This window comes from Novosphingobium sp. APW14 (assembly GCF_032337075.1).
Lineage (GTDB): Bacteria > Pseudomonadota > Alphaproteobacteria > Sphingomonadales > Sphingomonadaceae > Novosphingobium.
The window spans coordinates 113,396-168,684 of record NZ_JAVYAB010000007.1; the positions used below are offsets into that span (position 1 = coordinate 113,396).

The window sequence follows — 55,289 nt, forward strand, 5'->3', positions numbered from 1 at the left end:
GCTCGCTAGAGCTGATGCTGGCAAAGCACCGGAGATTATACGAAAAGCGTTTGAGGGTGCCGAATTGCCTAGAGTTCGCCGGACCGACGAGCCATGACCAAATGCCGATGATCAAGTGCACGCCTCAAATCTATCCTTAAGGCGGCGCTGATCATTGCTGTTCATGGCCTCCGCGTTTTCCTACACCCGCTCCGGCTGGTATGATCGCGCCCGCTCTTTCCAATCGTCGATCCCCGCGCGCATGGCTTTTTTCTGGCCACGCGCCACCAGCAGCCCGGTTTTGGCGCTGAATGCTTTGGAAATCCGCGGGTTTCGGCCTGTTGGAAAAAGTGGACGCACTGTCCACTCTGTCCACATTAGCATCACGCTGCCGCCAGGGGTTTTGTTGCCAAGGCAAATTTGATCCCGATCACAGACGCGCCGCCCAAACCAGGCAATAACACCTGTATCAACCGCAGGAGTCGTCCGATGATCCGCATTGCCCTGACCCCGCTGACCGCCACTGCCGCGCTGCTGGCGCTGGCCGGGTGCAGCAAGCCGGCCGAGCGGCAGTCGGCCTCGGCCGAGCCAACCGCGCCGAGCAGCGAATGGGTGGCCGAGAACCCGACTGAGCCGGCCGTTCCGGTCAACCTGCCCAATTCCAGCGCCACCCGCGCTGCGAGCCCGAAAGCCAGCCCTGCTCCTGCTGACGCGACCCCGGCGGGCAAGTAGGTGCTGGCTGGCGGACCGGCGCCCCCAAACCGCCGGTCCGCCGCCGCGCTTTCCCGGTCATGCACCGGGACCATACCCCGGGTGGCCGGCATTCCCCCCCGTCACGCCACCCGGGGGAACCGGCACGGCGATCCGCCGCGAATGGCGACTTGGCCGGGCTTTGCGGCTAGGGCGGGGGCATGCAGACCTTGCTTGCTCCTGCCACCGCGCCTGCTGCCGCCCTGGCGGCGCTCAACCTGATGACCTTTGCCGCCTTCGCGATCGACAAGGCGCGCGCCGCGGCCGCCACCCGCCGCACGCCGGAGTCCACCTTGCTGCTGCTCGCCGCGCTGGGCGGCACGCCGGGCGCCTATGCGGCCCGCACGCTCTTCCGCCACAAGACCCGCAAGCAGCCCTTCGTGCGCCGGCTGCACCTGATCGCGGCGGCGCAGCTGGTGGCGCTGGCAGCCTTCGACGCGATGCGATAGGGGCAGGCCATGGACAGCGCCCACCCCACCACCGCCTTCAAGATCCTCACCGCCGATCAATGGGCGCAGTTTGAGGGAGAGGGGGTGTTCCACGGCGCCCCGGTCGATCTGGCCGATGGCTATATCCACCTCTCTGCAATCGACCAGTTGCAGGGCACGCTGGACAAGCACTTTGCCGGGCAGGCCGGGCTGGTCATCGCCGAAGTGGACCTGACCGCGCTGGGCCAGGCGATCCGCTGGGAAGTCTCCCGCGGCGGCGCCCTGTTCCCGCACTGCTACGCCCCGCTGCCGCTGTCCGCCGTGCTGCGGGTGGAACGGCAGCAGTCGTCTGAAAACAGAGGAGCCTGAACCCATGTCCTATGCCATCTGGATTGCCCTCGCCGTGGTGCTGATCGCGATCGGCCCGGCGCTGGCGCGCAACCTGCGCAGCGCCGACAAGCGCGGCACTGGCGGCGGCGATGCGGGGCCGGCGCACCCCGGTTCAGACCGCGATCAGGATGACGCGGCCGATGCCGATAGCGCAGATGGTGGCAGCGCCGACGGTGGCGGTGCAGACGGTGGCGGCGCGGGGGACTAACCCGCCTTGCGCAGCGCCGGCAGCTTTGGCGCGGCGGGCTGGTCCAGCCAGATGCCGCGGGTGTCGTAAACCAGCTTGCCCGCGCGCTCGGCCAGGGGGACGGCCTTGAACTGGTCATGGTCAACCAGCACCAGCAGGATCTCGGCCTGTTCAAGCGCGGTGTCGAGGTCGATCAGCTTGGCGGCGGTATCGGCAAACTCGCGCGGCAGCGCAGTGGCATAGGGTTCAACCACCGTGATCCGGCTGCCGAACTTGCGCGCCAGGGTGGCCGCCACCAGCCGCGCCGGGCTTTCGCGGAAGTCATCGATATTGGCCTTGAAGGCCAGCCCCAGGCAGGCAACGCGGGCCGCGGGGTGCGCGGCGATCAGCGCTTCGGCCCGGGCGATCACGTGGTGGATCTTGGCATCGTTGACCCCGCGCGCAGTGCGGATCAGCGGGGTATGCTCGGGCGCGCCGTGGACAATGAACCACGGGTCGACCGCGATGCAGTGCCCGCCCACGCCCGGCCCCGGCTGCAGGATGTTGACCCGCGGGTGCCGGTTGGCGAGGCGGATCACCTCCCACACGTCCAGCCCCATCCGGTCAGCCACGATCGACAGCTCGTTGGCAAAGGCGATGTTGACGTCGCGATAGGCGTTCTCGACCAGCTTGGTCATCTCGGCGCTGCGGCTGTCGGTGGTCACGCAGTCACCGCGCACGAACAGCTTGTAGAAGGCCAGCGCCTTGCGCGCGCAGCGCGGCGTGATCCCGCCGATCGAGCGGTCGTTGCCCGCCAGCTCTTCCAGGATCCGGCCGGGCAGCACCCGTTCGGGGCAATAGGCGATCGACAGGTCGGGGATGTCGCTGGTCAGGCCGGGGCATTTCAGGTCGGGCCGGCGCGCGGCGATCAGGTCGCGCAGCGCCTCGGTCGTGCCGACGGGCGAGGTGGATTCAAGGATCACCGTGTCGCCCGGCTTGAGCACGCTTGCCACCGCCTCCCCCGCGGCGAGGACATGCGACACATCCGGCGCATGGTCGGCATCGAAGGGGGTGGGCACGGCGATGATGAATACGTCGGCCGGGGCCACTTCGGTCGAGGCCTTGAGCATGCCGCGCGCAACGACCCCCTGGACCAGTCCGTCGAGGTCCACCTCTTCGATGTGGATGGCGCCGCGGTTGATCGTCTCGATCACCTGGTGCGCCACGTCGACGCCGTGGACCACACATCCTGCGCGCGCAGCGATCGCGGCGGTCGGCAGCCCGATATAGCCCAGCCCGACGACGCAAACGTCAGGCTTTGTGTCCGATTTCATTCCCGATCAGCTCCACGATACGGCCCGCGGATTGCCCGTCCCCAAAGGGATTGTGCGCCCGCGCCATGGCCTCGTAGGCCGCCTTATCGTCGAGAAGATTGAACAATTCCGTAACGATCCGAGTAGCATCGGTCCCCACCAGCCTGGCGGTTCCGGCGCTCACGCCCTCGGGCCGCTCGGTCGTCTCGCGCATCACCAGCACCGGCTTGCCAAGCGCCGGCGCCTCTTCCTGCACCCCGCCGCTGTCAGTCAGCATGATCTCTGCGATCGAGAGCAGGCGGACAAAGTGCGGGTAATCGAGCGGCTCGATCAGCGCGACATTGGATAGCCCGCCCAGCGCCTGGTTCATCACCGCGCGGACATTGGGATTGAGGTGCACCGGAAAGATCACCGCCACGTCCTGCCGCACGGCAATCTGCCGGATTGCCTGGGCAATGTTGGCCATGCCCTCGCCAAAGTTCTCGCGCCGATGGCTGGTCACGCCGATGATCCGGCGGCCCGCGAACAGCCTTTCCAGATCGGCCAGGTCCCCCGCCAGCGCTGGCTTGGCAACAATGCGCGTCTGCACCCATTTGAGCGCGTCGATCACGGTATTGCCAGTTACGTGGACCCGGTCAGCGGGAACCTGCTCCGCGAGCAGCTTGCCCGCAGCGACGGCGGTCGGCGCGAAGTGCAGGCTGGCGATGCTGCCAATGATCTTGCGGTTCACCTCTTCCGGCCAGGGGTGATAGATATTGCCCGAGCGCAGCCCCGCCTCGACATGATCGACCGGGATCTTGCGGTAATAGGCCGCCAGCGCCCCGGCCATCGCCGTGGCCGTATCGCCCTGGACGATCACCCGCTCGGGCTGCGCGGCATCCATCACCGCGCCCAGCCGGGTCAGCAACAGCGCGGTCAGGCTGTCCAGCGTCTGGCCCGGCTGCATCAGGTTCAGGTCATGATCGGGGACAATCCCGGCAATTTCCAGCACCTGATCCAGCATCTGCCGGTGCTGCGCCGAAACGCAGACGACCGGGCGGAAGCGCGGATCGACCTCCAGCGCGCGGATCACGGGGAACAGCTTGATCGCTTCCGGGCGGGTGCCGAACACGATCAGGATCTTGGCGGGGTTGGTCATGGGGCTGCGGATAACACCTGCGGGTTAATCGCGCTTAAAGCTAGGCATCGCAGCTCCACTTTGGACATTAAACCAATGAAAAACAATTGCGATGTAGGAATGTTCTTGCAATGTTCCAGATTTCCGCACGGAGCTTTGCAATGTCCGCGTTCCATTTGACCGAAAGCAAGTCGGCTAATCGGCTGGCCTTTGAACATTACCTGCGCACAGGAGAGCGACTGACCAGTCGACAATGGCGAGCCAGGTATGAGCAAAAATTCAATCCGTATCATGACCGACTAGGGAGGTTCACAACTGCGAGCGGTGCGACCGCTACGGCCGGATATGCTGGTGCCAGAATCCAGGCTGCGCGTGCTACGGCTGCTCCCTCCCGGCAAGCTAGGCGAGAACAGGTTACCCGGCCTGTTCCAGATCAGGGGCCAGTGGAGGCAAGTCCCGGTCGGCACGCCGGATCGCCAACTAGCCCGCGCGAGAATGGCTTTCACAGTGCCTTTGTTCTTGATCGGGTCGAATCCCAGACAAGCAATGCCGATAGCTATTTTGAACTCAACAAACGCCAAGCTCAGTTAGACCTTTTGCGCAAGGAAGCCGGGCTGAACCCGCATCCGACGATTAAGGCAGATCTTGAAGAGTTTCAGCGCCGACTGGACGACAATCGGCGGATTCTCGACGAACGCCAAAAGATCGCCGACCGATCAGTCATCGAGATAGTCCGGGCCGGGTTGGCTCCAGTCGACATAGCCGCCGGGGCGACCAACATTGCCAGCGGTGCCGGCGAGCTTCGCGATTTTCTTGCGGTGTCAGGGGCCATTCCAATTGGCGCTGCTGCTGGAAAAATTGGCGGCCTGCTTGGCCGCACGTCACGCGCCGCAGGAACGGCTCAACCGGCTGCGGAAGCAGTTGTACAATTGGGCGGGGCACATAAGGTTGAGCGCAAGCTAAAGGGCCATCATTCGCACCACATGCCGGCCGATTCGATCAGCCACGTGCGCCGGTCCGAGGGGCCTTCGATTGCAATGACTGCTTCAGATCATAAAAGAACAGCTTCTTTCGGGAATAGATCGGGCGCAAAGCCATACCGCGAAATGCAGGAAAAATTGATTAAAACGGGCAGATTCTCCGAGGCGCAAGATATGGACATCGAAGATGTTCGGAAATTATTTGGCTCGAAATACGATGAAGCCATAAAGCAGATGTTAGAATACACACGAGCGAGGGGATTGTAAAAATGGACTTCGTGCTTCACCCACTGAAAGGCGCAAATGATCTAGAATTCGGCATGGACGAACAAACCGTTCATCGGCGGATGGGGATAGTACCAGAGAAGTTCACGCAGCATGACCAAAGTTTTGCTTCAGACCATTATGTCGATGAAGGCGCGCTCGCCTATTACGACGATAATGGACATCTCGAAGCGTTTGAGGTGACGGAGCCTTCCCGCGCGCTCTTGGGCGGCGTCGATATCTTGGCGCTGCCGGTGCGGCAGGCGCTTGCGTTCGTGAAGCAATTCGATCCCGATGCGGTGATCGATCATGAGGGGGCAACTTCGCACAAATATAGCCTGGCGATCTGGTGTCCGCATCTGGGCGACGAAGAAGATGAGGAGCCGGTCGAAGCTGTGCTGGTCGGCAGGGCAAACTATTACCCGTTGCCGACGGAGCCGTAGGGCCATCGGCTGGGTTAAGAGAAAGGCTAAAGCGGGTTTAGCCTGCTTACTGTACCTCTGAATCGCGGCGAGCTAGCCCTGTACTCGACATCGCCCGGTATACGCGGTTATCAAGGCCTTATGCGTGTTCTCGTCACCGGCGTGGCCGGCTTTATCGGCTTTCACCTGGCCCGGGCGCTGGTTGCCCGGGAGGACAGCGTTGTCGGGATCGATAACCTCAACGATTACTATGCCGTCAGCCTGAAGCAGGACCGGCTCGGTGCGCTGGCGGCGGAGGCGGGTGATCGCTTCACGTTCCACCAGGTCGACTTTGCCGACATGCCCGCGCTCGATGCAGCCCTCGCGGGTGAGCAGATCGACCGCGTGGTCCACCTTGGTGCCCAGGCCGGGGTGCGCTATTCGATCGAAAACCCCCATGCCTATGTCCAGTCGAACCTGGTGGGGCATGTCAACCTGCTGGAATTCGCGCGGCACCGGCAGCTGGACCACCTGGTCTATGCCAGTTCCAGCTCGGTCTATGGCGGCAATACCAAGCTGCCCTTTGCCGTGGAGGATCGCAGCGATCACCCCGTATCGCTCTATGCCGCCACCAAGCGCGCGGATGAGCTGATCAGCGAAAGCTATGCCCACCTCTATCGCCTGCCGCAAACGGGCCTGCGGTTCTTCACCGTCTATGGCCCGTGGGGGCGGCCGGACATGATGCTGTGGATCTTCACGCAAAAGATCTTGGCGGGCGAACCGATCCCGGTGTTCAACCAGGGCGAGATGTGGCGCGATTTCACCCACATTGACGATATCATCGCCGGAGTGCTGGCCAGCCTGGACAATCCACCGCCCGATGACGGGCTGGAAAAGGCGGGCGGCAGCGTGAAACCGCACCGGCTTTACAACATCGGCAATAGCCAGTCCGAACACCTGATGAAGGTGGTTGGCCTGCTGGAAGAGGCCTGCGGCCGCAAGGCGGTGATCGATTTCCAGCCGATGCAGCCGGGCGATGTTCCCGCCACCTATGCCGATATTGCCGCGATCCGGCGTGACCTGGGCTATGCCCCCACCACCAGCATCGAGATGGGTGTCTCAGGCTTTGTGCGTTGGTACCGGGATTATCACGGGGTGTGAGATTTCATCGCCCCTTCTGCAAGCGGGAGGGGAAAATGGGCACTGCCGCCTTGCCCCGCCGTGACGCATCGGCAATCACCCTGCCATGGCGATTCTTTCCGACAAGTGGATCCGCGGCGAAGCCCAACGTTCGGGCATGATTGAGCCGTTCGTTGAGCACCAGAAGCGCGATGGCTGCATCAGCTATGGCCTTTCGTCCTATGGCTATGACGCGCGGGTGGCGGACGAGTTCAAGATCTTCACCAATGTCCATTCGGCGGTGGTCGATCCCAAGAACTTTTCGGACCACAGCTTCGTCGATGTGAAGACCGATTGCTGCATCATCCCGCCGAACTCGTTCGCGCTGGCGCGCACGGTCGAATATTTCCGCATTCCGCGCGATGTGCTGGTGATCTGTCTGGGCAAGAGCACTTACGCCCGCTGCGGCATCATCGTGAACGTCACCCCGCTTGAGCCCGAATGGGAAGGCCACGTGACGTTGGAGTTTTCGAACACCACGCCGCTGCCCGCCAAGATCTATGCCAACGAAGGGGCCTGCCAGTTCCTGTTCCTGCAAGGCGACCAGCCGTGTGAGACCAGCTATGCCGACCGCAGCGGCAAATACATGGGCCAGCGGGGGGTCACGCTGCCCAAGCTTTGATCCTTGCTGACGGCGCTGCCGTAGCGGCAGACTAAACCCGTTTTACAACGCCACCGAACTGTGGCCATTTGCGCGCCATACCGACGCCAGATTCGGGCAATGGAGAGCAATCATGACTGCCAAGGCAGACCGTCCCTTCGATATCGTGGTTTATGGCGCGACCGGCTACACCGGCCGTCTTGTCGCCGAATACCTGGCGCATCATTATCAGGGGAAAGGGCCCAAATGGGCCATGGCAGGGCGTTCGGCCGATAAACTGGCCGAGGTGCGCGACCTGATCGGCGCGCCGGCCGATACGCCCCTGGTGGTCGCCAATTCGGATGATCCAGCCAGCATGCAGGCGCTGGCGGAAAGCACCCGCGTGGTCGTGACAACGGTTGGCCCGTATCAGCTTTATGGCGAGCCGCTGCTCAAGGCCTGCGTTGCCGCTGGGACTGACTATGCCGACCTGTGCGGCGAGCCCGGCTGGATGCGCGAAATGATTGATGCCTATCATGAGGCGGCCAAGGCCAGCGGGGCGCGGATCGCGTTTTCCTCGGGCTTCGATTCGATTCCCTTCGACCTGGGCGTCTTCATGCTGCAGCAGGAAGCCAAGGCTCGCTTCGGCAGCGCAGCCCCGCGCGTGAAGGGTCGGGTCCGGGCGATGCAGGGCACCTTCTCGGGCGGGACGGCGGCGAGCCTGACCGAAACAATGAAGTCCGTGGCGAAGAAGCCCAGCCTGATCCCGATCCTGCAAAGCCCGTTTGGCCTGACCCCGGGCTTTGAAGGGCCGAGCCAGCCGATGGGCCTGCTGCCCGAATATGATGACAGGTTGGGCAAGTGGGCCGCCCCGTTCATCATGGCGACGATCAATACCAAGAACGTCCATCGCACCAACTTCCTGCTCGGCCATCCCTATGGCGCCGACTTCAAGTATGACGAGATGATGCTGACCAGCCCGGGCGAACTGGGCGAAAAGGCGGCCCATGCCGTTGCCGAAATGCTCAAGAACCCGTTCGGGGCCAAGCCACCCAAACCGGGCGAGGGGCCGACGCCGGAAGAACGCGAGAATGGCTTCTACGATGTTCTGTTCGTTGGCGAATGGCCCGACGGCAAGGAGCTGCGCTATGGCGTGAAGGGCCGCTTCGATCCCGGCTATGGTTCAACCAGCCGGATGATCGCCGAGACCGGGATCGCCTTGCTCGATTGCCAGGCCGGCGGCGGCATTGCCACGCCGGGCGCATTGCTCGGCGAAGCCCTGGTCAAGCGCCTGCAGGACCATGCCGAGATTACCTTTGCGGTAGAGGAATGACCGAAACCCTCGCGCCGCTCCCCGCCGAGGAGAGCGAGTGGACGGTTGGCTGGCGGATCGTGCTCGGCTGCGCGCTCGGTGCGGGCGCGGGGATCGTGCTGCTGTTCTTCACCTTCAATATGTTCGTCCTCCCGCTGTCGCAGGAACTGGGCGTTTCGCGCGGCGAGTTGGGTTCGGTGCAGGCATTGATCGTAACCGGCGCGCTCGGGGCCGTGGTGATCGGCCGGGCCGCGGACCGGTTTGGGTTCAAGCCGATCTACCTTGGTACAGCCGCGATCGTGATCATCGGGCAAGTGTTGTCGGTGCTGTTTTCGACCACCCTGTTGCACATGGCGATCACCATTGCCGTGCTGGGCTTCTTCGGAGTCGGTACGACAGCCGTGGTGATTACCCGCCCGGTCAATGCACACTTCCGCAGGTATCGCGGGCGCGCGCTGGGACTGGTTGCCACCGGCACGTCGCTGTTTGCGATCGCTGCACCACAGGTGCTGGAGCCGATGATTGCCAATTACGGCTGGCGGGGCGGGTTCCTTGCCCTTGCCGGCTTCATGGCGCTGGTCGGGATGCCGGCGGTGGCCTTTATCGTCCCGGCGAGCGCCAGCCGCGCCTATGCCGGTGCCGCAGGCGGTGGCGGAACGAGCGACTGGTCGTTCCTCAAGACCCGCGATTTTCAGCTTATGGCGGCCAGCATCATCGCCATGGGCCTCGCCACAGCGGGCTTTGTCGGTCAGCTTTCCCCGATCATCCAGGAAGAAGGTTTTGGCCCGGCCACGGGCGCGCTGGCGGTTTCGATCTTTGCCATCGGGCAGTTCGTTGGCCGGCTTGGCGGCGGATGGCTGCTCGATACCTTCCGTCCACAAGTGGTCGCCCTGGTGTTCACGATCATTCCGGGCAGCGGCTTTCTGCTGCTGCTGTTGACCGACCAGCTGCTTCCTGCTGTCATCATCGCCGCCGCGATGATCGGATTGCAGCAGGGCGTGGAGATTGATCTCTTTGCCTATTTCATTGCCCGGCGCTTCCCGATTACCCAGTACGGCACGATCTATGGCGCGCTCCATGGCTTCAGCTGGATCGGCAACGGGATCGGGATTGTCGGGGTCGGCTGGCTGCATGACAAGCTGGGCAGCTATGAACTTGCCCAAGGCATTGGGATGGCGTCGCTCACCCTGGGGGCGGTCCTTGTTTGGGCCGTGCGCCTGCCCCCGTTAACGGTCGAGCAGCCCCGCGCTGGCTGAGGCATAGCCTGCGGCGTCGTGGGCTGTGAGGCCAAGCCCAGTGAGTGCAAGCACCAGCATTTCCTCCAGCCGGCGCGCGCCCTCGGCCAGATCGATCTGGCGCTCAATCGCATTGACCATCAGTACCTGGCACAGGCCCAGCCAGAAACGCACCCCGCTCTGCCGGGCCTCCGGTCGCAACCGTCCGGTCGCAACCGCTGCGTTCATGTCTGCAGAAACGCCCTGATTGAGCGGCTGGTCGCGCAGGGTTGAGTTGCTGGCATTGCGCAGCATGATTGCCGTCTTGCGCGGCTCTTCGAGGGCAAAGGCAAGGCCGATGCGCATGCCGCCAGCCAGGCGCTCGATCGGATCGGTTACGCCGGCATTGGCCGTTCCGATCCGCTGCTCCAACTCGGTGCGGATTTCGGTCCCAATCGCTTCGCCGAAAGCGGCCTTGTCCGTAAAATGGTTGAAGAAGCTACCTTTGGCGACGCCGGCCCGCGCAACGATTTCGTCAATCGCTAGGGCGTCGATCGGGCGCTTCGCCAGCAGTTCAAGTCCGGCATCGACCAGCGCGCGATAGGTGCGCTGGGCGCGGGGGTGGAGCGGCGCTGCTGTCATGGGCTTGGCTTACTTGACCATTCGGTCATCTGTCAATAATCTGACCAAATAGTCAATTGCGACTCGGGCCAATCAAGCCCCGGCGCGGGAGAGTCTTCCGATGAGCACGATCCGGATCGAGGACATCGCCCATGTTCGCTATGCCGCACCCGATCTGGCGGCGATGCGGGCATTCCTGGAAGACTTCGGGATGGGCTGCTTCGAGGAAGGTGGCCGGCTTTATGGCCGGGGTACGGATGGCCGTCCCTTCATCCATGTGACTGAACGCGGCGTGGCACGGTTCCTTGGCGTCGGATTGCGCGCAGAGTCTGTGGCTGATCTGGAAAAGCTTGCTGCCAGCGAAGGCGTGCCGGTCGAAGATTTGGCCGAACCGGGTGGGGGCAAGATCGTTCGCCTGACCGATCCCGATGGTTACGGCGTTGAAGTGATTGCCGGACAGGCGAAGGGTCAGGCTGCGCTGCCCTTTGCTGACCTGCCGCGCAACACCGCTGCCGCCAAGCCGCGCCAGCGCGCGACGGTGCGGGTTGAACCCGGCCCCGCCCATGTCTGCCGGATCGGGCACGCCGTGCTCAAGGTCAGCGACTTCCGCACCGCAGAGCGGTGGTACAAGGATCGGTTTGGCTTCATCACTTCGGACGAGGTTGAGGCGGCAAAAAATGTTCCGTTGGGCGCTTTCATGCGTTGTGACCGGGGTGATAAGCCGGCCGATCACCACACCCTGTTCTTGGCCCAGCTGCCAGGCGAATTGGGCATCCTCCACGCCGCCTTCGAAGTCGCTAATCTTGATGACCTGATGCTAGGCCATCAGCATCTGAGGGCCAAGAAGCGCCAGCCCGCCTGGGGTGTTGGCCGCCACATCATGGGCAGCCAGATCTTCGATTACTGGAAGGACCCCTTCGGCAACGAGCTGGAGCACTGGACCGATGGTGACCTGTTCACCGCCGCCGATCCGCCACAAAAACAACCGATGAGCGCGCTGCTGGCGGTCCAGTGGGGTGCGCCTCACCCGATGTTTGCCGGGAAGATGCCACCGCCGCCCGGCCTCGTCTCGTTCTTCATGGCCTTGCGCCTGCGTGTGCTGGGCCTGTTCCGTTCAAAGCCCAAGGAAACTGTCGCATGAAGCTCTGCACCTATACCGCCGATGGCAAGACCCGCACCGGGATCGTGGTGGGAGACACCGTGATCGACAGCGGCGTGCCCGGCACAATGATTGACCTGATCCGCGATTGGGACGTCCAGAAGCCGCAACTCGAAGCCAAGGCCGCAGCCGCCGCCGGTGTGCCGCTGGCTTCTGTCCGGCTGGAGGCACCGATCCAGCGCCCCGGCAAAATCTTCGCGATTGGCCTCAACTACGCCGATCATATCGCCGAATCGAACATGGCCACACCTGAACGGCAGGTTTGGTTCACCAAGGCCCAGACCTCGGTCAACGGCCCTTTCGATCCGATCGAGATCGCCAAGGGCACCATGACGGCCGACTATGAGGTCGAACTGGTCGCCGTGGTCGGCAAGGGCGGCAAGCATATCGGCGCAGCCGATGCCCCAGCCGCGATCTTTGGCTATTGCGTGGGCAACGATGTGACTGAGCGGATGTGGCAGCATGCCGGCCCGCAATGGTCGCTGGGCAAGAGCTTTGACACCCACGCGCCGATGGGCCCGTGGATCGTGACGGCAGACGAAGCGGGCGATCCGCACCAGCTTGGCCTGCGCTGCTTCGTCAATGGTGAGAAGCGGCAGGATTCAAACACCCGCCACCTGGTCTTCAACATCTGGCAGCAGGTTGAGCACCTCTCGATCGGGATGACGCTGGAGCCCGGTGACTGCCTGTTCACCGGCACGCCCGGAGGTGTCGGCGCGGCGATGGACCCGCGGCAGTTCCTGCAGGCCGGTGACGTGGTGCGCTGCGAGGTCGACGGTCTGGGCCATATCGAAGGCACGATGGTGGCAGAGGGGTAGGGCCATGGCGGGGGCGGGGTTCGATTGCGATGTCCTGATCGCCGGCGGCGGGCCGACCGGCGTCACGCTGGCGATCCTGCTCGCCCGCCGCGGCGTATCCGTCATCGTCGCGGAAAAGGAAGCGGCGATCTATCCGCTGCCACGCGCCGCACATATTGATCATGAAGGGATGCGGATCCTGCAGGCAGCCGGTGTCGCCGAAGCGGTGATGCAGACGGCCCGCCGCGCCAGCCGCTATGACTTCCTTAACGCCAAGGGCGAGGTGTTGCTGCGGTTCGAAGGTGCCGACAAGCTTGGCCCGGGCGGCTGGCCCGCTGCGAACATGATCCACCAGCCCAGCGTCGAGGCTGAACTGCACAAGGCGCTGTCCGCCTTGCCGAGTGCACAACTTTACCATTGCTGGGAACTGGACGCCTACACTGATGATGGTGAGGGTGTAACGGCATCGCTCACGACACCGGCTGGCGAGCGGACGATCCGCGCCCGCTATCTGGTCGGTGCGGATGGCGCACGCAGTCCGGTCCGCAAGGCCTCCGGCATCGACTTTGACGACCTCAATTTCGAAGAGCCATGGCTGGTCGTCGACGTACTGGTTGATGATTATTCAAAGTTGCCGACGGCGAACCTCCAGATTTGCAATCCGGAGCGCCCGACCACTTGCGTGCTGATGGGCGAGGGTCGGCATCGCTGGGAATTCATGATCAAACCGGGTGAGACTGCCGAACAGGTCAGCGAAGATGCCTTTATCGAAAAATTGCTCGAGCCCTGGAATGTAAAAGGCGCCGTGCGGCTGGAGCGCAAGGCGGTCTATACGTTCCGAGCCCGTATTGCCGCGCAGTGGCGCAAGGGCCGCGTGCTGCTGGCAGGCGATGCCGCGCACCAGACACCGCCATTTGCCGGGCAGGGCATGTGCTCAGGCCTGCGCGATGCGGCAAACCTCTCCTGGAAGCTGGCGGCGGCGGTGAACAGCGCTGCGGATGATGGCTTGCTCGACACCTATCAGCCAGAGCGCGAGCCCAATTTGCGGGCCACCATCGCCATGGCGATCATGATGGGCAAGACCGTTTGCATCACCAGCCGGCTTGGGGCCTGGCTGCGTGACCTAAAGTTCAAACTTGGGCGCGCTCTGGGTAAGCTGCCGAATGGCCCGCCATCCTACCCGCCAATATCGGCCGGGCACATTCGTTATGGGTCACCGGCTGCCGGCAGCTACTTCCCGCAACCTTTGGCGGATGATGGTACCCGGCTCGATGACGTGTTGGGCCCGGGCCATTGGCTGATTGCGCGCCATGATCTCAGCACCCAGTCGCTTCAGCCATTTGCCCGCCAGCTAGGGGATTGGCTGGATAGTTACGCATCGGATGCCGTGCTGGTGCGACCAGATCGCTACGTTTTTGGCACTGGGTCTGCAGCAGAACTGGATGCCGCTTGGTCTGGAGGCCAATTTCTACAATGAATTCAGTGTAACCCTGCCAAAAATCGCGCCACAAAATATAGAAATAAATACTTATTTTGATGCACGCGAATGACTTAGCTACAAGATTTGTATTGCGCGTAGTTTTTGCCCTACATAGACCATTGATGCTTGATAGGGGCGCGCAATGAAGAGTATTCTGGCAGCTCGGGTTTTGGTGGCTTTTGCTGCATTTTCTGCATCGCCGATTCTGGCGCAGGCGGGCTATGCCGATCCCGCTGGATCGGGTCCAATCATTGGCGCGATCAACTGGATTCAGGGCACCCTGCTGGGCACGGTCGCGACGGTCGTTGCGGTGATTGCTGTCGCGGTGGTTGGGCTGATGATGCTCACCGGTCGGATGAACTGGCGCTATGGCGCAACGGTGATCCTTGGCTGCTTCATTCTGTTTGGCGCCGCCAGCATCGTTGCCGGTATCCAGTCCGCCGCTGGCGGGTTCTGAAGGCACTGTTGGCGTGGACCCTGGCCTGACACGGGATCCACTGTTCGTGGGGCTTACCCGGCCGCAGATGTTTGCGGGCGTGACCTATAGCTACTGCGTGATCAACGGAGTGGTTTCGACCGAGTTTTTCCTGATCTTCAAGTCTGCCTGGGTTATTCTTCTGGCCGTGGCCGTGCATTTTGCCGGCTGGCTGGCCTGCCTGCGCGAACCGCGCATTTTCGATGTCTGGCTAATCCGCCTGGCTCGCTGTCCGCGGATCCCCAATTACCGGTTCTGGCGATGCAATTCCTATCGCGCTTGAACCCAGCCCGACCCGATTTCGCGCACGAGCAGAGCGCTGGGTCGCGGCTGCCCTATGCCCATCATGTCAACGATCGGGTGGTGCGGCTACGCGACGGCACGCTCATGCTGGCGATCCGCATGCAGGGCCTCTTGTTCGAGACAGCCGAAACGGATGAGATCAATTATCGCAAAAGCCTGCGCGATGCGATGCTGCGGGCCATCGGGTCTTCGCGGTATGCGATCTACCATCACATCGTCCGCCGCCGGGTTCAGGTTGAGCCCAGTGGGACGTTCCCTGATGCTTTCAGCCGCGATCTCGATGCGATGTGGCAGCAGCGGCTCGCGTCAAAATCGCTTTACACCAACGAACTGTTCCTCACGCTGATCCGTCGGCCGATGCAGGGCAGTGCCGGCGTTGGCAGCCGGATTGCCCGCTGGCTCGGCAAGGGCCGCAACAGCGCCGAAGCCGAGGCCTGGATGCTGGGCGAGGCCCGTGCGCTGGAAGCCGCAGGTGAGCAATTGCTGGCAGCGCTGGCCACCTATCGGCCGGCGATGCTCAGCGTCTACGATACGCCGCATGGCCCCTGTTCCGAGCCGCTTGAGATGCTGGCGCTGCTTTACAATGCCGACCTGGCCCCGGTCCGACTGCCCTATGGCGATGCTGGCGAAGTACTGCCCCGCCGCCGTGTAAGCTTTGGCGCCGATACGCTGGAACTGGCACCGACGGCGCAAGCCGTGCGCAGCCTTGCAGCGATCGTCTCTGCCAAGGATTATCCGGGCCAAACCGCCCCGGGCATGCTCGATGAGCTGCTGCGGATCCCGGCCGAAATGGTCATCACCCAAAGCTTTGCGTTCGTTGACCGGCAGGCAAGCCTGGGCCGGATGAACCTTGCGCTGCGCCGGATGAGGGCGTCCGATGATGAGGCGTTGAGCCTGCGTTCGGAATTGGCCCAGGCCAAGGATGAGGTTGCCGCCGGCCGCGCCGCCTATGGCGAGCATCATCTGACGGTCATGGTCCGGGGAGAAAACCAGGCGGCTGTTGATGGCGGCGTGGCCGAAGTGCAATCTGCCCTGACCGACCTCGGCATGGTGACCGTGCGCGAGGATATTGGCCTGGAAGCAGCATTCTGGGCCCAGTTCCCTGGCAACTTCGGCTTCATCGTGAGGCGGGTACTGATCGGTTCGGCGAATTTCGCCAGCCTAGCCAGCTGGCACAATTTCCCGGCAGGCAAACCCTTTGGCAATCATTGGGGCGAGGCAGTCGCTACGTTTGAGACCACCGCCGCGGGGCCGTACCATTTCAACTTCCACCAAGGCGATCTGGGCAACTTCACGGCGATTGGTCCATCGGGTTCGGGCAAGACGGTGATCGTCAATTTCCTGTTGGCCCAGGCGCGCCGGTTTGCGCCGCGGATCGTCTTCTTTGACAAGGATCGTGGGGCCGAACTGTTCATTCGTGCGATCGGTGGGGTTTATGACATCCTGCGCCCCGGGGTCCCCAGCCGGATGAACCCACTGCTTCTGGTCGATTCGCCCGAAAACAGGCGGTTCCTGATCGAATGGATTGCCCAGCTGGTCGGCAGCGACGGAACGACCGTGACCATCGAGGATCTGGCGCAAATCAAGGAAGCGGTCGACGCATCGATGGCTTCGCCGCCTGCTTACCGGCGGCTTGCGAGCTTTGTCGAATTGCTGCGCGGGAACGATCGCCCGCACCCCAAGGACCTTTATGCCCGCATGCGCCCCTGGTGGGGCAAAGGTGAGCATGCCTGGCTGTTTGACAATGCCGAGGACCAAGTGGACCTGTCGCGCGACACCATTGGCTTCGACATGACCCGGCTGCTTGACGATCCGGTGCTGCGGACCCCGGCGATGATGTACATGTTCCACCGGGTTGATCAGGGGCTGGACGGCTCGCCTGCGATCATCGTTGTCGATGAAGGCTGGAAGGCTCTTGATGACGAGGTTTTCGTGGCGCGCATACGCGACTGGGAAAAGACCGTCCGCAAGCGCAACGGCATTGTTGGCTTTGTGACCCAGAACGCGGCCGATGCGCTGAACAGCCAGATCAGCTCCGCGATCGTGGAGCAAGCCGCGACCCAGATCTTCACCGCCAATCCCAAGGCCGCTCGTGCTGACTACGTGACCGGCTTTGGCCTGACCGACCATGAGTACGAGCTGATCCGCAGTCTGCCCGACACAGCGCATTGCTTCCTAGTCAAGCATGGCAACGAAAGCGTGGTTGTGCGGCTGGACCTGTCCGGGGCGGCAGAGGTTCTGACCATTCTTTCGGGACGCGAGAAGACCGTCAGGCTGTTCGATGAAATCCGAGCCAGGACCGGTGATGATCCCGCCGCCTGGCTGCCTGAATTGGTCAAGGTCGCATGATCGCCGCCTGTGCCCCGTTCGATCCGCTCGGCCGCTATGTCGGCAGTATTCTGGCGTGGGTCGATTGCCGGACAATGGGACTGGGCGAAGAGGCCTTTCGTGCGCTGGGCCCCGGATCGCCATTTGGCGCGGCGCTGACCGGCCTGCTCACGATCTATGTTGCGCTGATCGGCTATCGCCTGCTGCTGGGCGGCGAATTGACGGTGCGCGATGGCATGTCTGCCGCCCTCAAGATCGGCGTGGTGCTGGCGCTGGCAACTCAATGGCCGGCCTGGCGGGTGCTGGTTTACGATGTCGCGACCAAGACCCCGGAGGCCGTAGCGGCCAGCTTCCTGAGCGTTTCTGGCTTGAATGGTGGCGGCTCGGAAATGCTGGCCGCACGGGTCGATGGGGTCAACGCCGCGCTGGGCCAGCTTGTGAATGAAAGTGCTTCCTTGTTGGCCAGCCCCACCGGGGCAGCTCCGGCTCGTCCGACGCAAACTGTGCTGTCCGAAGCGGCCGCCGTCAGCGCCAATGCCGCGATGGGGGCGCTGGTGGTTTCGGCTCTGGCCGGTCTGGTTGGTGTCAGAATCGTGATCGGTTTTCTTTTGGCGATAGGCCCGCTGTTGATCGCCTGCCTTTTGTTCGAAGGCTCGCGCGGACTCTTCATGGGCTGGCTGCGTGCGCTGGTCGGTACCCTGATTGCGGCAATTGCGGTTCCGGCGGTGCTGGCCTTGCAGCTGGCGATCATCGAGCCGCAAGTGCTGGCGCTGCAAGGCCTACTCAAGGCGGCGCAGCCGGTTGCCGCCCTGCCTCAACAGATTTATGGCACGACCTTGGTTTTCAGTCTGGCCGTTCTGGCCGTCCTTGCCGCCGGGGCGTGCATTGGCCTGGGCCTGGTCTGGCCGCGGGGCGGGCTGACAAGTCTCCTGTCGGCGGCGGTCCGGGAAACACAATCGCCAATGGGCTACCGTCGCAGCTGGGATGAACCGGCGCTGAGCCGCTCCCGGCAGATCGCTGCGGCCGCCGCTTCTATTGGCCTGCGTGAGGAGCGGCTCGGGACTATCACCGCGCCGCCGCGCCGGCTGGCGCTGCCACGCCCGGCCAGCATGGCGCCCGAACAGGAATTGCAATTTGCCGCCCTGCCGCTGGGCCAGACCGGCCGGCGCAGGATGCTTCGCCAATCGGTTGGAGCGCGGCGGCGGGATGAGCTGACATGACCAATACCAACCACCAGATCGAGCCGGCCGACGATCGCGAGGCCTATTTCGCCGAAGCGCGAAGCTGGGGAGCCGATCGCGCTGCTGAGGCCGCAAGATCCCGCCGCAATGCCTGGATCGTGGCGTCGATCGCCACTGGGATCGCCGCGCTTGAAGCCTTGGCGCTGATCGCACTGGCGCCGATCAAGACCGTGGTGCCCTATACCGTGATGGTCGATCGAACGACCGGCTTCGTCCAGGTTCTGGAAGGCACCCAACCTGCTTCTGTCAAGCCCAATACCGCGCTGACCCATTCGATGCTGGCGCAGTATGTCATCGCGCGCGAGAGCTTCGACATCAACAGCCTGGCCCAGCAATACAAGAAGGTTGCGCTGTGGTCAGGCGGGGAAGCGCGGCGTGACTATCTGGCGCTGATGCCGATGTCGAACGCCCTCAGCCCGCTTAACGTCTATCCCCGTTCGACCCTGATCAACACCAAGATCGAAAGCGTCATGCCATCGGGCGCCGATAGCGTGCAGGTCCGGTTCTCGGCCGAACGCCGTGATCCGGGCCAGGCCGCAGCAGCAACCGGGCGCTATGTCGCGCAGATCCGGTTCCGTTACAGCGGCGAGCCGCTTTCGCTGGACGATCGGCTGGCTAATCCGTTGGGCTTTCAGGTGATCGAATATCGCAGGGACCAGGAACTGGCACCGCAGGCCTTGCCGGTGTCCGGACCTGCAACGACCCCGGCCTTGATTGGCTCTGTCGTCCCCCCGCTTCGCCGGGCGGGCGCAAATTGATCCGGCTCTTGCCCTTGTTGGCTGCCCTTGGCCTGCTTGCCGCCCCGCTCGCGGCAGAGGTCGTGCCGACCCCGGGCCTCACCGATCCGCGGATCCAGTCGGTTGCCTACGACCCGGACGAGGTTGTCGCCCTGCGCCTAGCCGAGGGCTTTGCGGTGACGATCCGCTTTTCGCCGGATGAGCGGATCGAGCTGGTGACGCTGGGAGATCCGGGTGGATGGCAGGCGCAGGTCAGCCGCCGTGCCGATGCCTTGGTGGTCAAGCCAGCAGGTGGTGCGCAGCCGACTAACCTGACCGTGATCACCGACCAGCGCAGCTATGCTTTCGCGCTTTACGAAAGCAGTGCCGCCGCGCAGATTCAGCCGTTTGTCCTGAACTTTGTTTATCCGGCGATCCGCCAGGAAGCCGAACAGGCGGCCACCGAAAAGCCCGCACGCTACGAGCTGAAAGGTGACCGCCCCTTGTGGCCCGAAAGCATTTCCGATGACGGCCAGTTCACGTCGCTACGCTGGGCTGAAGATGCTGCCCTGCCCGCTGTTTACCAGGAGGACCAGCAGGGGCAATTGGCACTGGTCAACGGCTTGATGCGCGACGGTGTTTTCGTGATCGAAGGTTTGCCCACCCGACTGGTCTTCATTCGGGGCAAGGCGCGGGCTACAGCCCTTCGGGTGAGCAAGGCCAGCGATGACTGAAGAGCCTAACGACCTGACCCCGCAAATCGAACTGCCGCAGGAAGCTGTTCCGCTGCCGCTGATTATCGGACTGGCGTTGCTGCTGGGGTTGGGGCTGTTTCTTTACCTCGATTCCAATCGCCGCGCGATGATGGGCGATATCGATGGGGCGAGGGCAGGCAATCAGACGAGCGGCCCGCCCGCGCCGGTGCCCGATCTGATCATTCCGCCGCCCGAACCGCCCCCGGCGCCGCCGGTCGTTCCCGATCCCGGCCGGGCCATGCCGGCGGCTCTGGCAACGACAGCGCAGCCAATGATGCCGCGCCTCGGCCCGGCGAATGTCTCGGTGGGCAAAGGTGCGGATCCTGCTGTAACGGTCATGTTCCGGCGTCCGCGCGGTAATGAGCCGGCCCTGGTGGCCGATCTGACTGCGGGCAGCGGCGCACCGGTCAACGGTTCCAACCCGGCGGCAGCAGAGACGGGGGACGATGCGGTCCGCGCGACGATCATCCGCAATCGCGGCTCGATCATCCCGCAGGGGGCGATCATTGCTGCCACGCTTGAAACGCCGCTCGATTCCGACCGACCCGGCCTGGCCCGGGCGATTACATCGCAAGACGTGCGCAGTTTTGACGGGACCAAGGTGCTGATCCCGCGCGGCAGCCGCCTGATTGGAGAGTTCAAGGCTGAAACCGGGGCCGGGCTTCGCCGCGTGCTGGTCACCTGGAACCGGCTCATCCGCCCTGACGGAGTGGCTATCCGCATCGGTTCGCCCGTTACCGATGCGATGGGCGGGGCAGGGGTGCCGGGGCGGGTCAACACCCATTTCCTTGAGCGGTTCGGCAATGCCGTTTTGCAATCGGCCCTGACGGTTGGCGTCAACCTGGCCTCGCTGCCGCGTGACAGCGCCGGAGTCTATGTTGGACTGCCGGCGACCGCCGCCGAAGTCAGCCGATCGATTGCGCCCAGCAACCCGCGCTCGCCCACCGTCAAAGTTCGAGAAGGGGCGCAGGTTGCGGTGCTGGTGGCGCGTGATCTTGACTTCAGCGGGACACCACCGGTCCGATGACGGCTGAAGCCCCCTTGCGCTTCCTTGATACCTATCTCGCGCCGTTGCAGACCTATCTGGCGCGCACGGAAGTGACTGACCTTTTCATCAACCGGCCGGGCGAACTGTGGGTTGAGACGATTGGTGGGGTGGTCGAGCAGCACGCGCTGCCTGAGCTGGACGAGGACAACCTCTGGCGGCTTGCCCGGCAGATTGCCGGATTGGCCCACCAGGGGATCAATCGCGAATATCCGTTGCTGGCCGCGACGCTACCCGGTGGCGCGCGGGTCCAGATTGTGGCGCCGCCCGCCACCAGGGCCGGGTTCGCAATAGCCATCCGCAAGCACGTTGTTCCGGACCTGACCCTGGCCGATTACCTTGGTGACGGAGCGTTTGATGCGGCGGACTTTGCCCGCGGCCGGCCGCAACTGCGGGCAATTGCCGGACCGCCCGGTGAGGGACCGGCCGACCTTGCGCGCTATCTGGGTGATCTGGTCAGGGCGCGTTGCAATATTCTGATCTCTGGCGGCACCTCGACTGGCAAGACCACTTTCCTCAATGCGCTGATCAAGGAAATCCCCGCACACGATCGGCTGCTGCTAATCGAGGATACGGCGGAAGTCGTCATTCCCGCAGCCAATTCGGTCGCCCTGCTGGCCGTAAAGGGCGCGCTTGGCGAGGCCCGTGTTACGGCTAATGACCTGCTGCAGGCTGCGCTGCGGATGCGCCCGGACCGGATAATCCTGGGCGAGGTCCGTGGCAGCGAAGCCCTGACATTCCTGCGCGCGATCAACACTGGCCATCCTGGGTCACTGACCACGATCCATGCCGACAGCCCGGCTGGAGCGATTGAGCAATTGGCGTTGATCGCGCTCCAGGCGGGAACACGGCTGACCCGCAGTGATATTGTCGATTATGTGTCCAATACCATCGACGCGATTGTTCAGCTTGAGCGACACGAGGGCCGCCGCAGGATCGCGCAGGTCATGCTGACGCGAACCTGATTGCGCGATTGCAGCTGCGGAAAACCGCGGAACGACTTATTCCATTGCGGCAAGTTGTCTCATAGCTTCGAAGCCGGGTCAGGGCTCCTTCGGCGAAAACCGAAGAGCAAGCGACAATGATCGTGTGTAGTCGAAAGGCTGCAGCGCGGCACATCTTGTCGGTGGAGGGGCAATGACCGACGCTCTTAATTCGGCCAATGTGGTCGCCAATTCCTTGGTTGAACGGAGGCTACCGGGTGACCAAGGGCTATCCGCCAACAATCAGGTTGGACCTTCGGGATTGCAGGCAGGGCTGGGCGTTGCGGCGGCCCTGTCGCTTGCCGCTTGCGGTTCTGGCGGAAGCGGCACTGGCGGCGGTGGGGCACCAATCCCTACGCCAAGCCCGACCCCAACACCCGTTCCCTTATCGCTGTCTCAAGCCTCGCGGTTCTTATCCCAGGCTGCCATCGGTTATGGCAAGGCCGACATTACCGCGCTGACCGGGTCATCGATTTCGGTCTGGCTCAACACCCAGTTTGCCACACCACGCCGGCAGAAGTTTTGGGATTTCCTAATTGCCGGCGGATATGATGCCGCAGCCAACGTGAATACCAACGCTGGCTTCGATCCGATGGTCTGGTCGCAGTTGATCAGTGGCGGGGATGTCCTGCGCCAGCGGGTCGGCCTTTCGCTCCTCAACATGTGGGTGACCTCGATCGACGGGTTCGGTGCCCCGTGGGAGTCTTTCATCATGGCGGCTTACCTGGACGTCCTGTGGGACAATGCTTTCGGTAATTACCGCGACATCATGGAGGGAGTCTCCACCAGTGCGGCCATGGGCTATTACCTGACCTTTCTGGGCAACCAAAAGGCCAACCCAGCCACCGGTTCGATCCCGGATGAGAACTATGCGCGCGAATTGATGCAGCTTTTCACAATCGGGCTGAATCAACTCAATATGGACGGTACCCCGGTTACATCAGGCGGGAATCCCGTGCCAACCTACACCCAGGAGGAGGTCAGCCAGCACGCCCGCGTGTGGACCGGCTATGCTCTGGCAAGTGGCGATAATTCAACCCCAGCACGCTTTCGACTGCCGTTGGTGATCAATCCTGCACAGCATGAAACCGGGGCAATCAACTTTCTCGGCATTTCGATCCCGTCGGGGCATGACGGAGCGACAGCGCGCCGCATGGCGCTGGATGGATTGTTCGCCAACGCCAGTTTGCCGCCGTTCGTATCAAAGCAGCTGATCCAGCGCATGGTGACCAGCAATCCCTCGCCAGCCTATGTCAACCGGGTCGCAAACGTGTTCGTCAACAATGGCAGCGGCGTGCGCGGAGATATGAAGGCCGTGATCCAAGCTATCCTCACGGACGTTGAGGCCCGCGACGATAGCCAGGTTGATAGCGCGAGTTTCGGAAAACTGCGCGAGCCTGTGGTGCGGATGGTGCAATGGGCAAGAGCGTTCGGAGTTACCTCACCGACCAATGCCTGGCCGTTTGGTAACAACGCATCTTCTTCCACGCGCTTGGCCGAAAGCCCGGGCCGGGCGCCAAGCGTCTTCAACTGGTTCCGGCCCGGATACACCCCGCCGGGCACGGCCATCGCCAGCAAAGGCATGGTTGCGCCAGAATTTCAGATTGCCAATGAGCCGTCTGTAATCGCATATATCAACTACATACAGACGCTGATCATCAATGGCGCCGGAGAGGCAAAGCCGAATTATGATGAGCTTACTCCGCTAGCGACCGACAGTTCCGCACTCTTGAACGAACTTAACCTGATTCTGGCGGCCGGCCAGATCGGCGCCACGACAATTGGCCAGATGAAGATCGCCCTGGATACTATCTCCGTCGCGACTAGCACCGGCATTACCAACCGCATTCAGGCCGCGATCGTACTGGTCATGGCTTCGCCCGAATATCTTGTGCAGCGCTAGCAAGAAGGCCCACGGACATGAGCATGGACCAATCACGCCGCGCCTTCCTGAAGCGCGCTTCAGCCCTGTCGATTGCCGGTCAGGCATCATCCTTTGTCCTGAACCTTGCGGCATCGGGGGAAGCGGCAGCCGCCACGGCCAGCGATTACAAGGCGCTAGTTTGTGTCTTCTTCTATGGCGGCAATGACTATGCCAACACCTTGCCGCCTTACGACAACGCACGGCACGCGTTTTACACCTCCCAGCGCCCGGGCTTTGCCCTGACGCAGGCCGCCCTGCAACCGACACTGCTCAATCCTACCACGCCGCTTCCTGGCGGGGCGCAGTATGCGTTGGCCCCGGGCCTCGCCTCGCTGATGCCGATTTTCAATTCCGGGCGGATGGCGGTGATGCTCAATGTCGGCACTCTGGTGCAGCCAACCACGAAGGCGCAGTACCAAGCCCGTTCGGTCTTGCTACCGCCCAAGCTACTGAGCCACAATGACCAGCAAAGTTACTGGCAGGCTTCATCACCTGAAGGCGCGGCGACTGGCTGGGGAGGCCGGATCGGCGACTTCCTGCAATCGGGGAATGGTAATGCCTCGCTGACCTGCATTAACCCGTCGGGCAATGCGGTTTTCTTGACCGGCCGGGCGGCGGTGCAATATGCGGTATCAACAACGGGCCCGATTGCGCTCAACTCGCGCACCAATCTGAATGGATCAACCGCTGCCGCTACCATGCTGCGGCAACTGATTGCAAATCCTGGTGGGAAGCATGATTTTCAGGTCGCCATCAGCGATATCGGCAAGCGCGCGCTTGAGTTGCAATCCCTTGTTGCCAACGCTTTGGCGATCGCACCAACAACGAGAACGCCATTTCCGGCTGCGGTAGATGCATCCAGCTCCCTCGGAGCGCAATTGCAGCTTGTCGCCAAGCTGATTTCGGTCAGCCAGGAACTCGGCGTCAAGCGCCAGGTCTTTTTTGTCTCGACAGGTCGGTTTGATATGCATGATGGGCTTGGTGCGCTCCATCCTGTGCTGATGCAGAATGCATCGAACGCCATTCGCGCCTTCTATGATACCACCGTGGAACTCGGCGTCGCTAACAAGGTCACCACTTTCACCGCGTCGGACTTTGGCCGTGCGCTCACCGCCAACAATGATGGGACGGACCACGGTTGGGGATCAATGCACTTTGTGGTGGGCGGTGCGGTCAACGGCGGGCGCTATTATGGCGTCAACCCAACCCTGGCGAACAATGGCCCGGACGATATCGGGCAGGGCCGATTGATCCCAACCATGTCAGTTGATCAGTACGGCGCGACCCTGGCCAGCTGGTTTGGGGTTTCAGCGGGCGACTTGCCGACCGTGTTCCCGAACCTGCGCAACTTTGCGGGTTCGGCTTTGGGGACCAATCTGGGCTTCGTCTGACGCGCCGGCCGCCGAAAGCCTTTTCGCCTTTGGCGGGATCAAAGTTCCACCCGCTTCAGCCCCGGCGAAAGCAGATGGATCGCAGCCACGGCAATGAAGTAGGTGATCGTGCAAGCGATGAAGATCAGCGTATAGTTGCCATTGGTGGCTTCCAGCACCAGGCCGGTAGACTTGGCCATGATCATCCCTCCGATCCCGCCGGCAAACCCGCCCAGGCCAATGGCGGATCCGACCGCTCGCTTGGGGAACATGTCAGGCGGCAGCGACAGCAGGTTGGAACTGAACGATTGGTGACCCGCGAGCGCGATCCCGATCAGCAGGACCGCCAGCCACATGTTTGAAAGCCCGGAGACAAACAGCAGGGGCAGGACCATGCAGCCCGAAAACAGCAGGGTTGCTTTGCGGGCGAAGTTGGGCGTGCGCCCGCGCTGGATCAGCTTGGACGAAATCCAGCCACCCGCGACCGACCCGACATCGGAAAGCAGATACATGATGATCATCGGCAGCAGCACAACCTTGAGATCGACGTTGTAAGTCGTGCTGAAATACTTCGGCAGCCAGAACAGCATCAGGAACCAGACGGGGTCGGTCAGGAACTTGGCCACGGCAAAGGCCCAGGCTTCGCGCATGGTGATCAGGCGGCGCCATGGAACCTGGTCTACTTTTTCCGGCGGATCATGCTCGATCCAGGCTAACTCGGCTTCGCTCACCAAGCCGCTTTCGCGCGGGTTGGAATAGAGCTTCCACCAAAGTGCCAGAAGCGCCACGCCGAACAGGCCCGACCAGATGAAGGTCTCGCGCCAGCCCAGGCCCAGATGGTTCATGAACAAGGCCAACACGGGTGCGGTAAGAATTACGCCGATGGTAGTGCCAGAATTGACCCAGCCGATCGCCAGTGCACGTTCCTTTTGCGGGAACCATTCGCTGCTGCTGCGGGCAACGGCCGGGAAGTGTCCGGCCTCGCCCACACCCAGCACCACGCGTGCAGCCATAAATCCGGCGACGGTCGAGGCGAAGCCATGGGCAACATGGCCGATCGTCCAAACGGTGATGGCGATGGCATAGCCGATCTTTGGCCCGAACCGGTCAATCAGCCAGCCCATGACCAGGAATCCCATGGCATAGGCGGCCTGGAAGGCGGTAACGATTGTGCCGTAATCGTTCTCGCTCCAGCCCATCTCCTTGCCCAGTGAAGGGGCCAGCAGGCCAAGCATGGTGCGATCGACATAGTTGACCGTCGTGGCGACGAAGAGCAACGCGATGATCAGCCAGCGGCGGCGGCCATCCGGCTTGGCAATGCCCGCGGCTGCGGCAGGGGTGCTTTGGATCATCGGCCTCTCCACTCTGCGGCCGGGGTTGGTCCGGTCCGCGCTTGTCTTTGCCCTAGCGCGGTTGCGCCAGGCTGATCATGCAGGACAGCGAGCCATGCTCGCCAAACACCGCGGTCACCTTCTGACCAGGCTCTACCGGGTGGACCCCAGTGATCGCACCGGTGGAAACCCACAGCCCTTGCGACAGGTCGAACCCGCGCGCGCTGAGATTGCCAAGCAGGAAGCGAACCGCGCCATAGGGGCCATCCAGCATGGTCGCTGCGGTTGCCTCGCCCACGGTCTCGCCTGCGACTTCGGTGCGCACGACAATTGCGCAAAGATCCAGCTCGCGCCAACCGTCCAGCACCGGCCCCATCACCACACCGTGGTTGTTGCCAAAATCGGAAACGGTGACCAACGGGCCATCCGCATTGATCCGCGGATAGGGCGAACTGGCGACTTCGATCCCCAGGCGCACTTCGTCAAGAATGGCGCGGGTGCCGGCGTCATCGCTCGGCACTTCGCCGTTCCAGCCGGGCGCGACGTGCAGCAGCAGTTCGGCCTCGCCAGCCGCAAAGCCCCCGGCGAAAACCGGCATGGCCGGCACTGCGCCATTGGCAGCAGCGGCAACCTCGTCCGCAAAGACCGGACCAGACAGGCGGTTAGCACCCAACTGGCTGTCGAGCGGTGGGAAAATCCGGCCCACCTTCCACCCGGCGACGGCGCGGCCATCAAGCCGGATCGCGGCGTCCTGGATGCGGTAGGCAGAGGCAAGATCTTGCGGTGCGACGCCCGGATATTCGGCAAGCGCCCGCGCCGCGCGGCGGGCGGAAACAAATGCCGTGGCAACGGATTGGGCCTGCTCGGTCAAACTCTACCTCTCGTCTCGATCATCATGCCCGGCTTGCTCCGGTGCTTGTCGCGGTGGCTAAAGGAAACCGGTGTCATTGGCAAGTCTGCGTGTCTGCACGCCGGTCAGATCACAGCGTTACGCCGCGTTTCCAGATTGCGATCGCCCGTTGTCCGGCGCGCTCTGCGGCAGTCGGCTCGCCGCTGGCGATCGCAGCGAGGCGGGCGGCGAAAGCCTGGTCTGCCGCCGCCAGGCCTTCGCGCAGGGCGAGCGAGGCGTCGAAATCGATCCAGTGCCGCTTAGCCTCGGCCAATGTCTGGTTCGAGGCCACTTTCACAGTTGGCACCGGGAAGCCCAGTGGGGTGCCGCGCCCGGTGGTGAACAGCACCAGCGTTGCGCCCGCAGCCGCCAGTGCTGATGACGATACGGCATCGTTACCCGGCGCTTCCAGCAGGGTCAGCCCGGCCCGGTGCACCTGCTCGCCATAGCCGATCACGTCGACCAGCGGAGCATTGCCACCTTTTTGCACCGCGCCGAGCGACTTCTCCTCAAGCGTTGTGATTCCGCCTGCCAGATTGCCCGGCGAGGGGTTTTCCGACACCGGCAGCCCCTGATCGAGGTAATAGCGCTTGAACCGGTTCACGAGGCCGGCGGCGGCATCGAACACCGGTGCGTCGATCGCCCGGTCGAGCAGGGCCTGTTCGGTGCCGAAGATTTCCGGAATCTCAGTCAGGATCGCCCGCCCGCCAGCAGCACAGAGGCTCTCCGCCAGGCGGCCAAGAAGCGGATTGGCGGTCAGGCCTGAGAACCCGTCCGACCCGCCGCATTTGAGGCCGATGGTCAGGGCCGAGAATGGCAGTTCGACCCGCTGGGCCAGCGCCGCCTGCTCGACCAGGTCATCGATCAGCGCTGCCGCTGCTGCCAGTTCGTCGCCCGCACTCTGGCTGGAAAGCAGTCGAACCTTGCCGCGCGCGGCCGGCGGAACGGCCTCCAGCAGCGCGTCCAGCTGGTTTGATTCGCAGCCCAACCCCAGCAGCAGCACGCCAGCGGCGTTGGGGTTGGTTGCAAGGCCTGCGAGCAGGTCCCGCGTCCCGGCAAGGTCATCCCCCAGTTGCGAGCATCCATGCGGATGCGCGAACGCGTAGACACCGTCGACCCGCCCTGCGTGCCGTTCGCGCGCAGCGCGGGCAATTTCCTCTGCCGTGATGCCGACACAGCCAACGCTGGGCAGGATCCAGATTTCGTTGCGCGTGGCAGCACTGCCGTCTGCGCGCAGATAGCCTTGCCAGGTTGGCAGGCCAGTGGCTGCGACAACGCTGACCGCCACCGAACCGGGGCGGTAGGTCAGTTCCCCGGCGAGTGCCGTGACCAGGTTGTGGCTGTGCACATGGTCACCCGCGGCGATTGCCGCGCTCGCCCGACCGATTGGTTGGCCATACTTCATCACCACCGTGCCTGCCGGCAGATCGACCAGCGCCAGCTTGTGGCCCTGTGGGATGTCGGACGTCGCCGGCACACCGGCGATCTCTTCGCCTGCGGCAATCGCGCGCAGGGCAACCGCTACACTATCGGCGGGGTGGATCTGCAGTGCGGCCGGGAACTTGTGCAAGATGGGTCCTTGGCATATGGTAACCGGTGTCAATATTGCCTTTGTGCTCGCGGGAAGGCAAGGGGGGGATGACGCCCGGTCGCTTGGCCGGCAGGCGCAAGGGGAAGGCATGGCGGGCACATCCGGCCGCAAGGGCAAGCCGACGATCAACGATGTCGCGCGTCTGTCGGGCGTGTCGAAGAAGACCGTCAGTCGTGTTATCAATCGTTCGCCGCTGCTCAACCAGGCAACGCGCGAAAAGGTCGAGGCGGTTATCGCCGAGCTGGGCTATGTGCCCAACCCGCAGGCGCGCCAGCTGGCGTTGCGACGTAACTTCTCGCTGGGGCTGATCTATGACAACCCCAACGCGCAGATGGTCCTCAACTTCCAGGAAGGCGTGCTGGATGCGATCCGGGGGAGCGAATTCGCGCTGGTGATCCACCCGGTTGATCGCCACGACCCAGGCCTGTTCGATCAGGTTCGCAAGTTCATTGAGCAGCAGCGCTTCTATGGCGTAATGGTCCTGCCGCCGCTGTCCGAGAATGACGCCTTCTTCGCCCTGCTCGATGAACTGGGGTGTAACTATGTCCGCATGGGTTCGGCCGAGCTCGACGATCCGGCGCACCTCGTCCAATCGAACGACCGTCAGGCCGTGCGCCATGCGGTCGAATACCTGATCGCGCAGGGACACAAGAGGATCGGCTTGGTCGAAGGGCCGGACGGCTTCCGCTCGGCCCATGAACGCCGCGAAGGCTGGCGCGAGGCGGTCAGCGCGCACGGTCTGCCCGCTGACATCAGCCTGACTGCGCGCGGCAATTACACCTTCGAATCCGGCAAGGAAGCCGGCGTCTCGCTGCTCGACCTGCCGCATCCGCCCAGCGCGATCTTTGCCAGCAACGATGTGATGGCCGCGGGCGTGGTCCATGTTGCGCGTGAACGCGGGCTGGTCGTGCCCGGCGATCTCTCGGTAGTCGGCTTTGACGATACGGCCATTGCCGCAACGATCTGGCCACCATTGACGACGGTGCGCTGGCCGATCCGGACCATGGCCCGCTCTGCCGCAATGAAGCTGATCCATCCCGAAACTGCAGGCAAGGAGCAGTCGCTGTTCCCGACTGAATTTGTTCCCAGAGCGTCTGTTTCCGCCCCCAAGCCCTGAATTGCCGCGCGCTGCAGATGAGTGCTTGATCTGGGTAATGACACCGGTTACCTAGAGGTCAAATAGACATCCAGCAGGAAAGATTGCACCCATGAAGATCGCCTTGATCATCGAGAACAGCCAGGCCGCGAAGAACGCGATCGTGCACGAGGCGCTAACCTCTGTTGCCGAGCCGCTGGGCCACCAGGTCTTCAACTATGGCATGTACACGCCGGAAGACGCCGCATCGCTGACCTATGTGATGAACGGGTTGCTTAGCGGCATCCTGCTCAATTCCGGTGCGGCGGATTTTGTTGTGACTGGCTGCGGCACCGGCATGGGTTCGATGCTGGCGGCAAATGCGATGCCGGGCGTGTTCTGCGGGCTGGTGATTGACCCGACCGATGCCTTCCTATTCAGCCAGATCAACGATGGCAACGCGATCTCGATGCCCTATTCGAAGGGCTTCGGGTGGGCCGCCGAGCTCAACCTGCAGGACTGCTATCGCAAGATCTTCGAGAATGAAGGCGGCGCCGGCTATCCTAAGGAACGCGCTCACTTCATGGCTGCCAACCGCAGCAAGCTGAAGGACATGAAGGCCGCTTCGTGCCGCGACATGCTGACCGTACTCAAGACGGTCGACCAGGATCTGCTCAAGGCCGCGATCGCCGGCGAAAAGTTTGCCGAGCTGTTCTATCCGAACTGCCAGGACCAGGCGATCGCCGACTACCTCCGGGCGCTCTGATGGCGATCTCGTTCTCGCTTGCGGGCAAGGCCGCGCTGGTCACCGGGGCCAATACCGGGATCGGCCAGGCCATTGCCATTGCCTTGGCGGAGGCCGGGGCCGACGTAGCGCTGGCCGGCCGCAGCGAGCCGACCGAAACGCTGGCGATGATCGCCGCAACGGGGCGCAAGGCGGTGAACATCAAGGCTGACCTGTCCTCAACCGAGCCGGTCCAGCGCGTGATCGACGAGGCGCTCGCGGGTCTTGGGCGGCTTGACGTGCTGGTCAACAACGCCGGGATCATCCGCCGCGATGACCTGCTCCAGTTCTCGGAAGAGGACTGGGACGCGGTGATGGATACCAACCTCAAGACGCTGTTTTTCCTGAGCCAGGCCGCCGCGCGGCACATGGCTGAGCGCGGATCGGGCAAGATCGTCAACATCGCCAGCTTGCTGACATTCCAAGGTGGCATTCGCGTGCCAAGCTATGCCGCTGCCAAATCGGGCGTTGGCGGCGTGACCAAGGCCATGGCAAATGAGCTGGCGCCCAATGGCGTGCAGGTCAACGCGATTGCCCCGGGCTATATCGCTACCAACAATACTGCCGCATTGCAGGCTGACGAAACGCGCAACCGCCAAATCCTTGAGCGGATCCCCACCGGGCGCTGGGGACGGCCAGAGGATATTGCCGGGGCTGCGGTGTTCCTCGCTTCCGAGGCGTCAGACTATGTCACCGGCCAGGTCCTGGCTGTCGACGGCGGCTGGCTGGCGCGGTAAGCATCAGGCATGACGGTCACCTGCTTTGGCGAACTCCTGCTGCGGCTGACCCCTCCGGGTTCGCAGCTGATGGTCCAGGCGGACAGTCTGGAGCTGCATTCGGGCGGGGCCGAGGGCAATGTTGCTGTGGCCCTGGCTAACCTGGGCCACGCGGTTCGGTTTGCCGGGCTGGTCAGCGAAAATGCCTTGGGTGATCGCGCCGTCGCGGCCCTGCGCAGCGCGGGCGTCGATACTGCGTTCCTTGCCCGCGCGCCGGGGCGTATGGGCATCTACTTCATGGAGGACGGCGCGGGTCCCCGCCCCTCCGCCATCACCTATGACCGCGCTGGCAGCGCCTTTGCCGAGGCCGATCTCACCGCGATCGACTTTGCCGGCGCGCTCGCCGGGGCGCGGCTGTTCCACACCGGCGGGATCACTCCTGCGCTTGGCCCCAAAGGTGTGGCGCTGGCTAAAGCCGCCAGCGGCGCCGCGCTGGCGGCCAAAGTCCCGATCTGCTTCGATGGCAATTATCGCGGCGCATTGTGGTCAAGCTGGGACAGCAATCCCGGCGCGATCCTGCGCGAGCTGGTAGCTGAAGCCACAATCCTGATTGGCAACCACCGCGATATTTCGCTGATGCTCGGCCAGACCTTTTCCGGTGACGGGGCGGACCGGCGGCGCGAAGCGGCAGAGGCTGCCTTTGCTGCCTTCCCGAAGCTCCAGTTGATTGCCTCGACCGCGCGACATCTGGTCACCTCGGACCATCACCGCATCGCGGCGCGAGTCGACAGCCGGGTGGCATCGCACCAGACCGCAGAGATCGACGTGACCGGAATCGTTGGGCGGATCGGCACGGGCGATGCCTTCGCCGCCGGAGTGCTCCACGCTTGGCTTGAAGGCGGGGACGAACGTTCACTGGCAGAAACCGGCCTTGCGCTCACCGCACTCAAGCACGCCGTGCCCGGCGACATGTGTCTGGTGAACCGCGCTACTCTTGAGAGTTTTTCGGCCAGCGGCGGCGATGTCCGGCGCTGAGGGCTGGAGTCGTCGGGCGCTTTTTGCAGGCGCCGCCGCATTTGCAGTCTGTCCGCAGCTTGCGTTTGCTGGACCTACCAAGGCCAAGGCGATGCTTGGCATCCGCTACGGCCGCGCTGCCCGATTTCAAGCGCCAGAGCCGCTGCCTTTCGGCCAGCCCGATTTCGCTGCGACTTCTGTGCTCGGTCCGTCTTGTCTCCAGCAAGGCACGCGCTATCAGCCGCAGAGCGAAGACTGCCTGTTTCTTAACGTCTGGACGCCTGATACCCAGCCGGCCAAGCCCAAGCCAGTGATGGTCTACATCCACGGCGGCGCCTATTCGACCGGCTCGGTTGCCGATCCGCTGAACGACGGGGCGAAGCTGGCCCAGCGCGGCGATGTGGTGGTGGTGACGGTCAACCACCGGCTCAACGTGTTTGGTTACCTCTACCTGCCCGACCGTTTCCCTGACAGCGGCAATGCCGGCCAGCTGGACCTGATCCTCGCGCTCAAATGGGTCCAGGCCAATGTGGCCAAGTTTGGCGGCGATCCGGGCAATGTCACGGTTTTCGGCCAGTCGGGCGGCGGGGCCAAGATCGCGACCTTAATGGCCATGCCTGAGGCCAAGGGCCTGTTCCACAAGGCCATTACCATGAGCGGCCAGCAGGTTACCGCATCGGGCCCGCTCAACGCCCGCAAGCGCGCGCAGGCCTTTGTCGACAAGCTGGGCGCGGATCCGGCCACGGCTCCGGTCGAGGCGCTGGTTGCAGCGCTTTCGGCGACCGATCCGGTGCTGGGCGGCGGGGTCTATTTGGGGCCGGTGCTGGATATGAAGCACCTGCACCGACATCCGTTCTGGCCCGATCCTGCGCCGCAGGGCAATACGATCCCGATGCTGCTGGGCAATACGGTTGCCGAAACGCGAGCGTTCTTCCCGCCCGAGCATCCCAAGCTGCAGGGGCTCGATTGGGGCAACCTGCCCCAACGCGCCGGACCAGAGCTGAAGGTCGATATCGATCCGGCTTGGGTCGTCGCACAGTTCCGTGCCCGCTATCCGGCAGACAGCGCGGAGCAGGTCTTCCACCGCATGGTCACCGCTGGCCGCTCCTGGCGCGGCCAGGTGGAGGAAGCCGATGCCCGCGCCCGTGCCGGCGTCAAGCAGACCTGGGTCTACCAGCTCGATTTCGAGCAGGCCAAGCACACCGATGATATCGGCCTGTCGTTCGGCACCTTCGAGAACCCGACTCCCGCCCGCCAGGCGATGAGTGATCGGGTGATGGATGCTTTCGTCCGCTTCGCCCGCACCGGTAATCCAGGCTGGACCAACTATACCGCATCCGGGCGTGAGACGATGGTGTTCGACAGTGTCAGCCGAGTGATCAAGGACCCGCGCAAATGGGAGCGGGAACTGTTTGCCCGGGTGCCCTATATCCAGCCCGGTAGCTGAACTTCAGGGCTGATTGTTGGGATAGCTGATGATCAGCGACAGCGGCTTGCGGCCCAGCTGCCGGATCCCGACGACCGCACCTTTGTAGAGATAGGCGGCCATGCCCGGCTTCAGGCCGCTGCGCTGGCCATCCGAGACAACTTCGCCTTCACCGCCGAGGACGTAGTAGACTTCGTCATGGTTGATCGGGTGTTCGCCGATCGCCGCCCCGCGGTGCAGGACCCGGCGGCGGAATTCCATCGCCCGCGGCTGAGGCACGGCATCGCTGATGCGATAGGCCGTGCTCATTCCGATTGCGCCGTGCGGCGGAGCTTCCTCGCGCCGGGTGCTACGCTCGTCCACCACCACCATCGGCGGTGCAGCGGCAAGCAGGAGCAGTGCGGACAGGCTCACTTCGTCGCCCGCATGGCCTTGTCGCGGTCGCTCAGCTTTTCCTGCGCGCCGCCCTTCTGGCCAGGATAGCGGCCGGACTTGGGTTGCATCGTCGTCAGGTCCCAGTCCGCCTCGACAAAGGCCGCGCGGGTTTCCGCCGGACGCGGATAGCCGAGGCCGACTTCCTTCTCGTCATCGATGATATCGCCGCGCCCTTCGGCCACGAAGAACAGCACGCGGATGTCATCTGGCGTGCGGTCCCACGGGCGCGCGCCGACAGTCTGGAGAACGCTGGTTTCGACTTCATTCGACGGTAGCAGGGGCAGGCCGGAAAGATCAGCCAGCGGCTTGGCCGACCGGATCAGCTTGGCCTTGGTTTCACCATAGCGGCCGAATTCGGGCAGCGGATTGCCATGGCGGTCAACCGCGCGGTTATCACGCCCATGGAACTTCAAGTCACCATCGCCGCCCAGCATCAGGAAGGGTAGTCCCGGATCGGTATCGTTACCACCGCGCATGACATTGCCGACAGCTGTCAACTCACCAGTCACGTAATCATGGCCGGTCCATTCCAGGTTCATCAGATTATAGTGCACCGCCCGGTGGCCTGGATTGTAGATCAGGTTGTTGACCATCACCGCCTGGACCCCGCCTTTCAGCAATGGCGCGCGCTCGACATTGTGGGCCCAGACATTGCGATAGAAGACGATCCCCGTGGCATTGTCGTGCACCAGTGAGCCTTTGGAATGTTCGCCCTTGGGGTGGCTGGCATTGGCCAGGCCCTCGGCCGCCAGGTTATCGCGGAACAGGATGTTGTGACTGGTGCCCTTGCGCCATTCCTCCACCGTATTGCCGGTGAAGCGCGCGCCAGAGGCCGACATGTTCTCGTCGATCCCCCACAGGAAGCTGTTGTGTTCGATGATCACGTTATAGGCGCCGACGGCGGAGAAGGCGTCCGTCTCCCAGCCAGAGAGCAGCGCCTGTCCGTCGCGGCCGGTCATCACACGCAAATGGCTGATGATCACGTCATGCGCTTTCAGATCGATCCCGCCACGGATCAGCGTGACCCCAGGGGAAGGCGCCGTCTGGCCGGCGATGGTCAGATAGGGTTCGGCAATCAAAAGCGAATCCCGGCCCAGGTCAATCACGCCGCCGACTTCGAATACGACGATCCGGGGGCCCTTGCTTTCAACAGCTTCCTTGAAAGAGCCCGGTCCATCTTTAGCCAGCGTGGTGACGCGGATAATCCGACCGCCAGCTCCCCCACGGGTGGGCTCAACCGGGCCCGCCATGATCGCTGCGGGCAGGACAAGCGCTTGTATTGCAGCCAGGAATACCGCGAGCTTCAACCACCAGTAACGCATCATGCAAACTCCCTTGCGCGCCTTCTTGACAGAGGCTCGGAACGGGAGCAATACAAAATGACACCGGTTACCGTACCGGTTTTGAATGTAGCGGCCGTAAGACCGCATGGGAGCAGAGGTGCTGGAGGGGCTGTGCGACAAGGCGCATATCTACCTTTGACACCGGTATCATGAGGAAGCGCCCGAGCGGCGTCGAGGGAGTAGAAATGCGCAAGACCCATACCAGCAAAATGCTGTTCAAGCTTGCCCTGATTGCCGGTAGCGCCATCGTCGCGCCAGCCAGCGCCTGGGCCCAAGATGCAGTCGAGCCCGCAGCAGACGCCCCGGCCGATGAAATCATCGTCACCGGCTTCCGCCAGTCGTTGCAGGCCGCAATCAACCTCAAAAAGAACTCGGTTGCCGCGGTCGATGCGATCGTCGCTGAAGATATTGCCAAGTTCCCTGACCAGAACCTGGCGGAATCGCTGCAGCGTATCCCGGGCATCTCGATCTCGCGCGATGCCGGCGAAGGCCGTGCGATCACCGTGCGTGGTCTGTCGAGTCAGTTTACCCGCGTTCGCGTCAACGGCATGGAAACGATCGCGACCTCGGTCGACGGTGCCAGCGCCAACCGCGATCGTGCGTTTGACTTCAACGTCTTCGCTTCGGAACTGTTTTCCAGTCTGGTCGTGCATAAGACTGCCGAGGCTAGCCTTGATGAAGGTTCGCTGGGCGCCGTGGTTGATCTGAACACCGGCAACCCGCTGGCGGGCAAGGCCGGTCTGACCGCCGCGGCTTCGGTGGTGGCCTCGTACAACGACCTGTCGGACAATGTCGGCCCGCGCCTTGCTGGCCTGCTGTCCTGGCGCAACGATGCCGGTACTTTCGGCGCTTCGATTTCCGCAGCCTATTCGAAGACCAAGACACTTGAGCTTGGCAACAACAGCGTCCGTTGGGCCCAGGCCCGGTTTGATGGTGTTGGCACGACCAACTGCTACACCACCCCGAATTCAGGCGGCAGCTATGTTGCCAGTGCGGCCTGCGATCAGGCTGCCCTGGCCTTCCATCCGCGCATCCCGCGTTACGGTGAAGTTGCCCATGATCGTGAGCGCCTGGGCCTGACTGGCTCGGTGCAGTTCTCGCCGACCGAGGCGACCAAGCTGTCGATCGATGCGCTCTATTCGAAGTTCGACGCGACGCGCGAAGAGCAGTGGGGCGAAGTCCTGCTGCGTTCGAACGAGCGTTCGATCAACGTGCTGAACCCGGTTTACGACGCCAACAAGAACATGATCTCGGCGACGCTGAACGACGCCTGGGTTCGCACCGAGCACTATAAGCGCGACAGCAGCACCGAATTCTATCAGATCGGCGCGACGCTTGACCAGGACGTGACCGACAACCTGCGCTTTACCCTGCTGGGTGGCGTTTCGAAGTCGAACGCGGATATCCCGGTTGAAACGACGATCATCTTCGATGACCGCGACGCCCAGGGCTATTCGTTCGACTATTCGAACATGAAGACACCCAAGCTGACCTTCGGCACCAGCGTTACCGATCCGGCCAACTTCCAGCTCGCTGAAATCCGCGACCGTCCGTCGAACAACACCAACCGCTTCAAGACGGTGCAGCTGCGGACCGAATTTGATCTGACTGACAAGATCACTCTGAAGGCCGGTGCAGTGTGGCGGCGCTACAACTTCGATCTGGTCGCTTATACTCGTGATACCGCAGTTTGCGGCAACGGTGGCACCAGCCTGGTGACCGGCGCTTCGGGCACGATCGCCTGCTCACCCACCAGCCTGTTTGGCCCGACGGCGGTCTATGGCTTCCCGGTGACCGCAGCGCTGTCGCAGCTGTTCAACATGGGCAATGCAGGCCAGCCAGCCGGCAACACCAATGCCTGGCTGGTTCCGAATCTCGATGCGGCAGCTGCCTTCACGGGGCTCTATAACCGCACGGCGGCAAACGACGCGGGCAACATCCGGGGCGTGCAGGAAACCACCAAGGGGGCCTACTTCCAGGCAGACCTGAAGGGTGACCTTGGCGGGCTGGAATATGCGCTGAACGCCGGCGTACGTTATGTGAAGACCGATCAGAGCTCTTATGGCCTGGTCAGTGGCACGAATGCCACGGTAACTCGCGATTATGACGATTGGCTGCCTTCAGCCAACCTCGCGCTGTTCCCGGCTGAGAATGTCATCCTGCGTGCAGCAGCAGCTGAAGTGATGACCCGCCCGAGTCTTGGTTCGCTCACGCCGGGTGGCTCGGCTGACGGTTTCAACTATCGCGTTACCAGCGGAAACCCGTTCTTGGAGCCCTATCGCGCCACCAACTATGACCTTGCCGCAGAATGGTACTTTGCCCCGCAGGCAGTGCTCTCTGTCGCCTGGTTCAAGAAGGACGTAAGCAGCTTCACCCAGTCGGCCTCGATCACGGGCGCAACCTTTACCCAGACCGGCCTGCCGGCTTCGGTGCTGAGCCCCAGCTCGCCAGCTGCACTCAACCCCTCGCAGCTCTCGCAGCCGATCTGGACGCTGTCGACCACGGTCAATGGCTCCGGTGCGAAGCTCAACGGTTGGGAACTGGCTGCGCAAGTGCCGTTCAGCGCCTTCAGCGAAGGCTTCCTGAAGCACTTCGGGGTGATTGCAAACGCCACCTTCATCAGCTCGGACGCCACCTTCAACCTGCAAGGTCCGGCCATTGCTCCGGGCGGCGCGTTGCAGAACGTGACCGTGACCAACACGCTGTCGAACGTTTCGAAGCAGGCCTACAACGGCACGCTTTATTACGATGATGGCAAGTTCGCGGCCCGCGTGATGCTGTCCTATCGTGGGCGTTACCACGAAGGCTCGTCGGGCACCGGCAACCTGCTGGAAGGCTATGGCGCGACGACCAACCTTGACGCCTCGGTGCGCTACAAGGTTTCGGAGTGGCTGGAGCTGTCGGTTGAGGGCAACAACCTGCTCGACACCTATCGCTATCGCTTCACCGACTGGGATGCGGACCGCAATTACGAGAACAATCACTTCGGTCGCACGATCCTGATCGGCGCCCGCGTGAAGATGTAATCCTGCAAACCTCCGGGAGGCCGGTTCCGATGACGATTGACCGCAGGTCGCTGATTGTCGCGGGACTGGCCTCTACCCTAACCGCTCGGGCGGGGGCGCAAACGCCTCCGCCCGTTGCCGTTGGGGCACTTCCGCCTGGCCTGCCGCAGCCAAGCGAGACCATCGATCTTTGGCCAGGCACTGCGCCTGGCCTGCCAGCTGCAGCGTTGACCGAAACGGTCAATGAACGTTCCACCGATCCACTGGTTACCGACCGGGCTGTCTTTGGCATCAGCCGACCCCGGATGGCCGTATTCCGTCCTGACCGGCCGAATGGTGCGGCGGTCCTTCTGACGCCTGGCGGCGGCTATCGCTGGGTCGTGGTCGATAAGGAAGGCTATGAGATGGCGCGGTGGCTGGCGGCCCGCGGCTTCACTGCCTTTGTCCTGTTTTATCGTCTGCCCGGCGAAGGTTGGTCTGCCGGCCCCGACGTGCCGCTGGCCGATGCGCTGCGCGCCATGCGCCTGATTCGCCATCGTGCGCGCGATTTCGCGATCGACCCTGAGCGGGTTTCCGCCATGGGTTTTTCCGCGGGTGGCCACGTCTGCGCCAGTCTTTCCACCCGGTTCGCAGCCAGGGCCTATCAGCCGGTGGACGCGGCGGACCGGCTTTCGGCCAAGCCGCACAGCGCCGCGCCGATCTATCCCGTGATCAGCATGGACCCGGCGATTGCGCACTCCGGTTCGCGGCTGCTGCTGCTGGGCAAGGCCCCCACGGCCGAGACCGAAGCACTCTATTCGCCCGACCGGCAAGTGCCGGCCGATGCCCCGCCGCATTTCCTGCTTCACGCCGAGGATGACGACGTCGTTCCGGTCGAAAATACCCTGCGCCTGCGCGCGGGGCTAAAGGCACGCGGCATCCCGCTTGAAATGCATCTCTTTGCCAATGGCGGGCACGGCTTTGGCCTGCGCAAGGCGGTGGGCAAGCCGGTGGAGGCCTGGCCCGAACTGTGGCGCGCCTGGGCCCGCACCGTCGGCCTGGGCTGATGGAGCGGCGCGACTTGCTTAAGGCCGGGGCATTTGCCCCGCTTGTTTCGGCCTTGTCCGTGGCGGCGGCAGCGAACCGGCGTCCGGGTATCGAAGGCCAGCGTCAGCCCGATCTGGGCAATGGGCGCTTCCTCAACCCGGTGCTGTCGGGCGATCACCCGGACCCTGCTGTGCTGAAGGACGGGGATGACTATTACCTGACCTTCTCCAGCTTCGATGCCTATCCAGGCCTCACGATCTGGCACAGTCGCGATCTGGTGAATTGGCAGCCGCGCAACGCGGCGCTTCAACGGAACATCGGATCTGTCTGGGCGGTCAGCCTGGAAAAGCATCAGGGCCGCTATTTCCTCTACATTCCGGTCAAGGCCCAGCCGAAGAACGAGATCTATGTAATCTGGGCGGATCATATCGATGGCCCGTGGAGCGATCCAGTTCCGCTGGGTCTGCACAACCATATCGATCCCTGCCACGCCGTGGCCGAGGATGGCTCGCGCTGGCTGTTCCTATCCGGCGGCGACCGTGTGCGGTTGAGTGAAGACGGCCTCTCGGTCGCCGGGCCGGTCGAGCATGTTTACGATCCGTGGCGCTATCCCGACACCTGGGACGTCGAGGGATTTTCACCCGAAGGCCCCAAGATCCACCGTCACGGCGGATGGTTTTACATGATCACCGCAGTAGGCGGCACGGCGGGGCCGCCCACCGGGCACATGGTGATCGCTGCCCGTTCGCGCTCGCTCCACGGACCGTGGGAGCAGCATCCCGGCAACCCGCTGGTCCGAACGCAGTCGGCGGGTGAGGCCTGGTGGTCGCGCGGGCATGCCAGCCTGGTCGAGGCACCGGATGGATCGTGGTGGTCGCTATATCATGGCTATGAGGCAGGCTTCTGGACGCTGGGTCGGCAGTGCCTGCTCGATCCGATCGAATGGACCGCTGATGGCTGGTTCCGGATGACCGGTGGCGACCTTTCGCGCCCGATCCGAAAGCCGCGGGGCGGGCAGGCACTGCCACACGGTATGGCCTTGTCCGATGATTTCAGCGCGCCGCTGGCGCTCGGCTCGAAATGGACCTTCTTCCGCCCCGCTGCTGACGAGGCAGGCCGCATCCGCCTGGCCGATGGTGCCCTGCACCTGGCGGGCAAGGGGTTGGCACCATCGAGCGGATCGCCTTTGCTGCTGACTGCGGGCGACCGATCATACCAGTTTGAATGCGATGTCGAACTGGCACCGGGTGCAACGGCCGGCCTGGTGCTGTTCTATGACGACAAGCTCTATTGCGGGCTGGGCTTTGATGCGCAGCGCTTTGTTACCCATCAGTACGGGATTGAGCGCGCCCGTCCGGTCAATCCGCATGGGCGGCGGATGAAGCTGCGCGTGACCAGCCGCGAGCACATCGTTGCTTTCCACACCAGCGGCGATGGCGGCCAGACCTGGCGGCGCTTTGACCGCGGGATGGAAGTATCCGGCTACCACCACAATGTCCGCGGCGGCTTTCTTGCGCTGCGACCCGGGCTTTACGCCGCCGGACCGGGCGAGTGCCGGTTCCGGGATTTTCGTTACCGTGCGCTCGGCGCCTGAATATCAACAAGCCCCTCTCCGACAATGCTGGATCTGCTGAATGAACCGAATGCTTGAACTCCACCCAGACCGCTTGTTGCCGGTTGATCCGGCGACGCGGGATTTGGCGCGCGTGCTTTATGCGCAGGTGAAGGACCTGCCGATCATCAGCCCGCACGGCCACACCGATCCCGAGTGGTTTGCGACCGATGCCAACTTCGGCAATGCGGCGGAGTTGTTGCTGCATCCGGATCACTACGTGTTCCGCATGCTCTATTCGCAGGGCGTGCCGCTGGCCGATCTGGGTATCGGCAACCCGGCGGCCGATCCGCGGGAGAGCTGGCGGTTGTTTGCGCAGCGCTATTACCTGTTCCGCGGTACGCCTTCGCGGATGTGGCTCGACTGGGTCTTTGCCGAAGTCTTCGGCATGGGCGTGCAGCTTTCCGCGCAAACCGCCGACCTCTATTTCGACACGATCACCGAAATGCTGGCAAGCAACGCCTTCCGCCCGCGGGCGCTGTTCGAACGCTACAACATCGAGGTGATCGCCACGACCGAAAGCCCGATCGACAGCCTGGAGCACCACGCCGCGATCCGGGCCTCTGGCTGGCAGGGCCGGGTGATCACCGCCTACCGCCCAGATCCGGTGGTCGATCCGGAATTCGAAGGCTTCCGCGCTAACCTGAAGACCCTGGCCGACCTTACGGGCGAGGATTGCTTCAGTTGGCCCGGTTACCTTGCCGCGCACCGCCAGCGCCGCGCCTTCTTTGCGTCGATGGGGGCGACCAGCACCGATCACGGTCACCCGACCGCGCAGACTGCCAACCTTTCCCCCGCAGAAGCCGAAGCCCTGTTTGCCAAGGTAACCTCTGGCGGCTGCACGTCTGCCGAGGCAGAGCTGTTCCGCGCCCAGATGCTGACCGAAATGGCGGCGATGAGCCTGGATGATGGCCTGGTGATGCAATTGCACCCCGGCGCTTTCCGCAACCACAACGCGCAGGTCTTTGCAGCATTGGGCCGCGACAAGGGCGCCGATATCCCGACGCGCACGGATTACGTCCATGCGCTCAAGCCATTGCTGGACCGTTTCGGCAATGACGCCCGCCTGTCACTGATCCTCTTCACGCTGGATGAAACCGCCTATGCCCGCGAACTGGCCCCGCTGGCCGGGCATTATCCCTGCCTGAAGCTGGGTCCGGCCTGGTGGTTCCATGACAGCCCCGAAGGCATGCGCCGTTTCCGCCGGATGTGCACGGAAACGGCCGGCTTCTACAACACGGTCGGGTTCAACGACGATACCCGCGCCTTCCTTTCGATCCCGGCGCGGCACGATGTGGCGCGGCGGATCGACTGCGGGTTCCTTGCCGATCTGGTGATGGAGCACCGGCTGGAAGACTGGGAGGCCGCCGAACTGGCCCAGGATCTGAGCTACAACCTTGCCAAGGCGGCCTACAAGCTGTGAGGCTGTCGCATGCCAGCCTCGGCGCGTTGGACGGCGCGGTCACCCGTTGCGGCTATGACCGCGCTGCGCAAGGCGCGGGCATTGTCCACCTCGGGATTGGTGCTTTTCACCGCGCCCATCAGGCCTGGTACACCGACCTGGCGATGGCGGCGGGCGATCGCGACTGGGCGATAACCGGCGTCTCGCTTCGCTCGCCCGGGGTGGCCGAGCAGATGAACCCGCAGGATGGGCTCTATACTGTGACCGAACGGTCCGAGGCGGGCTGGCATACCCGCCTGGTCGGAGCGGTGCGAGGCGTGCTGGTGGCGCGGGGGCAACGCGCCGCCGTGATCGAGCGGATCGCCGATCCGGCCTGCCACGTGGTCAGCCTGACGGTCACCGAAAAGGGCTATTGCCGCGCGGCGGACGGCAATCTTGACCTTGCGCTTGCCGATGATGGATCGCTTTACGCGCTGATTTCTGCCGGCTTGCGCCGCCGCCACGATGCCGGACTGGCGGGCCTGACGCTGCTGTCGTGCGACAACCTGGCTGACAATGGGCAGCAGTTGGCCCGGCTGATGGCGCAATACCTTGACCGCCACGATCCTGCGCTGCTGCCGTGGTTTGAGCGGGCCTGCGCCTGTCCCTCAACCATGATTGACCGGATTGTCCCGGCCACGACCGATGCCGATCGGGCCGAGCTTGCCGCGCAGATCGGGCTAGAAGACCGGGCCGCCGTCGTGACCGAGCCGTTCAGCCAGTGGGTGATCGAAGACCGCTTCGCCGGTCCACGCCCGTGCTGGGAGAGGGTGGGGGCAGAGTTGGTCAACGATGTTCGCAGCTATGAGACAGCCAAGCTGCGCATGCTCAACGGCGCGCACTCGTTCCTGGCCTATGCCGGGCTGGCCCATGGGCATAGCTATGTCCACCAGGCCGTGGCTGATCCGGTGCTGCGCCCGCTGGTTGAAGCACTGCTGCGCGATGAAGCCGCGCCGACGGTTGCTGCCGGGCTTGGGCAGGATCTGTCCGCCTATGGCGCGGCGCTGATCGAACGCTTTGCCAATCCGGCGCTCAACCACCGCTTGATCCAGATCGCGATGGACGGCAGCCAGAAACTGCCCCAGCGCTGGCTTGATACCTTGGCCGCCAATCAGGCGGTGGCCCGTGAATGTCCGGCCATTCAACAGGGCATCGCCGCCTGGATCCGCCACCTGCGCGGCGCGAATGGCCCGGTGGACGATCCCCGTGCGGCAGAGCTTGGCCTTGCGGCGGGCGCGGCAGACCCGCTTGCGGCCCTATTCGGACCCGGTGGGCTGATGGGCGAAGTCTGGCACCCAACGGCCGCCGATTGTAAAGCGATCGCGGCGCACTTGCGTTCGGACAATTCCTACCCTGTGGCTTGACCGCGACAGACGGCAAGGTCCGTCAGGTAGCTGCGCCGCATGACCGCATAGGTCAGCCCGGCCAGCAGGCACGGCACTGGCAGCAACCGGAACGCGTCAGCCAGGCCGATCGCATCGGCGATCCGCCCGGTGAGGATCGGTCCCGGCGCCAGGCCAATCAGGTTGTTGGCCAGTGTCAAAGTGGCAAAGGCAGAGCCATGGATGGCGAGCGGCGTCAGATTGGCAACCATCGCTCCTACCGGGCCGACTGTCCCGGCCACCAGGAACATTGCGGCGCCCAGCAGGATGAGCTGGGGCAGGCCAGGGGGCAGCAGCAGGGCCAGTGTCAGGCATAGCGCGGTGCCAAGCGAATAGCCGATGGCCAGGGCAATCTTGAGCTCCGCCCGCTCGCGTGCGATGCGGTCACTCAGCATCCCGCACAGGATCATGCCCGCGGCGCATACCAGCAGCAACACGGCCGCAAGCGATCCCGCCTTGTCGACCGGCAAGTGGTAATAACGGTTGAAATAGCTGGGTAGCCAGGCGGGAAGCGCACCTGCCGCGAACAGCTGCAGCCCGCTGGCCAGATAGGCCAGCCGTATGGAGCGGTTGCCGACCAGCGCCCGCAGCGGAATGCGCTCCGCCACCCGGCTTGCGAGTGCCGGTCCGCCGGCGAGCGCGCGGATCCGGCGTTCGCGGACAATGATCGGGTATAGCACGCCCAGGACCAGGCCGGCGATCCCGATTGCGGCAAAGGCGGTCCGCCAGCCGTGGCTGGCGGCGATAGCGCCACCAATCGCGACGCCAAGGATCTGGCCGAACGATCCACCAGCCATGAACGCGGCGGACAGCGTTGCCCGCAGCCGTGCGGGGAAGACCGAGATCACCACGGCGATCCCGACGCTGCCGTAAGCTGCCTCGCCAATCCCGACCAGCGCGCGGCCGATCAGCATTGTCCCGAAATCCTTGGCCACAGCGCAAAGCAGCGTTGCGAGGCTCCACAGGATCGCCATCAGCGTAAGGCTGCGCACGCGTCCCCAGCGATCTGCCGCAAGCGAGAGGGGGACGGTCAGCACGCCGACCATAATTGCGACAATGCCCGAAAGCAGGCCAAGCTGGGCGTCGCTCAGGCTCCATTCGGCCTTCAGCAGCGGGAAGACCGCATTCAGCACCTGCCGCGCCATGTAATCGGAGATCAGCAGGCCAAAGCTGAGCGCGAAGACCAGCCAGGCATAGACGGTCACCCGGTCCGGTCCGCCGGCTGGGGTGCTGCTTTGCGGGATATGTCCGGCCATGGCCTGTTTTCCTCTCCCCGGGGTCAGCTATTGCCGGAGCTGTTCAATCAGACGCTGGCTATCGGCCCAAGGTCCATAGCCCGCGGGCGGGTTAAGGTGCCCCACTTCGCCGGCGTCGAGCAGTTCTGCACCCCAGTCGCTGGCCAGGCCTTTTATCCGGTCGAAGCCGGCCAACGGATCGTTGCGGCTGGCCATCACCAGTGCCGGAAACGGCAACCTCGCCCGTGGGATCGGCAGCCAGCCATTGGCGGAGAGGTCCTCGAACGATGGATAGCCCGGCGGCAACGGTTGCTCGACATCGGCGGGCGTGGCGAGCAGCGCGGCTTTGATCGGGCGTGTCGGGGCCAAGGCCCAGTGCGCAACCATCAGGCAGCCAGCGCTGTGTGCGGCCAGCACGACCTCGCCATCAATGGCCTGGAGCGCAGCATCAAGCGCGGCAACCCGCGCTGCCCGCGACAACCGGTCCTGAGTGAGCGGTGCAACCGTCACTGACCCCGGAAAGGCACGGGCAGCATGGGTCTGCCAGTGGTCCTCGACATGGTCCCGCAAGCCCGGAACGAAGAGGACCGTCGCGGTCATGCGGCGGCGCGAACCGGGGCGGGGCGTGCCTTGGGCTGCGGGTTGGGCAGCCAGCCGTTCTTCTCCAGCGTTTCCTCGACGCTCGCGTAGAATGTGCCGATCTGGTAGATAGCCTTGGCTTCCTTGCCGCTCGCGATTGGGCGGTAGAGCTCTTCCGAAATCCGCACCATCTTCTCGATCTGCTGGACCGAGGTCGCGCGCTCGCCGCGGCGGCCCCACAGGTTGTCTTCCTGCCCAACCCGGACATGCAGGCCCATGGCAATGCCCATCACGGTCAACGGATACATCGAACGCATCAGCCCTTCGACAGTGCAAACTGCGTTTTGCGGCAGGCGGTTGACGAATTCCATCAGGTTGCGCGGGTTCGGGCCATCGTGCCCGCCGCCGATCGCTACCCAGTTGCAGACCATCGGCCCCATGTAATGGCCGCTCCGCACCAGCCGCTCGACCGTTTCAAGGTCGCGGGCACAGCCGACCTGGAAGTGGGTCTGGATACCCGAGGCCGTCAACCGCTTCATGTGTTCCTTCATGAACTTCGGCCCGGCATCGTAGTACATCTCGGTATAGGCTTCGCGGTAGACGTCCCACATGGTGGTGCCGCCAACGTCTTCCTCGGTGATCAGCTCCATCACGTTCATCTGGTTGGTGTTGACCGCCAGGGTCACCTGATCGGGCGCCGGGGTCAGATCGGCAAGCATGTGCCGGGTGTCGTCATCCAGCCATTCGGCCGCCGCGCTCTCGGTCTTGGGTGCAAAGCTGATCGAGCCGCCGACCTGCAGCACCATGTCGGGGACCGCGGTGCGCAGCCGGTCGAGCATTTCGTTGAACCGGTCGAGGTCCTTTGAACCCGTGCCATCAGGTTCGCGCACGTGGAGGTGCAGCACGGTTGCCCCGGCATTGTAGCAATCGACCGCCTTCTGGACCTGCTCGGCGAAGCTCACCGGAATATCGTCGCTGTCCTGCGGCATGAAGCTGGGGGCATAGGGCGCGACCTGGATGACCAGCGGATCCTGGTATTCGGGCAGCAGGCTTTCATCGAAGAACTGCATGGTCTCTCTCCTGTCCTAAAAGGGCTTGTCGCCAATGATCCCGGCGCGCTCCATCCGGCGGACGCAGGGCGGATAATCCATCACGGCGTAGTGCTGGGTGCAGCGGTTGTCCCAGATCGCCATCGAGCCGGGCTGCCAGCGCCAGCGCACCTGATATTCGGGGATCTGCGCACGGGCGATCAGATAGTGCAGCAGCTGCGCCCCGCCCGGCGCATAATCCTGGCCATAGCGGACGTTGGCTGCGGTGTGGAAATTGGTGAAATGGGTGGTGAACCCGCAGACGTAGAGGCTCTTCGCGCCGGTTTCCGGGTGGGTGCGAACCACCGGGTGCTCGGCATCGGGAAACTGGGCTTTCAGCGCCAGCCGCTTGTCCTCTGGCATCCGTGCGCCAAAGCTGGCCTCGATCGAATGGCGCGCCTTCAGTGGCGCGATGGTTTCCTTGATGTGGTCCGCCAGGTCTTCATAGGCGCGCTCCATGTTGGCCCACATGGTGTCGCCGCCAACCGGCGGGCAAGCGACGCAGCGCAGCACTGCGCCCATCTGCGGGGCTTCGCGCCAGGTCGTGTCGGCATGCCACGAGTTTTCATAGAAATCAGGCGGTGAATTCTCATCCTTGTAGATCCGGACCAGTCCGGGGTGGTCCGGATCGCTACCCGCCACGGGATGATCTTCCAACTGCCCAAAACGCTGGGCGAAGGCCACATGGTCAGCGCGGCTGATGTCCTGATCGCGCAGGAACAACACCTTGTGATCCAGCAGCGCGGCCTTGATCTCACCAAACAGGTCGTCGTTGCGCACCGCTTCGGCCAGGTTCACCCCAACCACCTCGGCGCCGATGTGCTGGGTGAGCCGTTCAATCTTCACAGCACGAACACCGATGAACCGATGGTCTTGCCAGCTTCGAGATCGCGGTGTGCTTCGGCGCACTGGTCCAGGCTATAGCGCTGGCCGATCTCGACCTTGATCCGTCCCGCTGACAAGTGATCAAACCAGAATTTGGCCATCTCGGCGCGCTCGGCCGGATCGGCGAAGAAGTCGGCAAAGGCCGGGCGGATGAAATAGACCGAGCCCTGGAGCATGGTCTGGAAGGCGTCGATCGGCGGGAACGGTCCCGAGGCCGTGCCGCAGCCCACCAGCACGCCGCGCCGCCGCAGCGATTTCAGCGAGCCCTCGAACGTGTCCTTGCCCACGGAATCGAACACCGTCTGCACGCCCTCACCTCCGGTCAGTTCCCTGACCCGGCTGGCGACATCCTCGCGCCGGTAGAAGATGATCTCGTCGCAGCCGAGCTCTCTGGCCTTCGCCGCCTTTTCCTCGCTCGAAACCGTACCGATGACACGCAGGTCGAGCAGCTTGGCCACCTGCACCGCCAGCAGGCCAACCCCGCCCGCCGCCGCATGGAGCAGGATCGTATCGCCCGCCTTCAGCCGGGGGTCGGTCTTCATCAGCCAGTAGGTTGCCGAAAGCCCGCGCATGGTTGATGCCGCGGCCACTTCGAAGGAAACATTGTCCGGCAGCTTGAACAGCGGCGCGGCTGGCATGACTCGCTCGGTCGCATAGGCGCCCAGCGGCCCACCATTGTAGCTGACCCGGTCCCCCACGCCGACATGGGCCACCCCTTCGCCGATCGCTTCGATCGTGCCGGCCGCTTCCACGCCGATGCCGCAGGGCGGCTGGACCGGATAATAGCCCGAACGAAAGTAGGTATCGGCAAAGTTGCAGCCCACGGCGGCGTGGCGGATTCGCACTTCGCCGGGGCCGGGGCTGCCCACTTCGACATCTTCGGCCTGCAGGACTTCCGGTCCGCCCGCAGCGTGGAAACGTACAGCCTTGGCCACGTTCTTTGCTCTCCCAAGCTCTTTGACCGGAAGTTACGCCTGTCGGCGCTTGCAGTTTTCACATTTCGTGACATTGTTTTACCAATTGATGCCAGCTGGCTCTGGGGAAGAAATGACTGAACTGGTCCGCGTTGCCGCCTTATCCGGCTATATCGAGACCATGGCCGGCCTCGGTCTCGACCCGCGTCCGCTGCTCAAGGAACAGGGGCTGTCCGCCGACCTGCTGGTCAATCCCGAGCAGCTGATCCCCGCGCGCGCTGCGATCCGCCTGTTGGAACGCAGCGCGGCGGAAAGCGGCTGCATTACTCTGGGGCTGCGCATGGCCGAGGGCCGCGCGCTGGCCAACCTGGGCGCCAGCAGCTTGCTGATCGCCCACCAGCCCACACTGCGTCATGCATTGACCGCGCTTCAGGAATTCCGGGCGCGGATCAATTCGACCTTGGTTCTGCAGCTTGAGGACATGGGCGAGGACACGGTTCTGCATGAAGACTTCACCCTGCGCCGGCCAGAGCCGCTACGCCAGTCATCGGACCTTGCGCTGGGGGTGCTGATGCGACTGTGCACCGAAGTGCTGGGAAAGGACTGGTCGCCCCGGATGGTCTGCTTCTCGCACCAGGCACCGCCTGCAGCGGAACAGCCGATCTTCGCCCGCGTGTTCCGCTGCCCCCTGCAATTCGACAGCGAGCTGAACGGGATCGTCCTGCGCCGGATCGATCTCGATCGTCCGAACCAGCGCGCCGACGATCAGCTGGCCCGCCATGCCCGGCAATTGCTCGACGCGGTGATGAGCCCGTCACAGCGGTCAGTCACCCAGGATGTCGACCAGTTGATCCGCCTGCTGATGCCCGCGGGGCGCGCCTCGATCCAGAACTGCGCCGCCTCGATGGGGCTGACCGTGCGAACGCTGCAGCGCCTGCTCGATGCCGATGGGACCAGCTTCAAGAAGCTGCTTAACGAGGCGCGCATGCAACTGGCCACGCAGTATCTCGCCAACCCGCGGATGCGGATCACCGACATCGCGGAATTTCTGGGCTATGGTTCGGTCGGGGCGTTCAGCCGCTGGCACGGGCGGGTCTTCGGCGCGCCACCGCGGACCAGACGCCGGTAGCCCAAGACCGAGCGGGCCTTTGGGGCGTCTTTTGCCAGACGTCAGCGGACAGGAAAGTGGAGCGGGTGAAGGGAATCGAACCCTCGTATTCAGCTTGGGAAGCTGCTGCTCTACCATTGAGCTACACCCGCTCGGGCGCGAGGGGTCTTGCCACGGCGGTTGGTGTCGGTCAACTGGACTCAAACCAAATTGCGGGGCGAGAACATGGCTGAACAGGTGATCACAATCGAAAATCGCGGCGCGGTAGAGGTGGTCAGCCTTAACCGGGCGGACAAGCTCAACACCATGAACGAAGCGCTGATCCAGGCTCTGCTCGATTACTTCACCGGGCTGGTCCAGCGCACCGCGGTGCGGGTGGTGATCCTGCGGGCCGAAGGGCGTGCGTTCTGCGCCGGACTTGACCTTGGGGGCTGGACGCCAGACCCCGATGCTGGCCCGATCCACCAATCCTGGCGGACCCAGCGGATGATCGCGGCCGTGATGCAGGCGATGCGCAAGTGCCCGCAGCCAATCATCGCCTGTGCCCAGGGGCCAGCCTGCGGCGGCGGCTTCTCGCTGCTGCTCTCGTCAGATGTGCGCTATGCCGCGCCGGACCTGCGGATGAACGCGGCCTATATCAAGATCGGGCTGGGTGGCTGTGACATGGGGGCCAGCTATTTCCTGCCGCGGCTGGTCGGCAGCTCGGTCGCCAGCGAATACCTGCTGACCGGCAAGTTCATGAGCGCGGAAAAGGCCGTGGCTTGCGGCCTGTTCAGCGAGATTGTCCCGCACGAAGAACTGCTCGACAAGGCGCTCGCGCTGGCCGGAGAGATGCTGCTGACCAGCCCGATGGGGCTACGGCTGACCAAGGACGCGCTCAACCTCAACATCGATGCCGCCAGCATGGAACACGCCTTCGCGCTGGAAGACCGCCAGCAGGTGATGCTGGGCCAGGCGGGTGACTTTGCCGAGGCGAAGCAGGCGTTCTTTGAAAAGCGCCCGCCGAACTGGAGCGATCGCTAGGTTTTTACTGGGCCTGCATCACCAGCCCGCTCCCCCGGCCCAACCACCCGGTCAAGGTACCCTATGGGTGGTTGGGCCGGGGGGGAGGGCTGGTGATGTGAAGCGCAGCGCAAACCTCAATTTGTCTGCGAGCGGCCCCGGTCCATTACTGCCAGCCGCCGCGCTTCCACTTCATCGCCGCTGACCTGCGCGTTGCGGGCCGATGAGGTGCTGTGTTCCAGCGCCATGGCCTCGCCGAACGGTAGGGCATAGCCATCATCGATCAGCTTTTTGTAGGCCCCGATCATCGCCGGATCAGCACTGGCGATATCGGCGGCCAGCTTTTTGGCCGAAGGCAGCAGTTCGTCTGCGGCAACCATGCGATTGACCAGGCCCCAGGCGCAGGCTGTCTGCGCATCGAGGAAGTTGCCGGTAAGCGACAGTTCCTTCGCCCGGCTGATCCCGATCAGGCGCGAAAGCTTCTGCGACAGGCCCCAGCCCGGCATGATCCCGACCCGCGCATGGGTATCGGCAAAGCGGGCATTGTCGCTCGCGATCAGGATGTCGCAAGCAATCGCCAGTTCGAACCCGCCGGTGATCGCCACGCCATTGATCGCACCGATCACCGGCTTGCGGCACTGCTCGATCGCCTTGACCGGGTTGGCCGCTGCCTCGCTGGCATTGGCGGCGCCGAGGCCCTCGACGCCCAGTTCCTTAAGATCGAGCCCGGCGGTGAAGGCGCGGGTGCCGGCCCCGGTCAGCACCACGGCGCGGACGCTGTCTTCTGCGTCAAGTTCGGTCATCACTTGCGCCAACTGCGCGCGCAGCCCGCGCGAGAGGGCATTCATCGCCTCGGGCCGGTTGAGGGTGATTACGGCAACCGCGCCATCGCGTTCGACAGTAACCAGCATCGGCGTAGTCTCCTTACTTGCGCAGCCGGACGGCCGAGCTTTGTCCGTCGTCGATCCGGATGACCGCGCCGGTCACGCATTCGCTGGCCGGCGCGACGAGGTAGAGCAGGGTGGAGTCCATCTGTTCCGGCACCGGCACGCGCTGGCGGGCGAGGTGCGGGGCGGGATTGCCGCCCATCCGCTCAAACATCCCGTCGGTCATCTCCGAAACGAACATGCCCGGCGCGATCGCGTTGACGTTGATCCCATAGGGCGCCCATTCCACGCTGAGCGCCTCGGTCATGCGGGCAATCGCCGTCTTGGTCACGGCGTAGAGCGCCGCGCCGCTTCCATCATAACGGAAGTGCGCAACCGAACTGATGTTGACGATCCGGCCCGGCTTGCCCGCTGCAATCAATCGCCGGGCGACCTCGCAGGAGAGTATCCACGGCCCGCGCAGGTTGACGCCCAGCACGTTGTCGACCAGCTCAAGGCTCATCTTGTGAGCGCGCTGAGCGTCGGGCATTCCGGCGTTGTTGATCAGGATGTCGACCGTGCCAAAGGCATCCTCGGCCGCGGCGACGGCGGCGATCATCGAGTCCGCGTCGGTCGCGTCCATCTGCACGGCCATGGCCCGGCCACCGGCGGCGCGGATCTTGTCGGCCAGCGCCTCAAGCCGGTCCTTGCGGCGGGCGGCAAGCACCACGGCAGCCCCCTGGCTGGCCAGCACTTCGGCAAAGCGCGCGCCCAGGCCTGAGGAGGCACCGGTAACGAGCGCGACCCGCCCGTGCAGGTCAGTCGAGTTATAAGGCAGGGGGAATTCGCTCATCTCAGGCTCTCCGCGCATCGCCAGCTTTAACCGGTCGGTTAAAGCACCATGCATCCGGGCCGAGTGCTTGGCAAGGTTCAGCCGCCAGCCGCCTCCACCACATCGCGTAGGCGGTCCTTGCCGAACCACATTTCATCGCCGAGGAAAAAGGTCGGCACGCCGAATGCGCCACGTGCCACTGCGCTTTCGGTGCTGGCAACCAGCTCGGCCTTGACCGCTTCGTCGGCAACCAGGGCGCTCAGTGCGGCCACGTCCAGCCCGGCTTGCTGCAGGACCCGCGTCCAGACATCCTGCTCATCCAGCTTTTGCCCGTCCTGCCACAGCGCGGTGTACATGGCCTCGCGATAGGCTGGCCCGCAGCCCAGCTGCTCGGCCGCGATCGCGCCGCGCATCGCCAGCAGGGTGTTGACCGGGAAGTGCGGGTTGAACTGGAAGCCGCTGATCCCGTGCGCGGTCATGAACCGCTCCATCTCCAGCCGGTCATAGGCAACCTTTTGGGCGACATGGCCATAGGTCATCAGCGGCGGCTTGTTGCCGGTGGCCTTGAAGATCCCGCCCAGCAGGACCGGCACATAACGGAACTTGACCTTGCCCTTGGCTTCGATCGCCGGGATCGCACGGTGCACGAACCAGGAATTGGGGCCGCCGAAGTCAAACAGGAAATCGATTTCGCGCGCCATCACCACTTCTCCCCATAAGGCCGGATTTCCTGTTCAAACGTCCGGGCAGATTTCGGCTGGTTGTAAAGCGCCCAATAGGCTTCGGCCACGGCTTCGGGTGGCATCAGCAGGTCAGGCTGGGCCGCCAGGGCCTCGGCCCCGATCCGTTCGGTCACGCGGGCGCGGACCCATTCGGTATCGACCCCGGCGTCGATCACCAGGTGCGCAACATGGATGCCCTGCGGCCACAATTCGCGTGCGGCCGATTGGGCCGTGGCGCGCAGGCCGGCCTTTGCCGCGGCAAAGGCGGCATAACCGGGATTGCCACGCAGCCCGGCCGTGGCACCGGTCACAAAGATCTTGCCTTGCCCACGCGGCAGCATCAGCTTCGCCGCTTCGCGCACCGAAACGAACCCGGCATAGCAGGCCATTTCCCACACCTTGCGGAACACCCGGTCGGTCGTTTCGGTCAGCGGAAACTGGACGTTTGCCCCCACGTTGAAGACCACCAGGTCCAGCGGTGCCTGCGCCTCGGCCTCGGCCAGAAAGGCGGTTACGTCTTCGCTGTCGCGGGCATCAAGGCTGCGGCCGGTGATATTGCCACCCAGCAGCGGGGCCAGCTTATCGCCATTGCGCCGCCCGGCGTGAACCCGGAACCCTTCGGCTGCAAACCGGCGGGCGATCGCCGCGCCGATGAAATCACCCGCACCGATGACTGCGACCGAGCGGCTCATTTGCGCTCGACCGGGATCACCGCGACAGTGAAGCGTGAGATGCAGACCAGCTTGCCCGCCTCATCCTCGATCCGGATCGTCCAGACCTGGGTCGTCCGCCCCAGCGCCTCGGGCCGGGCGGTGGCATAGACCCAGCCCGAATAGGCCGGGCGGATGTGGTTGGCGTTGATTTCCATCCCCACCGCCACGAACTTTTCGCGGTCAACGCAATAGCTGGCGGCAACCGAGCCGATCGTTTCGGCCAGCGCGACCGAGGCCCCGCCATGCAGGCGCTTGAAGGGCTGCTGGGTGCGTTCGTCCACCGGCATCCGCGCCCGGATCCAGTCATCGCCGCAATCGACGAATTCGATGCCGATATGGCCGGGCAGGGCATTTTCACCCAGCGCGGTCATGGGTTCCAGGTTGGGCCGCTGCCCGCCCCACCAGATCGATGCGTTGCTCATGGCAACGGGTCTGGCGGAAAGCGGGACGGCTGTAAACGGGCGATCAGGCCGCTTCGGTCACCCGCTTGCCGGCCCGGACCCCGTCGTAAACGAATTCGCTGCCATCCAGGTCGATGAACGGGATCTCGTCCTTCTCGTGCCAGTAATCCTGGTTGTGGCGCCATTCGGGCTTGTCGCCGCGCTTTGGCATCAGCTTCAGGCCGCGCATCAGATAGCCGGGGTTGAAGTTCTCCCCCTCGATCCAGTCACCCAGCGGCATGTTGCGGTCTTCATCGCGCAGCGCAACATCCACCCGCTTCACGCCCTTGGCATCCATGTGGTTGAGCAGGCGGCAGACGAAATCGCCCAGCATGTCGACCCGCAAGGTCCAGCTCGCCCGGAAATAGCCCATGACCCAGACCATGTTCGGCACGCCGGTAAACATCATCCCGCGGTAATTGACTGTCTCGTGCCAATCGACCGGCTGGCCATCGACGAAGAACGGGATGCCGCCCATCATCAGCAGGTTGAAGCCGGTGGCGGCCACGATGATGTCCGCCTCGATCTCGTCACCACCCTTGGTCCGCACGCCGGTCTCGGTGAA

The 55,289-nt window shown here is 63.7% G+C and carries 55 protein-coding genes and 1 tRNA gene (2 of these 56 running past the window's edge); 36 read left to right on the forward strand and 20 right to left on the reverse strand.

Annotated features, from left to right (window positions below; all coding sequences use genetic code 11):
* From RQP55_RS10150 to RQP55_RS10170, 5 genes are all read left to right on the forward strand, one after another.
* A protein-coding gene (locus RQP55_RS10150; RefSeq protein ID WP_315610076.1) for a hypothetical protein crosses the window boundary here: on the forward strand, window positions 1-97 show its 3' end. Its footprint begins 452 nt before the window's first position; only the last 97 of its 549 coding nucleotides appear in the window; its start codon lies beyond the left edge, outside the window; the stop codon is at window positions 95-97.
* A gap of 371 nt (window positions 98-468) precedes the next feature.
* A complete protein-coding gene (locus RQP55_RS10155) occupies window positions 469-711 on the forward strand; it encodes a hypothetical protein (RefSeq protein WP_315610077.1) in 243 nt (80 codons plus the stop codon).
* Between the two features lie 179 nt (window positions 712-890).
* Entirely contained in the window at window positions 891-1,178 is a 288-nt protein-coding gene (locus RQP55_RS10160) for a DUF1294 domain-containing protein (protein WP_315610078.1), read from the forward strand.
* Window positions 1,179-1,187: 9 nt separating this feature from the next.
* A complete protein-coding gene (locus RQP55_RS10165) occupies window positions 1,188-1,526 on the forward strand; it encodes a DUF952 domain-containing protein (RefSeq protein WP_315610079.1) in 339 nt (112 codons plus the stop codon).
* A gap of 4 nt (window positions 1,527-1,530) precedes the next feature.
* Window positions 1,531-1,755 carry a hypothetical protein gene (locus tag RQP55_RS10170; protein WP_315610080.1) on the forward strand — a complete coding sequence of 75 codons (225 nt, stop codon included), beginning with the start codon at window positions 1,531-1,533 and terminating at the stop codon, window positions 1,753-1,755.
* Here the strand turns inward: RQP55_RS10170 and wecC are convergent.
* A complete protein-coding gene (gene wecC, locus RQP55_RS10175; RefSeq protein ID WP_315610081.1) occupies window positions 1,752-3,047 on the reverse strand; it encodes a UDP-N-acetyl-D-mannosamine dehydrogenase in 1,296 nt (431 codons plus the stop codon). The genes RQP55_RS10170 and wecC overlap by 4 nt on opposite strands.
* Window positions 3,025-4,164 (reverse strand): non-hydrolyzing UDP-N-acetylglucosamine 2-epimerase, encoded by a 1,140-nt coding sequence (gene wecB, locus RQP55_RS10180; protein WP_315610082.1) that lies wholly within the window; start codon window positions 4,162-4,164, stop codon window positions 3,025-3,027. Before wecB ends, wecC begins: the two co-directional genes overlap by 23 nt.
* Before the next feature lie 110 nt (window positions 4,165-4,274).
* Between wecB and RQP55_RS10185 the strand changes: the two genes are divergently transcribed.
* The 6 genes from RQP55_RS10185 to RQP55_RS10210 all read left to right on the forward strand — a co-directional run bounded on the left by RQP55_RS10185 (window position 4,275) and on the right by RQP55_RS10210 (window position 10,115).
* The gene (locus tag RQP55_RS10185; protein WP_315610083.1) at window positions 4,275-5,390 is read left to right on the forward strand and encodes a hypothetical protein; all 1,116 of its coding nucleotides are present in this window, start codon (window positions 4,275-4,277) and stop codon (window positions 5,388-5,390) included.
* Between the two features lie 2 nt (window positions 5,391-5,392).
* Window positions 5,393-5,830, forward strand: a complete 438-nt coding sequence (locus tag RQP55_RS10190; RefSeq protein WP_315610084.1) for a hypothetical protein — start codon at window positions 5,393-5,395, stop codon at window positions 5,828-5,830.
* Between the two features lie 120 nt (window positions 5,831-5,950).
* Window positions 5,951-6,949 (forward strand): GDP-mannose 4,6-dehydratase, encoded by a 999-nt coding sequence (locus RQP55_RS10195; protein WP_315610085.1) that lies wholly within the window; start codon window positions 5,951-5,953, stop codon window positions 6,947-6,949.
* A gap of 85 nt (window positions 6,950-7,034) precedes the next feature.
* Window positions 7,035-7,589, forward strand: coding sequence for a dCTP deaminase (dcd, locus tag RQP55_RS10200; protein WP_315610086.1), 555 nt, complete (start codon window positions 7,035-7,037; stop codon window positions 7,587-7,589).
* Between the two features lie 112 nt (window positions 7,590-7,701).
* The gene (locus RQP55_RS10205) at window positions 7,702-8,880 is read left to right on the forward strand and encodes a saccharopine dehydrogenase family protein (protein ID WP_315610087.1); all 1,179 of its coding nucleotides are present in this window, start codon (window positions 7,702-7,704) and stop codon (window positions 8,878-8,880) included.
* Window positions 8,877-10,115, forward strand: a complete 1,239-nt coding sequence (locus RQP55_RS10210) for an MFS transporter (RefSeq protein WP_315610088.1) — start codon at window positions 8,877-8,879, stop codon at window positions 10,113-10,115. The genes RQP55_RS10205 and RQP55_RS10210 overlap by 4 nt, the downstream gene beginning before the upstream one ends.
* Here the strand turns inward: RQP55_RS10210 and RQP55_RS10215 are convergent.
* Complete coding sequence (locus tag RQP55_RS10215; protein ID WP_315610089.1) at window positions 10,086-10,715, reverse strand: helix-turn-helix domain-containing protein; 630 nt, start codon at window positions 10,713-10,715, stop codon at window positions 10,086-10,088. The two genes, RQP55_RS10210 and RQP55_RS10215, sit on opposite strands and share 30 nt — an antisense overlap.
* Before the next feature lie 100 nt (window positions 10,716-10,815).
* Between RQP55_RS10215 and RQP55_RS10220 the strand changes: the two genes are divergently transcribed.
* The 13 genes from RQP55_RS10220 (at window position 10,816) to RQP55_RS10280 (ending at window position 25,291) form a co-directional block, all read left to right on the forward strand.
* On the forward strand, window positions 10,816-11,835 hold the full coding sequence (locus RQP55_RS10220) for a VOC family protein (RefSeq protein WP_315610090.1): 1,020 nt from the start codon (window positions 10,816-10,818) through the stop codon (window positions 11,833-11,835).
* Window positions 11,832-12,671 (forward strand): fumarylacetoacetate hydrolase family protein, encoded by an 840-nt coding sequence (locus RQP55_RS10225; protein WP_315610091.1) that lies wholly within the window; start codon window positions 11,832-11,834, stop codon window positions 12,669-12,671. The genes RQP55_RS10220 and RQP55_RS10225 overlap by 4 nt, the downstream gene beginning before the upstream one ends.
* 4 nt (window positions 12,672-12,675) lie before the next feature.
* A complete protein-coding gene (locus RQP55_RS10230) occupies window positions 12,676-14,127 on the forward strand; it encodes a bifunctional 3-(3-hydroxy-phenyl)propionate/3-hydroxycinnamic acid hydroxylase (protein ID WP_315610092.1) in 1,452 nt (483 codons plus the stop codon).
* 145 nt (window positions 14,128-14,272) lie between these two features.
* Complete coding sequence (locus tag RQP55_RS10235) at window positions 14,273-14,587, forward strand: TrbC/VirB2 family protein (protein WP_315610093.1); 315 nt, start codon at window positions 14,273-14,275, stop codon at window positions 14,585-14,587.
* 67 nt (window positions 14,588-14,654) lie between these two features.
* Window positions 14,655-14,888 (forward strand): type IV secretion system protein VirB3, encoded by a 234-nt coding sequence (locus RQP55_RS10240; protein ID WP_410000284.1) that lies wholly within the window; start codon window positions 14,655-14,657, stop codon window positions 14,886-14,888.
* On the forward strand, window positions 14,867-17,257 hold the full coding sequence (locus tag RQP55_RS10245; RefSeq protein ID WP_315610095.1) for a VirB4 family type IV secretion/conjugal transfer ATPase: 2,391 nt from the start codon (window positions 14,867-14,869) through the stop codon (window positions 17,255-17,257). The genes RQP55_RS10240 and RQP55_RS10245 overlap by 22 nt, the downstream gene beginning before the upstream one ends.
* A complete protein-coding gene (locus RQP55_RS10250) occupies window positions 17,254-18,456 on the forward strand; it encodes a type IV secretion system protein (protein WP_315610096.1) in 1,203 nt (400 codons plus the stop codon). Before RQP55_RS10245 ends, RQP55_RS10250 begins: the two co-directional genes overlap by 4 nt.
* Window positions 18,453-19,235, forward strand: coding sequence for a type IV secretion system protein (locus RQP55_RS10255; RefSeq protein ID WP_315610097.1), 783 nt, complete (start codon window positions 18,453-18,455; stop codon window positions 19,233-19,235). The genes RQP55_RS10250 and RQP55_RS10255 overlap by 4 nt, the downstream gene beginning before the upstream one ends.
* 17 nt (window positions 19,236-19,252) lie before the next feature.
* Complete coding sequence (locus tag RQP55_RS10260; protein ID WP_315610098.1) at window positions 19,253-19,927, forward strand: TrbG/VirB9 family P-type conjugative transfer protein; 675 nt, start codon at window positions 19,253-19,255, stop codon at window positions 19,925-19,927.
* Window positions 19,920-20,975 carry a TrbI/VirB10 family protein gene (locus RQP55_RS10265; RefSeq protein WP_315610099.1) on the forward strand — a complete coding sequence of 352 codons (1,056 nt, stop codon included), beginning with the start codon at window positions 19,920-19,922 and terminating at the stop codon, window positions 20,973-20,975. The genes RQP55_RS10260 and RQP55_RS10265 overlap by 8 nt, the downstream gene beginning before the upstream one ends.
* Window positions 20,972-21,958 carry a P-type DNA transfer ATPase VirB11 gene (gene virB11 / locus RQP55_RS10270; protein ID WP_315610100.1) on the forward strand — a complete coding sequence of 329 codons (987 nt, stop codon included), beginning with the start codon at window positions 20,972-20,974 and terminating at the stop codon, window positions 21,956-21,958. Before RQP55_RS10265 ends, virB11 begins: the two co-directional genes overlap by 4 nt.
* 172 nt (window positions 21,959-22,130) lie before the next feature.
* Window positions 22,131-23,879, forward strand: a complete 1,749-nt coding sequence (locus RQP55_RS10275) for a DUF1800 family protein (protein ID WP_315610101.1) — start codon at window positions 22,131-22,133, stop codon at window positions 23,877-23,879.
* A 23-nt stretch (window positions 23,880-23,902) separates the two neighbouring features.
* Window positions 23,903-25,291 carry a DUF1501 domain-containing protein gene (locus RQP55_RS10280; RefSeq protein WP_315610102.1) on the forward strand — a complete coding sequence of 463 codons (1,389 nt, stop codon included), beginning with the start codon at window positions 23,903-23,905 and terminating at the stop codon, window positions 25,289-25,291.
* A gap of 38 nt (window positions 25,292-25,329) precedes the next feature.
* Here RQP55_RS10280 and RQP55_RS10285 read toward each other — a convergent pair whose 3' ends face one another.
* The 3 genes from RQP55_RS10285 to RQP55_RS10295 all read right to left on the reverse strand — a co-directional run bounded on the left by RQP55_RS10285 (window position 25,330) and on the right by RQP55_RS10295 (window position 29,060).
* On the reverse strand, window positions 25,330-26,622 hold the full coding sequence (locus RQP55_RS10285) for an MFS transporter (protein ID WP_315610103.1): 1,293 nt from the start codon (window positions 26,620-26,622) through the stop codon (window positions 25,330-25,332).
* 52 nt (window positions 26,623-26,674) lie between these two features.
* The gene (locus RQP55_RS10290; RefSeq protein ID WP_315610104.1) at window positions 26,675-27,472 is read right to left on the reverse strand and encodes a 2-keto-4-pentenoate hydratase; all 798 of its coding nucleotides are present in this window, start codon (window positions 27,470-27,472) and stop codon (window positions 26,675-26,677) included.
* A gap of 109 nt (window positions 27,473-27,581) precedes the next feature.
* Entirely contained in the window at window positions 27,582-29,060 is a 1,479-nt protein-coding gene (locus RQP55_RS10295) for an altronate dehydratase family protein (RefSeq protein WP_315610105.1), read from the reverse strand.
* A 109-nt stretch (window positions 29,061-29,169) separates the two neighbouring features.
* Between RQP55_RS10295 and RQP55_RS10300 the strand changes: the two genes are divergently transcribed.
* The 5 genes from RQP55_RS10300 to RQP55_RS10320 all read left to right on the forward strand — a co-directional run bounded on the left by RQP55_RS10300 (window position 29,170) and on the right by RQP55_RS10320 (window position 34,117).
* On the forward strand, window positions 29,170-30,198 hold the full coding sequence (locus RQP55_RS10300) for a LacI family DNA-binding transcriptional regulator (protein ID WP_315610106.1): 1,029 nt from the start codon (window positions 29,170-29,172) through the stop codon (window positions 30,196-30,198).
* 91 nt (window positions 30,199-30,289) lie between these two features.
* Entirely contained in the window at window positions 30,290-30,922 is a 633-nt protein-coding gene (locus RQP55_RS10305; RefSeq protein ID WP_315610107.1) for an RpiB/LacA/LacB family sugar-phosphate isomerase, read from the forward strand.
* Entirely contained in the window at window positions 30,922-31,677 is a 756-nt protein-coding gene (gene kduD, locus RQP55_RS10310; RefSeq protein WP_315610108.1) for a 2-dehydro-3-deoxy-D-gluconate 5-dehydrogenase KduD, read from the forward strand. The genes RQP55_RS10305 and kduD overlap by 1 nt, the downstream gene beginning before the upstream one ends.
* 9 nt (window positions 31,678-31,686) lie before the next feature.
* Entirely contained in the window at window positions 31,687-32,691 is a 1,005-nt protein-coding gene (locus RQP55_RS10315; RefSeq protein ID WP_315610109.1) for a sugar kinase, read from the forward strand.
* A complete protein-coding gene (locus RQP55_RS10320) occupies window positions 32,678-34,117 on the forward strand; it encodes a carboxylesterase/lipase family protein (RefSeq protein ID WP_315610110.1) in 1,440 nt (479 codons plus the stop codon). Before RQP55_RS10315 ends, RQP55_RS10320 begins: the two co-directional genes overlap by 14 nt.
* A 3-nt stretch (window positions 34,118-34,120) precedes the next feature.
* Here RQP55_RS10320 and RQP55_RS10325 read toward each other — a convergent pair whose 3' ends face one another.
* A complete protein-coding gene (locus RQP55_RS10325) occupies window positions 34,121-34,510 on the reverse strand; it encodes a cupin domain-containing protein (protein WP_315610111.1) in 390 nt (129 codons plus the stop codon).
* The gene (locus RQP55_RS10330) at window positions 34,507-35,853 is read right to left on the reverse strand and encodes a pectate lyase (RefSeq protein ID WP_315610151.1); all 1,347 of its coding nucleotides are present in this window, start codon (window positions 35,851-35,853) and stop codon (window positions 34,507-34,509) included. The genes RQP55_RS10325 and RQP55_RS10330 overlap by 4 nt, the downstream gene beginning before the upstream one ends.
* A gap of 206 nt (window positions 35,854-36,059) precedes the next feature.
* Between RQP55_RS10330 and RQP55_RS10335 the strand changes: the two genes are divergently transcribed.
* From RQP55_RS10335 to RQP55_RS10355, 5 genes are read left to right on the forward strand one after another with little or no spacing between them, the layout of a single operon-like run.
* Complete coding sequence (locus RQP55_RS10335) at window positions 36,060-38,900, forward strand: TonB-dependent receptor (protein WP_315610112.1); 2,841 nt, start codon at window positions 36,060-36,062, stop codon at window positions 38,898-38,900.
* Window positions 38,901-38,929: 29 nt separating this feature from the next.
* On the forward strand, window positions 38,930-39,925 hold the full coding sequence (locus RQP55_RS10340) for an alpha/beta hydrolase (protein WP_315610113.1): 996 nt from the start codon (window positions 38,930-38,932) through the stop codon (window positions 39,923-39,925).
* Window positions 39,925-41,499 carry a family 43 glycosylhydrolase gene (locus RQP55_RS10345; protein WP_315610114.1) on the forward strand — a complete coding sequence of 525 codons (1,575 nt, stop codon included), beginning with the start codon at window positions 39,925-39,927 and terminating at the stop codon, window positions 41,497-41,499. Before RQP55_RS10340 ends, RQP55_RS10345 begins: the two co-directional genes overlap by 1 nt.
* Before the next feature lie 40 nt (window positions 41,500-41,539).
* Window positions 41,540-42,940 carry a glucuronate isomerase gene (uxaC, locus tag RQP55_RS10350; protein WP_315610115.1) on the forward strand — a complete coding sequence of 467 codons (1,401 nt, stop codon included), beginning with the start codon at window positions 41,540-41,542 and terminating at the stop codon, window positions 42,938-42,940.
* Window positions 42,937-44,322: a mannitol dehydrogenase family protein gene (locus tag RQP55_RS10355; protein WP_315610116.1), complete on the forward strand. Its 1,386-nt coding sequence runs from the start codon at window positions 42,937-42,939 to the stop codon at window positions 44,320-44,322. Before uxaC ends, RQP55_RS10355 begins: the two co-directional genes overlap by 4 nt.
* Here the strand turns inward: RQP55_RS10355 and RQP55_RS10360 are convergent.
* From RQP55_RS10360 to RQP55_RS10380, 5 genes are read right to left on the reverse strand one after another with little or no spacing between them, the layout of a single operon-like run.
* Window positions 44,307-45,596 (reverse strand): MFS transporter, encoded by a 1,290-nt coding sequence (locus tag RQP55_RS10360; RefSeq protein WP_315610117.1) that lies wholly within the window; start codon window positions 45,594-45,596, stop codon window positions 44,307-44,309. The genes RQP55_RS10355 and RQP55_RS10360 overlap by 16 nt on opposite strands.
* A 27-nt stretch (window positions 45,597-45,623) precedes the next feature.
* On the reverse strand, window positions 45,624-46,175 hold the full coding sequence (locus tag RQP55_RS10365; RefSeq protein ID WP_315610118.1) for an RBBP9/YdeN family alpha/beta hydrolase: 552 nt from the start codon (window positions 46,173-46,175) through the stop codon (window positions 45,624-45,626).
* A complete protein-coding gene (locus RQP55_RS10370) occupies window positions 46,172-47,224 on the reverse strand; it encodes a 3-keto-5-aminohexanoate cleavage protein (protein WP_315610119.1) in 1,053 nt (350 codons plus the stop codon). The genes RQP55_RS10365 and RQP55_RS10370 overlap by 4 nt, the downstream gene beginning before the upstream one ends.
* 15 nt (window positions 47,225-47,239) lie before the next feature.
* Window positions 47,240-48,088 carry a TauD/TfdA dioxygenase family protein gene (locus RQP55_RS10375; RefSeq protein WP_315610120.1) on the reverse strand — a complete coding sequence of 283 codons (849 nt, stop codon included), beginning with the start codon at window positions 48,086-48,088 and terminating at the stop codon, window positions 47,240-47,242.
* Window positions 48,085-49,062, reverse strand: a complete 978-nt coding sequence (locus RQP55_RS10380) for a quinone oxidoreductase (RefSeq protein ID WP_315610121.1) — start codon at window positions 49,060-49,062, stop codon at window positions 48,085-48,087. Before RQP55_RS10380 ends, RQP55_RS10375 begins: the two co-directional genes overlap by 4 nt.
* A 112-nt stretch (window positions 49,063-49,174) precedes the next feature.
* Here RQP55_RS10380 and RQP55_RS10385 point away from each other — a divergent pair, with 112 nt between their 5' ends.
* Window positions 49,175-50,170 carry an AraC family transcriptional regulator gene (locus RQP55_RS10385; RefSeq protein WP_315610122.1) on the forward strand — a complete coding sequence of 332 codons (996 nt, stop codon included), beginning with the start codon at window positions 49,175-49,177 and terminating at the stop codon, window positions 50,168-50,170.
* Between the two features lie 57 nt (window positions 50,171-50,227).
* Here RQP55_RS10385 and RQP55_RS10390 read toward each other — a convergent pair.
* Window positions 50,228-50,301, reverse strand: a tRNA-Gly gene (locus RQP55_RS10390).
* A gap of 73 nt (window positions 50,302-50,374) precedes the next feature.
* Here RQP55_RS10390 and RQP55_RS10395 point away from each other — a divergent pair.
* On the forward strand, window positions 50,375-51,172 hold the full coding sequence (locus RQP55_RS10395; protein ID WP_315610123.1) for an enoyl-CoA hydratase/isomerase family protein: 798 nt from the start codon (window positions 50,375-50,377) through the stop codon (window positions 51,170-51,172).
* A 116-nt stretch (window positions 51,173-51,288) separates the two neighbouring features.
* On the opposite strand, the gene RQP55_RS10400 is transcribed toward RQP55_RS10395, so the two are convergent.
* The 6 genes from RQP55_RS10400 to RQP55_RS10425 form a co-directional block, all read right to left on the reverse strand.
* Window positions 51,289-52,062 (reverse strand): enoyl-CoA hydratase, encoded by a 774-nt coding sequence (locus tag RQP55_RS10400; RefSeq protein ID WP_315610124.1) that lies wholly within the window; start codon window positions 52,060-52,062, stop codon window positions 51,289-51,291.
* A 13-nt stretch (window positions 52,063-52,075) separates the two neighbouring features.
* Complete coding sequence (locus RQP55_RS10405; RefSeq protein ID WP_315610125.1) at window positions 52,076-52,870, reverse strand: SDR family NAD(P)-dependent oxidoreductase; 795 nt, start codon at window positions 52,868-52,870, stop codon at window positions 52,076-52,078.
* Between the two features lie 77 nt (window positions 52,871-52,947).
* Window positions 52,948-53,550: a 2-hydroxychromene-2-carboxylate isomerase gene (locus RQP55_RS10410; RefSeq protein ID WP_315610126.1), complete on the reverse strand. Its 603-nt coding sequence runs from the start codon at window positions 53,548-53,550 to the stop codon at window positions 52,948-52,950.
* Window positions 53,550-54,263 (reverse strand): SDR family NAD(P)-dependent oxidoreductase, encoded by a 714-nt coding sequence (locus RQP55_RS10415; protein WP_315610127.1) that lies wholly within the window; start codon window positions 54,261-54,263, stop codon window positions 53,550-53,552. Before RQP55_RS10415 ends, RQP55_RS10410 begins: the two co-directional genes overlap by 1 nt.
* Entirely contained in the window at window positions 54,260-54,706 is a 447-nt protein-coding gene (locus RQP55_RS10420) for a hotdog fold thioesterase (protein WP_315610128.1), read from the reverse strand. Before RQP55_RS10420 ends, RQP55_RS10415 begins: the two co-directional genes overlap by 4 nt.
* A 43-nt stretch (window positions 54,707-54,749) precedes the next feature.
* Window positions 54,750-55,289 carry the 3' portion of an NAD(P)/FAD-dependent oxidoreductase gene (locus RQP55_RS10425; protein ID WP_315610129.1) on the reverse strand. 1,002 nt of this gene lie beyond the right edge of the window, so only the last 540 of its 1,542 coding nucleotides appear in the window; the start codon falls outside the window, past its right edge; its stop codon occupies window positions 54,750-54,752.

What these genes read in the sequence shown, in the direction of transcription:
- RQP55_RS10285 (WP_315610103.1), bottom strand. Translation starts at nt 26,622, where the DNA reads ATGATCCAAAGCACCCCTGCCGCAGCCGCGGGCATTGCCAAGCCGGAT.
- RQP55_RS10205 (WP_315610087.1), top strand. Translation starts at nt 7,702, where the DNA reads ATGACTGCCAAGGCAGACCGTCCCTTCGATATCGTGGTTTATGGCGCG.
- RQP55_RS10315 (WP_315610109.1), top strand. Translation starts at nt 31,687, where the DNA reads ATGACGGTCACCTGCTTTGGCGAACTCCTGCTGCGGCTGACCCCTCCG.
- RQP55_RS10300 (WP_315610106.1), top strand. Translation starts at nt 29,170, where the DNA reads ATGGCGGGCACATCCGGCCGCAAGGGCAAGCCGACGATCAACGATGTC.
- wecB (WP_315610082.1), bottom strand. Translation starts at nt 4,164, where the DNA reads ATGACCAACCCCGCCAAGATCCTGATCGTGTTCGGCACCCGCCCGGAA.
- RQP55_RS10230 (WP_315610092.1), top strand. Translation starts at nt 12,676, where the DNA reads ATGGCGGGGGCGGGGTTCGATTGCGATGTCCTGATCGCCGGCGGCGGG.
- RQP55_RS10370 (WP_315610119.1), bottom strand. Translation starts at nt 47,224, where the DNA reads ATGCAGTTCTTCGATGAAAGCCTGCTGCCCGAATACCAGGATCCGCTG.
- RQP55_RS10190 (WP_315610084.1), top strand. Translation starts at nt 5,393, where the DNA reads ATGGACTTCGTGCTTCACCCACTGAAAGGCGCAAATGATCTAGAATTC.
- RQP55_RS10420 (WP_315610128.1), bottom strand. Translation starts at nt 54,706, where the DNA reads ATGAGCAACGCATCGATCTGGTGGGGCGGGCAGCGGCCCAACCTGGAA.
- RQP55_RS10330 (WP_315610151.1), bottom strand. Translation starts at nt 35,853, where the DNA reads ATGCGTTACTGGTGGTTGAAGCTCGCGGTATTCCTGGCTGCAATACAA.
- virB11 (WP_315610100.1), top strand. Translation starts at nt 20,972, where the DNA reads ATGACGGCTGAAGCCCCCTTGCGCTTCCTTGATACCTATCTCGCGCCG.
- RQP55_RS10365 (WP_315610118.1), bottom strand. Translation starts at nt 46,175, where the DNA reads ATGACCGCGACGGTCCTCTTCGTTCCGGGCTTGCGGGACCATGTCGAG.
- RQP55_RS10265 (WP_315610099.1), top strand. Translation starts at nt 19,920, where the DNA reads ATGACTGAAGAGCCTAACGACCTGACCCCGCAAATCGAACTGCCGCAG.
- RQP55_RS10415 (WP_315610127.1), bottom strand. Translation starts at nt 54,263, where the DNA reads ATGAGCCGCTCGGTCGCAGTCATCGGTGCGGGTGATTTCATCGGCGCG.
- uxaC (WP_315610115.1), top strand. Translation starts at nt 41,540, where the DNA reads ATGAACCGAATGCTTGAACTCCACCCAGACCGCTTGTTGCCGGTTGAT.
- RQP55_RS10305 (WP_315610107.1), top strand. Translation starts at nt 30,290, where the DNA reads ATGAAGATCGCCTTGATCATCGAGAACAGCCAGGCCGCGAAGAACGCG.
- RQP55_RS10345 (WP_315610114.1), top strand. Translation starts at nt 39,925, where the DNA reads ATGGAGCGGCGCGACTTGCTTAAGGCCGGGGCATTTGCCCCGCTTGTT.
- RQP55_RS10235 (WP_315610093.1), top strand. Translation starts at nt 14,273, where the DNA reads ATGAAGAGTATTCTGGCAGCTCGGGTTTTGGTGGCTTTTGCTGCATTT.
- RQP55_RS10195 (WP_315610085.1), top strand. Translation starts at nt 5,951, where the DNA reads ATGCGTGTTCTCGTCACCGGCGTGGCCGGCTTTATCGGCTTTCACCTG.
- RQP55_RS10360 (WP_315610117.1), bottom strand. Translation starts at nt 45,596, where the DNA reads ATGGCCGGACATATCCCGCAAAGCAGCACCCCAGCCGGCGGACCGGAC.
- wecC (WP_315610081.1), bottom strand. Translation starts at nt 3,047, where the DNA reads ATGAAATCGGACACAAAGCCTGACGTTTGCGTCGTCGGGCTGGGCTAT.
- RQP55_RS10210 (WP_315610088.1), top strand. Translation starts at nt 8,877, where the DNA reads ATGACCGAAACCCTCGCGCCGCTCCCCGCCGAGGAGAGCGAGTGGACG.
- kduD (WP_315610108.1), top strand. Translation starts at nt 30,922, where the DNA reads ATGGCGATCTCGTTCTCGCTTGCGGGCAAGGCCGCGCTGGTCACCGGG.
- RQP55_RS10385 (WP_315610122.1), top strand. Translation starts at nt 49,175, where the DNA reads ATGACTGAACTGGTCCGCGTTGCCGCCTTATCCGGCTATATCGAGACC.
- RQP55_RS10185 (WP_315610083.1), top strand. Translation starts at nt 4,275, where the DNA reads ATGTTCCAGATTTCCGCACGGAGCTTTGCAATGTCCGCGTTCCATTTG.
- RQP55_RS10395 (WP_315610123.1), top strand. Translation starts at nt 50,375, where the DNA reads ATGGCTGAACAGGTGATCACAATCGAAAATCGCGGCGCGGTAGAGGTG.
- RQP55_RS10225 (WP_315610091.1), top strand. Translation starts at nt 11,832, where the DNA reads ATGAAGCTCTGCACCTATACCGCCGATGGCAAGACCCGCACCGGGATC.
- RQP55_RS10155 (WP_315610077.1), top strand. Translation starts at nt 469, where the DNA reads ATGATCCGCATTGCCCTGACCCCGCTGACCGCCACTGCCGCGCTGCTG.
- RQP55_RS10250 (WP_315610096.1), top strand. Translation starts at nt 17,254, where the DNA reads ATGATCGCCGCCTGTGCCCCGTTCGATCCGCTCGGCCGCTATGTCGGC.
- dcd (WP_315610086.1), top strand. Translation starts at nt 7,035, where the DNA reads ATGGCGATTCTTTCCGACAAGTGGATCCGCGGCGAAGCCCAACGTTCG.
- RQP55_RS10400 (WP_315610124.1), bottom strand. Translation starts at nt 52,062, where the DNA reads ATGCTGGTTACTGTCGAACGCGATGGCGCGGTTGCCGTAATCACCCTC.
- RQP55_RS10320 (WP_315610110.1), top strand. Translation starts at nt 32,678, where the DNA reads ATGTCCGGCGCTGAGGGCTGGAGTCGTCGGGCGCTTTTTGCAGGCGCC.
- RQP55_RS10410 (WP_315610126.1), bottom strand. Translation starts at nt 53,550, where the DNA reads ATGGCGCGCGAAATCGATTTCCTGTTTGACTTCGGCGGCCCCAATTCC.
- RQP55_RS10335 (WP_315610112.1), top strand. Translation starts at nt 36,060, where the DNA reads ATGCGCAAGACCCATACCAGCAAAATGCTGTTCAAGCTTGCCCTGATT.
- RQP55_RS10220 (WP_315610090.1), top strand. Translation starts at nt 10,816, where the DNA reads ATGAGCACGATCCGGATCGAGGACATCGCCCATGTTCGCTATGCCGCA.
- RQP55_RS10165 (WP_315610079.1), top strand. Translation starts at nt 1,188, where the DNA reads ATGGACAGCGCCCACCCCACCACCGCCTTCAAGATCCTCACCGCCGAT.
- RQP55_RS10160 (WP_315610078.1), top strand. Translation starts at nt 891, where the DNA reads ATGCAGACCTTGCTTGCTCCTGCCACCGCGCCTGCTGCCGCCCTGGCG.
- RQP55_RS10405 (WP_315610125.1), bottom strand. Translation starts at nt 52,870, where the DNA reads ATGAGCGAATTCCCCCTGCCTTATAACTCGACTGACCTGCACGGGCGG.
- RQP55_RS10255 (WP_315610097.1), top strand. Translation starts at nt 18,453, where the DNA reads ATGACCAATACCAACCACCAGATCGAGCCGGCCGACGATCGCGAGGCC.
- RQP55_RS10275 (WP_315610101.1), top strand. Translation starts at nt 22,131, where the DNA reads ATGACCGACGCTCTTAATTCGGCCAATGTGGTCGCCAATTCCTTGGTT.
- RQP55_RS10340 (WP_315610113.1), top strand. Translation starts at nt 38,930, where the DNA reads ATGACGATTGACCGCAGGTCGCTGATTGTCGCGGGACTGGCCTCTACC.
- RQP55_RS10215 (WP_315610089.1), bottom strand. Translation starts at nt 10,715, where the DNA reads ATGACAGCAGCGCCGCTCCACCCCCGCGCCCAGCGCACCTATCGCGCG.
- RQP55_RS10240 (WP_410000284.1), top strand. Translation starts at nt 14,655, where the DNA reads ATGTTTGCGGGCGTGACCTATAGCTACTGCGTGATCAACGGAGTGGTT.
- RQP55_RS10280 (WP_315610102.1), top strand. Translation starts at nt 23,903, where the DNA reads ATGGACCAATCACGCCGCGCCTTCCTGAAGCGCGCTTCAGCCCTGTCG.
- RQP55_RS10245 (WP_315610095.1), top strand. Translation starts at nt 14,867, where the DNA reads ATGCAATTCCTATCGCGCTTGAACCCAGCCCGACCCGATTTCGCGCAC.
- RQP55_RS10170 (WP_315610080.1), top strand. Translation starts at nt 1,531, where the DNA reads ATGTCCTATGCCATCTGGATTGCCCTCGCCGTGGTGCTGATCGCGATC.